General features: G+C 44.3%; 48 protein-coding genes (2 of these 48 only partly in view). 8 read left to right on the forward strand and 40 right to left on the reverse strand.

Annotated features, from left to right (window positions below):
- On the reverse strand, positions 1-1175 hold the 5' end (the start) of the coding sequence (gene polA, locus CI959_RS07785; protein ID WP_022193004.1) for a DNA polymerase I. It extends 1591 nt beyond the left edge of the window; 1175 of the gene's 2766 nt are visible here — the first part of the coding sequence; the start codon lies at positions 1173-1175; the stop codon falls past the left edge of the window.
- A gap of 101 nt (positions 1176-1276) precedes the next feature.
- On the opposite strand from polA, the gene CI959_RS07790 reads away from it, so the two are divergent.
- Positions 1277-2251, forward strand: a complete 975-nt coding sequence (locus CI959_RS07790) for a polyprenyl synthetase family protein (protein ID WP_008778914.1) — start codon at positions 1277-1279, stop codon at positions 2249-2251.
- A gap of 191 nt (positions 2252-2442) precedes the next feature.
- On the opposite strand, the gene deoC is transcribed toward CI959_RS07790, so the two are convergent.
- From deoC to mnmG, 6 genes are read right to left on the reverse strand one after another with little or no spacing between them, the layout of a single operon-like run.
- A complete protein-coding gene (gene deoC, locus CI959_RS07795) occupies positions 2443-3381 on the reverse strand; it encodes a deoxyribose-phosphate aldolase (RefSeq protein ID WP_022193002.1) in 939 nt (312 codons plus the stop codon).
- A gap of 4 nt (positions 3382-3385) precedes the next feature.
- Positions 3386-3718 carry a nucleotide pyrophosphohydrolase gene (locus tag CI959_RS07800; protein WP_008778912.1) on the reverse strand — a complete coding sequence of 111 codons (333 nt, stop codon included), beginning with the start codon at positions 3716-3718 and terminating at the stop codon, positions 3386-3388.
- Between the two features lie 2 nt (positions 3719-3720).
- Entirely contained in the window at positions 3721-4173 is a 453-nt protein-coding gene (gene dtd / locus CI959_RS07805; RefSeq protein ID WP_005860440.1) for a D-aminoacyl-tRNA deacylase, read from the reverse strand.
- Between the two features lie 16 nt (positions 4174-4189).
- Positions 4190-6025 carry an excinuclease ABC subunit UvrC gene (gene uvrC / locus CI959_RS07810; protein ID WP_005860442.1) on the reverse strand — a complete coding sequence of 612 codons (1836 nt, stop codon included), beginning with the start codon at positions 6023-6025 and terminating at the stop codon, positions 4190-4192.
- Positions 6022-7659 (reverse strand): adenine deaminase, encoded by a 1638-nt coding sequence (gene ade / locus CI959_RS07815; RefSeq protein WP_022193001.1) that lies wholly within the window; start codon positions 7657-7659, stop codon positions 6022-6024. The genes uvrC and ade overlap by 4 nt, the downstream gene beginning before the upstream one ends.
- Before the next feature lie 44 nt (positions 7660-7703).
- Complete coding sequence (gene mnmG, locus CI959_RS07820) at positions 7704-9581, reverse strand: tRNA uridine-5-carboxymethylaminomethyl(34) synthesis enzyme MnmG (RefSeq protein WP_005863809.1); 1878 nt, start codon at positions 9579-9581, stop codon at positions 7704-7706.
- A 118-nt stretch (positions 9582-9699) separates the two neighbouring features.
- Here mnmG and CI959_RS07825 point away from each other — a divergent pair, with 118 nt between their 5' ends.
- A complete protein-coding gene (locus CI959_RS07825) occupies positions 9700-10848 on the forward strand; it encodes a metallophosphoesterase (RefSeq protein WP_022193000.1) in 1149 nt (382 codons plus the stop codon).
- Between the two features lie 145 nt (positions 10849-10993).
- Entirely contained in the window at positions 10994-11632 is a 639-nt protein-coding gene (locus CI959_RS07830) for a porin family protein (protein ID WP_057317219.1), read from the forward strand.
- Here CI959_RS07830 and CI959_RS21505 read toward each other — a convergent pair.
- The 4 genes from CI959_RS21505 to CI959_RS07845 all read right to left on the reverse strand — a co-directional run bounded on the left by CI959_RS21505 (position 11605) and on the right by CI959_RS07845 (position 14407).
- Positions 11605-11778: a hypothetical protein gene (locus CI959_RS21505; protein ID WP_009275490.1), complete on the reverse strand. Its 174-nt coding sequence runs from the start codon at positions 11776-11778 to the stop codon at positions 11605-11607. The genes CI959_RS07830 and CI959_RS21505 overlap by 28 nt on opposite strands.
- A 20-nt stretch (positions 11779-11798) precedes the next feature.
- Positions 11799-12605 carry a KilA-N domain-containing protein gene (locus tag CI959_RS07835; protein WP_005860454.1) on the reverse strand — a complete coding sequence of 269 codons (807 nt, stop codon included), beginning with the start codon at positions 12603-12605 and terminating at the stop codon, positions 11799-11801.
- A gap of 53 nt (positions 12606-12658) precedes the next feature.
- Positions 12659-13087: an rRNA maturation RNase YbeY gene (gene ybeY / locus CI959_RS07840; RefSeq protein ID WP_005860456.1), complete on the reverse strand. Its 429-nt coding sequence runs from the start codon at positions 13085-13087 to the stop codon at positions 12659-12661.
- A 90-nt stretch (positions 13088-13177) separates the two neighbouring features.
- Positions 13178-14407, reverse strand: coding sequence for a nucleoside recognition domain-containing protein (locus tag CI959_RS07845; protein WP_005860458.1), 1230 nt, complete (start codon positions 14405-14407; stop codon positions 13178-13180).
- Between the two features lie 84 nt (positions 14408-14491).
- Between CI959_RS07845 and CI959_RS07850 the strand changes: the two genes are divergently transcribed.
- The 5 genes from CI959_RS07850 (at position 14492) to CI959_RS07870 (ending at position 18404) form a co-directional block, all read left to right on the forward strand.
- A complete protein-coding gene (locus CI959_RS07850) occupies positions 14492-15451 on the forward strand; it encodes a 2-hydroxyacid dehydrogenase family protein (RefSeq protein ID WP_022192997.1) in 960 nt (319 codons plus the stop codon).
- Positions 15448-16155 carry a DNA alkylation repair protein gene (locus CI959_RS07855; protein WP_005860462.1) on the forward strand — a complete coding sequence of 236 codons (708 nt, stop codon included), beginning with the start codon at positions 15448-15450 and terminating at the stop codon, positions 16153-16155. Before CI959_RS07850 ends, CI959_RS07855 begins: the two co-directional genes overlap by 4 nt.
- Before the next feature lies 1 nt (position 16156).
- Entirely contained in the window at positions 16157-16903 is a 747-nt protein-coding gene (locus tag CI959_RS07860; RefSeq protein ID WP_022192996.1) for a TIGR02757 family protein, read from the forward strand.
- 6 nt (positions 16904-16909) lie between these two features.
- The gene (locus CI959_RS07865) at positions 16910-17512 is read left to right on the forward strand and encodes a TIGR00730 family Rossman fold protein (protein ID WP_008773231.1); all 603 of its coding nucleotides are present in this window, start codon (positions 16910-16912) and stop codon (positions 17510-17512) included.
- A 61-nt stretch (positions 17513-17573) separates the two neighbouring features.
- The gene (locus CI959_RS07870) at positions 17574-18404 is read left to right on the forward strand and encodes an MBL fold metallo-hydrolase (protein ID WP_057317288.1); all 831 of its coding nucleotides are present in this window, start codon (positions 17574-17576) and stop codon (positions 18402-18404) included.
- A gap of 8 nt (positions 18405-18412) precedes the next feature.
- Here the strand turns inward: CI959_RS07870 and CI959_RS07875 are convergent, their stop codons facing one another.
- From CI959_RS07875 to CI959_RS08020, 29 genes are all read right to left on the reverse strand, one after another.
- On the reverse strand, positions 18413-18610 hold the full coding sequence (locus CI959_RS07875; protein ID WP_227154305.1) for a hypothetical protein: 198 nt from the start codon (positions 18608-18610) through the stop codon (positions 18413-18415).
- A gap of 388 nt (positions 18611-18998) precedes the next feature.
- A complete protein-coding gene (locus tag CI959_RS07880; protein ID WP_057317674.1) occupies positions 18999-20510 on the reverse strand; it encodes an IS1182 family transposase in 1512 nt (503 codons plus the stop codon).
- A gap of 365 nt (positions 20511-20875) precedes the next feature.
- Positions 20876-22066: a cyclically-permuted mutarotase family protein gene (locus CI959_RS07885; RefSeq protein ID WP_057317673.1), complete on the reverse strand. Its 1191-nt coding sequence runs from the start codon at positions 22064-22066 to the stop codon at positions 20876-20878.
- Positions 22067-22069: 3 nt separating this feature from the next.
- Positions 22070-24145 (reverse strand): GDSL-type esterase/lipase family protein, encoded by a 2076-nt coding sequence (locus CI959_RS07890; RefSeq protein ID WP_057317672.1) that lies wholly within the window; start codon positions 24143-24145, stop codon positions 22070-22072.
- A 21-nt stretch (positions 24146-24166) separates the two neighbouring features.
- Positions 24167-26185: a family 20 glycosylhydrolase gene (locus tag CI959_RS07895; RefSeq protein ID WP_057317671.1), complete on the reverse strand. Its 2019-nt coding sequence runs from the start codon at positions 26183-26185 to the stop codon at positions 24167-24169.
- Between the two features lie 9 nt (positions 26186-26194).
- Positions 26195-27820 (reverse strand): sialidase family protein, encoded by a 1626-nt coding sequence (locus CI959_RS07900; protein ID WP_057317670.1) that lies wholly within the window; start codon positions 27818-27820, stop codon positions 26195-26197.
- A 137-nt stretch (positions 27821-27957) separates the two neighbouring features.
- Positions 27958-29529, reverse strand: a complete 1572-nt coding sequence (gene nanU / locus CI959_RS07905; protein WP_005860490.1) for a SusD family outer membrane lipoprotein NanU — start codon at positions 29527-29529, stop codon at positions 27958-27960.
- A 28-nt stretch (positions 29530-29557) separates the two neighbouring features.
- Positions 29558-32833 carry a TonB-dependent receptor gene (locus CI959_RS07910; RefSeq protein ID WP_057317669.1) on the reverse strand — a complete coding sequence of 1092 codons (3276 nt, stop codon included), beginning with the start codon at positions 32831-32833 and terminating at the stop codon, positions 29558-29560.
- A gap of 47 nt (positions 32834-32880) precedes the next feature.
- Positions 32881-34131, reverse strand: a complete 1251-nt coding sequence (locus CI959_RS07915) for an MFS transporter (protein ID WP_005860494.1) — start codon at positions 34129-34131, stop codon at positions 32881-32883.
- Between the two features lie 102 nt (positions 34132-34233).
- A complete protein-coding gene (locus CI959_RS07920; RefSeq protein ID WP_057317668.1) occupies positions 34234-35436 on the reverse strand; it encodes an AGE family epimerase/isomerase in 1203 nt (400 codons plus the stop codon).
- 3 nt (positions 35437-35439) lie between these two features.
- Complete coding sequence (locus tag CI959_RS07925; RefSeq protein ID WP_008773239.1) at positions 35440-36357, reverse strand: dihydrodipicolinate synthase family protein; 918 nt, start codon at positions 36355-36357, stop codon at positions 35440-35442.
- A gap of 141 nt (positions 36358-36498) precedes the next feature.
- Complete coding sequence (locus tag CI959_RS07930; protein WP_005860500.1) at positions 36499-37707, reverse strand: ROK family transcriptional regulator; 1209 nt, start codon at positions 37705-37707, stop codon at positions 36499-36501.
- A 167-nt stretch (positions 37708-37874) separates the two neighbouring features.
- Positions 37875-39170, reverse strand: coding sequence for an HlyD family secretion protein (locus CI959_RS07935; protein WP_057317667.1), 1296 nt, complete (start codon positions 39168-39170; stop codon positions 37875-37877).
- A 21-nt stretch (positions 39171-39191) separates the two neighbouring features.
- Entirely contained in the window at positions 39192-41387 is a 2196-nt protein-coding gene (locus tag CI959_RS07940) for a peptidase domain-containing ABC transporter (RefSeq protein WP_095231432.1), read from the reverse strand.
- A 36-nt stretch (positions 41388-41423) separates the two neighbouring features.
- Positions 41424-42569 carry a 6-bladed beta-propeller gene (locus CI959_RS07945; protein ID WP_057317666.1) on the reverse strand — a complete coding sequence of 382 codons (1146 nt, stop codon included), beginning with the start codon at positions 42567-42569 and terminating at the stop codon, positions 41424-41426.
- 1 nt (position 42570) lies between these two features.
- A complete protein-coding gene (locus CI959_RS07950; protein ID WP_057317665.1) occupies positions 42571-43764 on the reverse strand; it encodes a 6-bladed beta-propeller in 1194 nt (397 codons plus the stop codon).
- Positions 43765-44309: 545 nt separating this feature from the next.
- The gene (locus CI959_RS07960) at positions 44310-45737 is read right to left on the reverse strand and encodes a Gfo/Idh/MocA family protein (protein ID WP_008773243.1); all 1428 of its coding nucleotides are present in this window, start codon (positions 45735-45737) and stop codon (positions 44310-44312) included.
- A 10-nt stretch (positions 45738-45747) separates the two neighbouring features.
- Positions 45748-47820 (reverse strand): TIGR04157 family glycosyltransferase, encoded by a 2073-nt coding sequence (locus tag CI959_RS21510; protein ID WP_081033169.1) that lies wholly within the window; start codon positions 47818-47820, stop codon positions 45748-45750.
- Entirely contained in the window at positions 47820-49046 is a 1227-nt protein-coding gene (locus CI959_RS07970; protein ID WP_057317664.1) for a TIGR04157 family glycosyltransferase, read from the reverse strand. Before CI959_RS07970 ends, CI959_RS21510 begins: the two co-directional genes overlap by 1 nt.
- A gap of 12 nt (positions 49047-49058) precedes the next feature.
- A complete protein-coding gene (locus CI959_RS07975; protein WP_050758721.1) occupies positions 49059-49931 on the reverse strand; it encodes a lanthionine synthetase LanC family protein in 873 nt (290 codons plus the stop codon).
- Positions 49932-49943: 12 nt separating this feature from the next.
- A complete protein-coding gene (locus CI959_RS07980; protein ID WP_057317663.1) occupies positions 49944-51107 on the reverse strand; it encodes a 6-bladed beta-propeller in 1164 nt (387 codons plus the stop codon).
- Between the two features lie 24 nt (positions 51108-51131).
- Positions 51132-52283 (reverse strand): TIGR04150 pseudo-rSAM protein, encoded by a 1152-nt coding sequence (locus tag CI959_RS07985; protein ID WP_057317662.1) that lies wholly within the window; start codon positions 52281-52283, stop codon positions 51132-51134.
- A gap of 5 nt (positions 52284-52288) precedes the next feature.
- Positions 52289-53656 (reverse strand): radical SAM peptide maturase, encoded by a 1368-nt coding sequence (locus tag CI959_RS07990; RefSeq protein ID WP_057317661.1) that lies wholly within the window; start codon positions 53654-53656, stop codon positions 52289-52291.
- A gap of 192 nt (positions 53657-53848) precedes the next feature.
- Complete coding sequence (locus tag CI959_RS07995; protein WP_081033167.1) at positions 53849-54025, reverse strand: TIGR04149 family rSAM-modified RiPP; 177 nt, start codon at positions 54023-54025, stop codon at positions 53849-53851.
- Positions 54026-54140: 115 nt separating this feature from the next.
- Positions 54141-54503 (reverse strand): LytTR family DNA-binding domain-containing protein, encoded by a 363-nt coding sequence (locus tag CI959_RS08000; RefSeq protein ID WP_057317660.1) that lies wholly within the window; start codon positions 54501-54503, stop codon positions 54141-54143.
- A gap of 24 nt (positions 54504-54527) precedes the next feature.
- Positions 54528-56351 carry a hypothetical protein gene (locus CI959_RS08005; RefSeq protein ID WP_057317659.1) on the reverse strand — a complete coding sequence of 608 codons (1824 nt, stop codon included), beginning with the start codon at positions 56349-56351 and terminating at the stop codon, positions 54528-54530.
- Positions 56352-56361: 10 nt separating this feature from the next.
- Positions 56362-56880: a hypothetical protein gene (locus CI959_RS08010; RefSeq protein ID WP_249931802.1), complete on the reverse strand. Its 519-nt coding sequence runs from the start codon at positions 56878-56880 to the stop codon at positions 56362-56364.
- 8 nt (positions 56881-56888) lie between these two features.
- A complete protein-coding gene (locus CI959_RS08015; RefSeq protein WP_095231433.1) occupies positions 56889-57596 on the reverse strand; it encodes a glycosyltransferase family 32 protein in 708 nt (235 codons plus the stop codon).
- Positions 57597-57601: 5 nt separating this feature from the next.
- Positions 57602-57671, reverse strand: partial view of a DUF3244 domain-containing protein gene (locus CI959_RS08020; RefSeq protein ID WP_008773254.1) — the final stretch only. The gene runs 134 nt beyond the window's last position; 70 of the gene's 204 nt are visible here — the last part of the coding sequence; the start codon falls outside the window, past its right edge; it ends in the stop codon at positions 57602-57604.

Genomic DNA, 57671 nt, shown 5'->3' on the forward strand with positions numbered 1-57671 from the left:
TTCGCCGCCTCTACTGAGTTGGCGGGAACAGGAACATACCAAGCCTCGTTTTCTTTCACGGCGAACGACATTCCGACCAGTCCGGCTTTCAAGGGATCGATGCCGTCGGTTTCCGTGTCAAAAGCGAAAAATTCTTGACCCAATAAAAAGTGGGCTAAATCGGCTTGTTTTTCCTCTGTATCAGTTAAATAATAGTTATGGGGGGTGGACTTTAAGTCCGTGAGAATCGATTTTTTTGGCTCTTCCGTACTCTCGGGCGTAAAAATCGCGAACAAATCGCCTTGAACGGGACCTTTCGGAGCGGCTTTGACCGGCTCAGAACTTAGTTTGTTAATAAATGTTCTAAATTCCAATTCTGTGTAAATCTCAGTCAGCCGCTCTTCGTTTGGCTTTTCACGAACGCAACGGGCGGCATCAAACTCGATAGGGACATCCGTTTTGATCGTCGCCAAGAATTTGGAGAAACGGATTTGCTCGGCGTTCTCCTCCACCTTCTTCTTTTGCGCGCCTTTCAACTTATCAGTGTTCGCTAACAGGTTCTCGATGCTTCCGAATTCGGTCAGTAGTTTTTGAGCGGTCTTCTCGCCGACACCCGGACAGCCGGGGATATTATCGGAAGCGTCGCCCATCAGTCCCAGCAAGTCGATCACTTGCTCCGTACTCGTGAGGCCGTACTTGTTTAAGACCTCAGGCACGCCCATGATCTCGTAATCGCCTCCGAATTTCGGACGATACATAAATATATGTTCGGACACCAATTGGCCGTAATCTTTATCCGGCGTCATCATGTACACCTCGAAGCCTTCCTTCTCCGCCTGTTTGGATACGGTGCCGATCACATCGTCCGCCTCGTAGCGGGGTACTTCCAGAATCGGAATATTGTAAGCCTCTATGATTTCTTTAATGATAGGGACGGATTGACGGATCACTTCCGGCGTCTCTTCCCGTTGTGCCTTGTATTGCTCGAAGGCCTCATGGCGGAAGGTCGGTCCCTTCGGGTCAAAGGCCACCGCTATATGAGTCGGGTTCTCACGTTTTAATACATCCTCCAGACTGTTGATAAAACCGAAAATGGCGGAGGTATTCACACCCTTGGAGTTGATACGCGGATTCTTGATGAAGGCGTAATAGGAGCGATAAATTAACGCATACGCATCTATAAGGAATAACTTCATTACTTTTAACACGTTTTAGTGGGACAAAATCTGGGTAAATGTACGAAAAAACTCGCTTACTCGATAGTTTTTGTTACTTTTGCGAATCTTTGCATGGAATTATGGATGAAAGAAGGAAAATAGAAGAACCGGTTTCCGCTGAATTTGAACGTTTCAATAAGGATTTCGAGGCATCTCTACGCAGCGAGACGACCCGGTTACAATCGGCTATCGACGTTATACTGAATTCTACCGGGAAGCATGTGCGTCCGTTATTGGTGCTCCTTACCGCCAAGGTCTGTGGACAGGTTACGGATAACACGATCAATTCCGCTGTCTTGCTGGAGCTTTTGCATACCGCCACGTTGATTCACGATGACGTGATCGATGAGACGAAGCAACGTCGTGGCGTTCCCTCATTGAACGCTATCTTCGATAACCGTATTTCCGTGTTGGTAGGTGATTATGTGCTTTCTACCGCTTTGATCCGTTCCATACAAACCGGCGATTTGCGGATTGTCGGGATTATCTCTAATTTAGGCAGAGACTTGTCCGAAGGTGAGATCAAGCAATTGGAGACCGCCGAGGAGAGTATCCTAGACGAGAATTGCTATCTGCAAGTGATCAAGAAGAAGACGGCTACCTTGCTTTCCGCTTGCACGGAGATTGGGGCCATTTCATCGGGCGCCTCTGCGGAGGTGATCGCTCTTTGCCGTGAGTTTGGCGAGTATCTGGGGTATTGCTTCCAGATCAAGGATGATATCTTTGATTATTTCAAGGAGGCGAATATCGGTAAGCCGACGGGAAATGACATTCGTGAGGGTAAGGTTACGCTTCCATTATTATATGCCTTGCGGCAGGGTAGGGAAGAGGAGGCCGCCCGTTATTTGGATATGATTTTACGGAAAGATTTCGCGGCGGAGAATGTCGATTCCTTGATCGAGTTCGCCAAGGCGAATGGTGGAATCGAATATGCCGAGGCCCGCATGAAGGAATATCATGATAAGGCGGTCGATGTTCTTTTGAGATTGCCAGAGTCTGAGGCACGGACATCCTTGATCCAGCTGGCCGATTATATCATGACTCGCTCCAAATAGAAATTCCTTTATCTATTAGTTGTAGAGAGATGGCTCTTGTTCGTAAAAAAGTAAGTATGCTTCAATAGCCAATGAAGTTAACTTACTTGACGAAGTCAGTTAACTTCGATGCCAAGGTAAGTTAACTGACTTTGAGAGTGCTTACCGGACACAGGATTCTAAGCCATCTGCGCCCGGTTTATTAGAATGGACTATTTCCCGAGTCGTTTTTCTATATCACCGACCAGACTGCTCGCTCCTATACGGAACAAATCTTTGTTAAGCCATTCATCGCCTAGTATCTCCTTTACGATCGTATAATATCGAACTGCGTCTTCCGCCGTGCGTACGCCTCCGGAGATCTTGATGCCAACCTTGTTTCCGGTGATGGAATGGTAGGTTTTGATGGCCTTGCACATGGTATAGGCGGCCTCGAAAGTGGCTCCCGGGTATCCTTTGCCGGTAGAGGTCTTGATGAAGTCCGCGCCGGAATACATGGCTAGGATGGATGCTTTTTGGATGTTCTCCGTTGTGACTAAAGCTCCGGTCTCTAAGATTACCTTTAAATGGGCGTGGCGACAGCTCTCCTTGATCTCTTGCAATTCCTCGGTCAATTCCTCGAAATTGTCTTCCATGAAATAGCCTAGGTTCATGACAACGTCGATTTCATCGGCTCCTTGCATGACTGCCATGGCCGTTTCGGCGATCTTGACTTCCGTAAATGTCTGTGAGGAAGGAAAACCTCCGGCAACCGACGCAATCTTAACCTCTTGCGCAGTAAGTGCCTGCTTAACCGTTTCCACGAATAGGGGATAGACGCAAATAGCGGCTACGTTCGGGACATCCGGACGAGTTCCCTCGAAATCATTTACCGTGTCTACCATCTTCCAGATACTTTCTTTGGTATCCAGGCTGGTTAATGAGGTCAAGTCGATGCAACCATGAATCGTTTTCAATACTTCCGGTGTAAAGTTCTCTTGGAAATGTTTCTCTAAAAGAGCGTTTACAGCCTCACTGGTCTGGGTATCCGGCAGGGCCGGCTCAAACTTATTGAAAGCTTCATGATAACGGTCTATCTGTACGGAATTTGATTCGTGTTCATGTTCATGATGATGATCATGTCCACATTCGCAATCGTGATGATGTGCCATATGCTTATAGTTTTTGATTGTTTATATGTCGTTCTTTATCTCGGTCTGTTTTCTTTTGGAGATTCTTCTCGAAAGCGGCGGTAAGATCTACTCCGGTCTGGTTGGCCAGACAGAGCAATACCCATAACACATCCGCCATTTCATCGCCTAAATCCCGGTGTTTGTCACTTTCCTTGAAAGACTGCTCACCGTAGGTACGTGCCATGATCCGGGCTAGCTCGCCCACTTCCTCGGTGAGGATGGTCATATTGGTAAGCTCATTGAAATAACGGACCCCATAGGTCTTGATCCAAGCGTCTACCATTTGCTGGGCTTGTTGTAAAGTTATATCTGCCATACTTATTCTTTATTTTGAGAGTCGATAATAATAGTAACCGGCCCGTCGTTTAAAAGTTCAATTTTCATATCAGCTCCGAATGTTCCGGTTTGTACAGGTTTTCCGAGTTGAAGCCCTACCTCTTCGCAAAAAGCTTTATACATCGGAATGGCGATATCCGGTTTAGACGCTTTTAAGTAGGAGGGGCGGTTCCCTTTTTTCGTAGAGGCGTGTAAGGTAAATTGGCTGACAACCATGATCTCGCCTCCCGCTTCGATAACCGAGCGGTTCATGACCCCGTTTTCATCGTCAAATATGCGTAGGTTGGTGATCTTTTTTGCCAACCATTCAATGTCTTCTTGCGTATCCTTGTCCTCGATACCGACTAATACCAATAGCCCCTTTCCAATTTTGGACTTAAGCTGTCCGTCTATCGTGACGGAAGCGTGCTGCACACGTTGTGTAACTGTTCTCATCTTGTTCGCTTTTGTTCTATTTTTGTTCGCTTTCTGTTCGCTTTCCATCCAGTCCCTCTTGTAGTGCCTTGGCTTTCGCCTCGCCAATCACGGATTTCAGTTCCTCGAAGCTTGCTTCCTTGATTCGTTTTACGCTTTTAAAGTGACGTAAAAGTAATACTTTTGTCTTTTCACCGATACCCTTAATGGTGTCTAATTCGGATTTTGTCTGGGTCTTACTTCGTTTATCCTTGTGGAAAGTGATGGCGAAACGGTGTACCTCGTCTTGTATCCGGGTAAGCAGATGGAATAGCGGACTGTCCAAACGCATGCCAACGGTTACGGGTGGGAACCCGAATAATAACTCCGAGGTCCGGTGCTTACCATCTTTCGCTAGTCCGGCGATTGGAATGGACAAGCCTAATTCATCTTCTACCACCGAGCGAACCACTTCCATTTGCCCCTTTCCACCGTCTGTTATAATTAAGTCGGGTAGGGGAGATCGCTCCTCGATTGCCCGCCCGTAACGCCTACGGACAACTTCTTTCATAGAGGCGTAATCATCCGGACCGACTACGGTCTTTATATTGTATTTACGATACTCCTGCTTGGACGGTTTTCCCATCTTGAATACCACGCAAGCCGCTACCGCATCGCTTCCCTGTATGTTTGAATTATCGAAACATTCGATATGAGCAGGCAATTTCTCCAAATGCAAGGCCTCTTGGATCTCTTTCAAGATACGGGTATTCCGTTGTTCCGGATTCAACTTTTCCGCTTGCTTCAAGCGGTCAACCTTAAACTGCTTGACGTTCATCTCGGATAAATCGAGCAGTTTCTTTTTATCCCCTCTTTGGGGAATGGTGAAGGTGACATTCTCTAGTTGCATATCCAGCTTGAAAGGCACGATAATCTCCCGGGCGGTGCTTTTAAAACGATTCCGCATCTCGATAATACCGAGGCTTAACAATTCCTCCTTACTCTCGTCCAATCGTTTTTTATACTCGAATGTATAGGCTTGTACGATCGCCCCGTTTCCGATATGCATAAAGTTCACATAAGCGGAATGGTCATTCTCTATGATCGTGAATACATCTATATTATGTAGCATCGGGGTTACGACCGTAGATTTAGAACGGTAGTTCTCGATGACTTCGTATTTTTCCTTGATCTTTTGCGCTTCCTCAAACTTGAGCTCGGCAGCGAGCGATTGCATCTCCTCATAGAGGTGTTTGCTGATTTGCGAGATGTTGCCTCGCAGAATCTCTTTGATCTCGGAAATATTTTGCTGGTATTCTTCCAATGATTGCAAGCCTTCACAAGGCCCTTTACAACGCTTGATATGGTATTCCAGACAAACCTTATAGCGTCCTTGTGCGATGGATTCGGGAGTGAGGGGATATTTACAAGTGCGTAAAGGGTAAAGTTCCTTTAGCATTTGTAGCATCACTTTCGCCGTGAACAAAGAGGGATAAGGACCGTAATATTGTGATCCGTCCCGAACGATGTTCCGGGTTTGGAAAACCCGGGGAAAGTACTCGTTCTTTACCACGATGGAAGGGTAGGTTTTGTCGTCCTTCAATAATACGTTATAGCGGGGACGATACTGTTTGATGAGGTTGTTTTCCAGTAGTAACGCGTCTTCTTCCGTATCGACGACTATATATTTGATATCCCGGATTTGCTTGACTAACACACGGGTCTTATTGCTGTCATGTACCTTGTTGAAATAAGAGGATACCCGTCGTTTTAGGTTCTTCGCCTTGCCGACGTATATAATCGTTCCGTTTTCATCGAAATACTGGTAGCATCCCGGCTTTTCCGGAATGACCGATAGGATCGTCTTGATATGTTCGTCTTTATCGGCTATCATACGAATAGGGAAGTAAATTGGAATGTCTCGCTATTGAACAAACCTTTGTTGCTAAGTTTTAAGGATGGGATCGCCAGCAATCCCATAAAAGAAAGCGTCATTTGTAATGAATCCATCGGGGATTTTAATCGCTTGATCTTTTCCTCGATCTCTTCGTAACGGCGGCTCGTCTCTTCCAATGATTCGTCGCTCATCAATCCCGCTACCGGCAAGGGCAGGAGAGTGACTTCGTCCATACTGCTTACTGCGATTCCACCTTTAGCCTTTATTACCGCATTGATCGCTTGCATAAGCTCGAAATCGGTTACGCCTATAGCGATGATGTTATGGCTATCGTGGGAAATACTTTGAGCGATGGCACCGAGCTTGAGCCCTGTTCCTTTTATAAAGGCAATAGCCGGAGGAGCCGTTTGATAGCGATTTAGAATGACGAGTTTTAAAATGTCTCGTTCTGTATCCGATTCTACAAATCCATCGAATGTATGTACAGGATATAGTTCTTCTTTCGTGATTAATTCGCTGTCTTCGCAAACAATGACACGCATCTGTTCCCCTTTCGCTTTTACCGCTAGCTTTTCTAATGTGATCGGTTTCGTGTGGAAATTATTACGATGTATAGGCTTTTGGAGTGGAAGCGTGCATTTTTCCCCATCGTATACACAGGTTCCTTGTATATAGGTTGCCTGTATGGTTAGATCCTTTAAATTGTCTACTTGGATAAAATCGGCGGAGTCTCCCTCTCGTAAGAAACCTGCGGGAATTTTATAGTGCATGGCCGGATTATAGGAAGCGGCCCGTAATACATCATATAGATCATATCCTAAATCCAGCGATTTTTTTACCATCCTATTTATGTGTCCTTTGTTTAAAAACGAAGGATGCGCGTCATCCGTACAGAACATGATTTGTTCGGGATACTCTTTCAATAGCGGATGAAGTGCGTCAAAGTTTTTCGCCGCGCTTCCTTCCCGAATAAGGACATGCATCCCAAGCTCACATTTTTCACGGCCTTTTTCTAGATAGATGGTTTCATGATCGGTGGAAATGCCAGACTCGATATATGCCTTTAGCTTGGGGCCTGTTGCTAGGGGATAATGTCCGTCGATGGGTTTCCCTGCGTTTTTCGCGGCTTCTATTTTGCGCATAACTTCCGGATCTTTATTTAAGACTCCGGGGTAATTCATCATCTCTGCCAAGAAGTGTAGATCCTCTCGTTCCAACAAACGAGCGGTTTCGTCTGCGTCTATGATCGCACCGGAGGTTTCCATAATCGTAGCCGGTACGCAAGATGGGACACCGAACCATGTGTAGAAAGGAATCCCTTTCGCGTTGTCGAGCATATATTCGACTCCTTCGGTACCCATTACATTCGCTATCTCATGAGGGTCCGCCACGGCACCGATACTGCCATGGCGTACGGCTGCGTGAATGAATGCCGCAGGGGTTACCATGCTACTCTCTATATGGACATGCGCGTCAATAAAGCCGGGGAGGAGGTAAGATCCCTCATCTTGTCCGGTAGGGATTACCTTTTTGATGCGCCCGTTTTGAATTGAAATCTCTGCCCCAAAGGTGCGCCTGTTGATTATATCTACCAGATTTCCTCGTATAACCAGTGTTTTAGCTTCATTCATTTGAATATCTCCTTTAATATGTTTCACGTGGAACATTTCGTGTTTTATCTTCCGAGCAGTACCAAAAGGATGTTGATGTCGCTAGGGGAAATACCCGGGATGCGGCTCGCTTGAGCGATCGTGTCGGGGTCTATCCGGGTCAATTTCTGGCGGGCTTCCGTAGATAAAGACTGGATAGAATTGTAATCGAATTTACCCTTGATCCGGATATTCTCTAAGCGGTTTATCTTGTCCGCTATGATTTGCTCTCGTTTGATGTAGCCGCTATACTTAATCAATATCTCGGCGGCCTCGATGATCTCTTCCTTACGAGAGGCCGGGACTTTGTCCAGCTCCGCACGAAGGGCCGGAACTAGATCCGCAAGGTTCTCCAAGGTAGTCTGCGGACGGAGTACGACATCGAATAATTTGCAACCATGGGATAGGGGGGCTGTGCCCAGTTTCTCCAAACCGCTATTTATATATTGAGGCTTTACGGAGTAGGTCTCCGCAAAACGGATGATAGCGTCACGGCTCTCTTTTTTCTCTCGCAGTAAATCGTAGCGGTCTTGTTTGGCCAATCCCATTTGGTAGGATTTCTCGGTGAGTCGCATATCTGCGTCGTCTTGGCGCAGTAAGATGCGGTACTCCGCACGAGAGGTAAACATACGGTAAGGCTCGTCTACGCCTTTTGTTACCAAATCATCGATAAGGACACCGATATAAGCCTCATCCCTTCCGAGGATAAAAGGTTGTCCGCCGTGGCAATTGATGTGGGCGTTGATACCCGCTACCAAACCTTGTCCGCCGGCTTCCTCGTATCCGGTAGTCCCGTTGATCTGTCCGGCGAAGAAAAGATTTCGGATTTGTTTGGTCTCCAAATTGTGTCTTAGCTGAGTCGGGTCGAAGAAATCGTATTCAATCGCATATCCGGGACGATAGATTTGCACGTCACGGAAAGCGGGGATCGCTTGGAGCGCACGAAGCTGGATATCCAAGGGTAGGGAAGAGGAGAAGCCATTTAGGTAGTATTCCTGCGTGGTCTCGCCTTCCGGCTCTAGGAATAGTTGATGTTGCGTCTTGTCGGCGAACGTCACGATTTTCGTTTCGATACTAGGACAATAACGGGGACCGATACTTTTGATCTGTCCATTATAAAGAGGAGAGTCGGGGAGACCTTCCCGTAATATATCGTGGCAAGTCTCGTTCGTAAAGGTAGTCCAGCAACTCAATTGTTTTAATTTACGATGACTGGTATCCATGTAGGAGAACTTATGGAAATCGTTCTCCCCCGGTTGTTCCTCCATTTCATCGAAGTGAACGCTCCGGCCATCGATACGGACCGGTGTTCCGGTTTTCATGCGATCTGTTTGGATACCTAAAGAGATAAGTTGCTCGGTAAGTCCGGTCGCCGCAGGCTCGGCGATACGTCCGCCCCGTATCTGGGTTCTTCCGATATGAAGCAGGCCGTTTAGGAAGGTCCCGTTCGTAAGCACCACCGCTCCGGCACGGAATACGACATTCATTCCCGTACGAACGCCGCAGACTTGTCCATGCTCGATAATCAGTTCTTGAACCATATCCTGCCAGATGGATAGATTCGGCATATTCTCCAGTATGCCCCGCCAGCAATCGATAAAACGGGCACGGTCGCTTTGGGCACGCGGGCTCCACATGGCCGGTCCTTTGCTACGGTTTAACATACGGAATTGGATAGCGGTCTGGTCGGTCACGATTCCCATATATCCGCCTAGCGCATCGATCTCTCGTACGATCTGTCCTTTGGCGATTCCCCCGACTGCCGGGTTACAACTCATCTGGGCGATCTTGTTCATGTCCATCGTGATCAAAAGCGTCTTTGATCCTAGATTCGCCGCGGCGGCGGCGGCTTCACAGCCGGCATGTCCTGCGCCTACTACTATTACGTCGTAATTGAAAGTCATTTTTATTCCCTTTTATTTTACGCGAAGATAGTGAGTGTTCGTGAAAGAATTCGTTTATATTTGTATAATAAATACATACATTGTTTTCAGGTTTAACGAACTAAAGATTTAAGCTGCTATGAATTCTATTCAATGCCGTATCCTTGTTTTTCTGGTTTTACTGACCTCTTGCTTCAGTCCGGTTTGTGGGAAAGATAAGAAACCTCGTCAAGCGATCGAGAAGTTATCGATCGATGGTCCCTATCTATTGAAAGCCGATGATGGTAGTATGCGTGCGATATCTGTAGACGGGAAAGGCCGGTTATTGGATAAGCATTATAAAAGTATACCTACCACCTTTTCATTCGAGGTGTTTTCCGATAACGGGGAGAGATTGTTTCCGGTAACCATACACTCCGTCTCTCGTCCGGAATGGAAAGATGTGCAACCTGAGAAGACGTTTGTTCTTTCAGATCCACATGCGAACTGGTCTTGTTTCGCCTCCCTGTTAAAGGCGGGAAAAGTGATCGATGCGGACTATAATTGGATTTTTGGGACTAACCAATTGGTGATAATCGGTGACGTCTTTGACCGGGGCGTGGATGTACTCCCTATCTATTGGTTGATCTACAAATTGGAGAAAGAAGCGGAAGATGCCGGTGGAAAAGTGACTTTCTTAATCGGAAATCATGAGACCATGGTTCTGGGAAATGATTTGCGATATACGAAGAAGAAATATACTCAATTGGCGGATACTTTAGGAATGACCTATCCGGAGCTTTGGCAGAAAAGCGAGTTGGGACATTGGTTGAAAACTCGTAACTCTATACAAGTGGTCGGAGATAACCTGTTTGTCCATGCTGGGTTGAGCAAGGAGTTTTTAGACCGGAATTACGATATCCCTACCGTGAATGAGATCGTGAGCGATGGTCTCTTCTTAACGAAAAAAGAACGTAATGCAGATAAAGGCTCCGATCTTTCTTTTATGTTCGCTACGTATGGACCGATCTGGTATCGGGGTATGGTACGTAGCGCAGATAAGTATCATCCGCTAGACCGGGATGATTTGCGGAAAATATTAGAGAAATATAATGTGAACCGCATCTTTGTAGGTCATACCATTTTCGATGATATCACGACTTTCTATCATTATAAAGTGATTGCCGTGAATGTTGATAATCAAGAAAACAAGGAGAAGGAACGAGGCCGTGGTGTCATGATCGAGAAAGACGGTTCTATGTTTGTCGTATATGATTCCGGAAAACAAGAGCCGTTATTAACCGAGTAATATTTGGTGCTTGAGCTGTCACGACTGCTACCATCATGGTAGAGGAAGAAGTGCCTCCCCTAATGTGAACTAATGAGATAGGGAGTGCAACTTTTATGTATCTTAAATCATCTATAAATATAGATATGTTTTAAATGTAGGAGTTATGAAAAAAGTTGTATTACTGTTTATCTTGTTTGTTTTCTCTTTGTCGCAAGCCGATGCTCAAGAGTTCCATTTTATTCCTAGGATTGGCTTGAATTTGGCAAATACTTATCCGGAAAGTTTTGCGGATATGCGTCCGGGGTTAAATATTGGTGTGGCGGAGGAAATACGTTTTAGTAAACTGTTTGCTTTAGAACCGGGTGTTTATTATTCTATGCAAGGTTATCAACAGGAAAACGCTAAAGGCGAGACAGCCCGGCTAAAGGCGGATTATTTAAATATTCCTGTTTACGCTAAATTTTATTTGTATCGGGGATTCCATCTTTTCGCGGGCCCACAAGTTGGCTTTAATGTAAGGGCGAAAGCTTCGAATTATATTTTCGTCTCGGCTCCTACTCCGGTGCACCAGAGCGAGTACGATTTTTCCGGTGATAAAAAAGAAGAGATCCGAAATTGTGATTTCTCTGTTTTGATGGGGCTTGGCTATACCTTTGACATGGGATTAGTTATCTCCGCCAATTATAATTTAGGATGTACTCATTTCTTTAAGGAGCCGGAATACTCATTCGGTGGAAGCAATCATTTTAGGGGAAAAGATCATAATGGGGTTATTCAATTCAATCTAGGATGGCGTTTCTGATCTCCAGTAAATCGTGAATTAAGAGAGATCGCTTGTTCCTCGTTCAGCCTTGCGGCATGGCTACACAGGCAATGGACTGCTTTCGGGCATTGCTCGTCCGTGGCGTAGCAATACGTGTAATCGTAAGGTATGTCTTCTGTTTTCATGTTGTCTGTATTATTTTTATTTATTTCAACAATAGTCTGCTCTCAACCGCCTCTAATATCTTCATTTGCTGGATCGCTATTTGATTAAGCTTTATTAGTCGTTCACGCTGGGTAAGTCCTTCATCAATAAATACAGCATTCAGGCTTTCCATATTCGATAAACAGATAAGTTCATTAATAGTCGCATAGTCACGAATGTTACCTTTTAATTCGGGATTGGCTTCCCGCCATTGTTTAGCGGTTGTGCCGAATAGAGCGACATTAAGAATATCGGCTTCGTTTGCGTATATAAAGCTTACCTGTTGCGGGGTTAACTCTATGGGGATGAGATTATGCTTGATAGCGTCGGTATGGATGTGATAGTTTATTTTGGAGAGTTCTCGTTTGGCAGTCCAGCCGATTTGTTTCTGTTCCTCTTCTTTTAGGCGTTGAAACTCTTTAACGATATATAATTCAAATTCAACAGAGATCCAACTTGCGAATTTGAAAGCTATATCCTTATGAGCAAAGGTGCCTCCATATCTTCCGGATTTGGAGATAATACCAATTGCCGCTGTTGTATTTATCCATTTTTGTGGAGAAAGGGTAAAAGCATTTAACCCTGCTTCCTTTTTAAACCCCTCGAATTCGAGGGGTTTAAAATTAGGATTATATAAACTTTCCCATATACCTAAATATTCAATGGTATTACGATTACGCATCCAATTGCCAATTACTGCTGTCGGATCATCGCTTTTGTACTTTGCGATGTCGGTAAGTGAGATATAGTCATTCTTATTTATAGATATGATCATGACACTTGTATTTTGGACTGTGATTTTCTCCATAATTTTCTTCAGATAAGATTTGTAGTATAAATTTGTTTCTGGTTAACATCTCTTTACCGACATTCCTCCGGCAAGATCGCTAACGCTCTGTTCTCGTTCTCCTCCATGATCTCCCGCTCGCCGGGGCCTTTGTCGTTGATACCGCAAAGGTGCAGGATGCCGTGGATGATGGTACGGTGGAGTTCCTCGTTATAATCCGTGTGGAATGTCTCGGCGTTTGTCCTGACCGTATCGAGGCTGATGAACAGGTCACCCGAGATCTTATTTCCTTCCGTATAATCAAAGGTGATGATATCCGTGTAATAATCGTGTTGGAGATATTGGCGGTTTACCTCCAAGATCTTCTCGTCCGAGCAGAAGATGTAACTGATATCGCCTGTCTTCTTCCCGTAGGTCTCGGCTACCGCCTTGATCCATCCGCTGACCGCTTTTTTCTTGATTGCCGGGAGCTGGATATCCTCGGCGTAATATGCTATTGCCATAAGGTCTATTTATCGTATTGAAATTTCGTTACAAATGTAATCAATAGATTTTAAATAGATTCATTTCAAATCTATTGATTGTATAGAATGTTAAAAGAACAGGTAAGCCATCGCTATCGCCGCTATCGCCCCGGCCAGATCCGCTAACAAGGCGCATTGCACCGTATAGCGGGTATTACGGATACCTACGCTACCGTAGTAAAGAGCAACTACATAGAATGTCGTATCGCAAGAGCCCTGAACGATGGATGACAGGCGACCGACGAAAGAGTCCGCTCCATACGTGTTCATGGCGTCCAGCATCATGCCCCTAGCCCCGCTCCCGCTTAACGGTTTCATCAACATGGTAGGTAGCGCTTCCACGAAATCCGTGTTGAGCCCTATCGAAGCAATGCCGAAACGAACGCCTTGTATGATGAAATCCATCGCTCCGGAAGCCCGGAAGACACCGATACCTACTAGGATAGCTACCAGATAAGGAATAATCGTTATAGCAGTCTGGAAACCTTCTTTCGCCCCTTCTATAAAAGCATCATATACATTGATCTTTTTACGCATGCCGCTGATGATAAATCCGCAGATAATGGTAAAAAGAAGCGTGTTGGCGAATAAAGTCGAATACAAGGAAACTTGCTCCTGTTCCATCGAGTTAAATAGCCATACCAGGCCTCCGATAAATAATCCCAGTCCCCCGAAAAACAGGACTAGGTTCCGTTGGAGGATATTGATCTTCTGCCGTACGCAAACCGCTAAAATAGCGACTAAGGTTGATGTGAATGTAGCGAGCATGATCGGCAGGAATACGTCTGATGGATTCGCCGCTCCTAACTGCGCCCGGTACATCATGATGGTGATCGGGATCAAGGTCAGTCCCGAGGCATTGATGCATAAGAACATCACCATGGAGTTGCTGGCGGATTCTTTATTCGGGTTTAATTCCTGTAACTGTTGCATGGCTTTCAATCCCATTGGCGTGGCGGCATTATCCAGTCCCAGTAAATTTGCCGATAGGTTCATGAAGATAGAACCGGTCACGGGATGGTCTCTTGGGATATCCGGAAAAAGCTTGCTGAATACGGGAGCCGCCAATCGTGCGAACGCTTGTATCACCCCCCCCTTCTCACCGATCTTCATGATGCCCAGCCAAAGCGACAAGATCCCCGTTAATCCTAACGAAATCTCGAAACCCGTCTTGGCCGAAGCGAAAGAAGCGTTGATAATCTCGGTAAAAACGGCGGTATCCCCACCAATGACCAGTTTACCTACGGCCACGACGAAAGCGATCAAGAAGAAAGCGATCCAAATATAGTTTAGTACCATAATAAATATATATTGGTCACAAATTTAGGAATTAATTGCCAATTGATTTGTATTTTTGCTTTTTGAATAACAAATAGATCCAAGATGAAGATATTAGTGACATACGACATGTTCCGCGAGGGATTTACCGAGTTGGAAAGTAAGTACGAGGTAACCTTTCCCGAAGGAAGAGATTTTACGTATGAGGAGGTTTTCGAGATGATACCGGAGTACGATGTGCTCTGCTCCATGTTCGATTTCCCGGTAAACAAAGAGTTGATCGACCATGCGTCGAAATTGCGGCTGATCGCTAACTACGCCGTTGGTTATAATAATATCGATGTGGCCTACGCCCTCGAGAAAGGCTTGACGGTAGCGAATACGCCTGATCCTGTCACGGCCCCTACCGCCAATATCGCTTTAGGCTTGATGCTGGATACCGCCCGGCGTATCACGGAATGTGATCGTAAGCTGCGTACGCTTGGTAAGGACATGAAGGTCGGTGTACTGGAGAACCTCGGTATGCCGGTTACCGGACAGACCTTGGGCATTATCGGTATGGGACGTATCGGCAAGGCCTTGGCGAAACGGGCGAATGCTTTGGGCATGGATGTGATCTACCACAATCGCCGTCAGCTTTGCATCGAGGACGAGACCAAATTGAATGTTACCTACGTCTCCAAGGAAGAGCTTCTGGCGAAAGCCGATTTCGTATCCTTGAACGCCCCTTATACCCCCGATACCTATCATATCCTCGGCGAGGAAGAGTTCAAGCAGATGAAGCCTTCCGCCATCCTGATCAACACGGCCCGTGGCCCGTTGGTGGACGAGCATGCCTTGGTAAAAGCCTTGCGAGAAGGTGCGATTCATGGTGCCGGTTTGGATGTATTCGAGTTTGGAGACTATCCTCTCCCCGAGTTATTGGAAATGGACAACGTGGTATTAACCCCTCATATCGGCACCCAGACGATGGAAACCCGTATCATTATGGCACGCACGGTATGCAACAACGTGATCGGGTTCTTGGAGGGCGATCGTCCCGTATCACGGGTACTCCGGCCATGACGGCGGCGTTTATCCTATCCGAGCTACAGTCGGTCGGTACACCCGAGAAGGCGGTTCATTTGAGCCGCTTTTTCAAGACTGGTCCCGGTCAATATGGCGAGGGCGATCAGTTTCTCGGAGTGGTTGTCCCGCAAACCCGCAGCATAGCGAAGGCTAATAAGGCGACTCCTTTCGATGAGCTGCAGCTGTTGCTGGATAGTCCGTGGCATGAGGCACGTCTATGTGCCTTGCTGATTTTGGTCTATCGTTTCCAGGATCGGAAAGCGATGCCGGAAGAGCGGGAAGCCATCTTCCGATTCTATCTGAAGAATATGCGGCGTTGCAATAACTGGGATTTGGTAGACTTAACCTGTCGGGATATCGTCGGCGAGTATTTGGTGGACAAAGATCGTTCCCTCCTCTACCGTTTGGCGGAAAGCGAGAATTTATGGGAACAACGGATCTCGATCGTCTCTACGTGGGCATTTATCCGTCGGAATGATTTTGGGGATACCTTGGAGTTATCCGAACGGTTGATCGGTCATAAACACGATTTGATGCATAAGGCGGTTGGGTGGATGCTGCGTGAGGTCGGCAAAAAGGAGCGGCAGACGCTTACCGATTTCTTGGAACGCAACGCTACTCGTCTTCCTCGTACGGCGCTTCGTTACGCTATCGAGCATTATCCGGAACCCGAGCGGCAATATTTTCTAAAGAAGAAATAACATGGATACAAAGACCATCTCTTTACTTCGTGAATGGGCGAAAACGTACAATACGGAATCGTTTATCAAGGATGATCCGGTGCGATTCCCCCATCGGTTTACGGAGAAACGGGATATTGAGATATCGGCTTTCCTGACGGCGTGGATCTCTTACGGTCGCAGGGCGCATATTCTCCAAAAAGCGGAAGAGCTACACCGGCTGATGGGCGAAAGTCCTTACGAGTTTATCCGTGCCGGAGAGACTTCTTTCGCTCCCCTACGGAATCGCCCGGTTTGCGGGCGAGATACCTTTTACCGTTTTTATACCTATCATGATCTGCATCTCCTTTGTTGTCGCCTAAAGGATATATACGATACCTACGACTGTATGGAAGACGCTATGGCCGCCGCCGGTCCTTGCGAAGATCCTATCTTGCGGTTGCGACAACTTTTTGCTGATCTCAATGGCATTCCGGTCTTGCACGGGACTTCCGCTTGTAAGCGTCTGGCGATGTTCTTGCGTTGGATGGTGCGTACGGATGGTATCGTCGATCTCGGTATCTGGAGAACGGCCGTGCATCCCCGCCAATTAATCATCCCGTTGGATACGCATGTGCACCAGATCTCCTTGCGCTTGGGCTTGACAGGCCAAAAAACCGCTACCCTTCGTACGGCCCGTGAGATAACGGACGCATTGGCGAAAGTCTTCCCCGATGATCCTTGTCTGGGGGATTTCGCCTTATTTGGCTACGATATAAATCAAGAATAAAAAGATATGGAAGAAAAGAAGATAAATAACATCTCGTCTGTTTGCGTGTATTGTGCGTCCAGCACGAAGATTCCCTCGGTTTATTTTGACGCCGCCAAGGAATTGGGGCGTCTTTTGGGGGAGCGAAAACTACGGGTAGTCAATGGTGCCGGGAATATCGGTTTGATGTGCGCTGTCTCCGACGCTGCGTTAGCGGCTGGTGGAACAGTAACGGGCGTTATCCCCCATTTTATGGTGGAGCAGGATTGGTATCATAAAGGCTTGACCGAGTTGATTGAGGTCGAGACGATGCACGAGCGTAAACAGCTCATGGCAAACCTCTCGGATGCGGTGATCGCCCTTCCCGGTGGATGCGGTACATTAGAGGAACTTCTGGAGATCATCACTTGGAAACAACTCGGTCTCTACCTCAATCCGATCGTAATCCTCAATATTAATCATTACTATGATCCCTTGTTGGAACTTTTGAGGAACGCCATGAACGAGAATTTCATGCGTCCCCAGCACGCCAAGATGTGGGCGGTAGCCGACACGCCGGAAGAAGCTATCCGTCTCATCCACGCCGAGCCGAAATGGGACGCAAGCCTTCGGAAGATCGCGGCGATTTAATACTATTAGGCGAAAGGAGACGCAGCACGCTACGTCTCTACAATTAAAAATGAATATGATAATGAAAAAACTAGGTTTATTAATGATGTTGTTGCTCCTGTCAAGGATCGCTTTGTTCTGCCAGGCACAGACGGCGGGTATCGAGGAGAAGGAAGTGCTTAGGAATGAAGATGTGATTTTCCATCAGATTGATGAGCATACATGGTTTGGAACAGGTCATTTAATGGCGAACGAGAGCCTGTATCTGGTCGAGGGAGAAACGAAAGCGATCTTGATTGATGCCGGAACAAAGATCAAGGATTTGGATAAGCTCGTGGCTTCCATCACGGATAAGCCGGTTACGCTGGTCGCCACGCATGTGCATCCGGACCATACAGGCTCGGCTATCGATTATTTCCCGGAGATTTATATCAATCCGGCTGATACAATAGGTATACCGGAATTTATGCCGAATTATAAAGGCAAAGTTTGTTTCCTTGAAGACGGTGAAATCCTAGATTTAGGTGGGCGTATCCTAGAGATAGTCTTTACTCCCGGGCATACTCCCGGCTCAACCACTTTTGTGGATAAGGATGCCGCTTATGGTTTTAGCGGCGATTCGTTCGGCTCCGGTAATCTATTGCTGGGAGTTGACTTCTCTACGCTCATATCTACTTGTAAGAAGATGAGTGCGGTGATCGAGAAATATGATATCAAATACCTCTACCCCGGACATTATTTCGGAATGAACAAGGAAACCCCTCAACGTGTAAAAGACATGATCACGATGAGCGAGGATATCCTGTTCGGAAAAGTGCAAGGCGAACCTAATCCGAGTGGGATGTTGGGGTTAGACCGGGTGTATACGAATTATGGTGTCCGTATAAATTATAAAGAAGAAAGTATGAAATGAGGGGACCTTTAGATTCTGAACCCGATTTCACTGATAATCTTCAATTCAAGCAATTTCTCCAATATTAATCTATCCATATGAGAGTAAGCGGTTTTTCCGTGTGCTAACTTATATACACGGAAGCCGCTGACATTGAATTCTTTCCCTAATTGATCATACAAGCTTTTCTTGTTTGTCTTAAACCAGTAATTAAATAAGTTCTTCATAATCCGACTTTTGTAATTATCTTTCATTGTACGTTGTTAAAGAGCGTATTCGTAATCGGTTTGGGTAAGCCCTTTATAGAGAGGAGTGCATATCTATGATTGCGATATTTTCTTTTCCCATCATGGCCAATAATGTGCTGCAATATGAGGCGTATCCGGATGTATAGGTTATCGCATACTTATTTTTAAGGTAGGCTTATTGTATATTTCCATATACGCTCTTGTTTCCTGTCGTGTGATTCAGTAAAAATATGAGGCTGTCTCAAAATAAACTTGAGATGGCCTCTGTTGTTTTATTCCAAGTTGAAGTCTTTTGGATTTTTCTCTAAAGATGAATTTATAAGCTTACTTTTGAAGATTTCACTGTTTTTTTGTTACCATAACCTTCCTAAGAGGCTACTTTTGCAAGATTATGTGCTATTGCCAGCAGGCCGAACTCAATTTCAACCTTCTTAAGTCCACGAAGATTGAACCTCTTGAAGTGCTTGTTGTTCTTGAGGTTTCCAAATACTGCTTCCACATCCTGTGGTCGCTGACTGCGATATTTCAGACCTTCATCAGAAAGCAGCTTTTCACGTTCTTTTTCCTTGATTTTTCTCAGACGGTGATTTACCTGTACAATCCTTTCCGAACTGCTTTTATGACACCGGCATCTTAACGGGCAACCCTTGCAGTTGCGTGCCCTGTATCTTGATATGGTCTGCACAAAACCGTTGTCTGTTACCCGCCTTACATCAGATAGTCTTTCCATTCTCTGCCCCATAGGACAGTACATGCCGTCATTTTCCTCATTATAATAAAAGTTGGCAGAGAGAAACGGGTCGTTTCTGAAATTCCTTTTCTGTTCCTTATGAAAATAATTGTACTTTATGAAGGTTTCAATGTCATGCCCGAAAGCATACAGATAGTTCTCTTCACTTCCGTATCCTGCATCACAGACAGACACGTTAGGGTATCTGCCGTAAAGGGAATGGAAATCATCCATATGCAGAGGATAGGTGGAGGTATCGCCTGCACACTGATGGATGGTATAGTTCAGGATGAACTGTTTATTGGTACTTATCTGAGGATTATATCCGGGTTTAAGCTGTCCGTTCTTCATATGGTCCTCCTTCATGCGCATGAAAGTGGCATCATTGTCTGTCTTTGAGTAACTGTTGCGTCCGTCAAGTATCTTTCCCTGTGATTCATATTTCCTGAGTTGTTCAGGCCATGACTTCCTTACACGCCTTACCTTCGCTTTCACTTTCTTGTCAGCATCAACTCCATTCAGGGCATCGTCTATCTGCTCCAGTGCCTTTTCCACTTTCTCCGGGGTGATATCCTGATATGTAACCGGAGCTGAATCACGCAGTTCCTGTTTGGTAACGGATTCGGCATACTGCCATATCTCCTCAAGCTGTTCAGCTATTCCGGATATACGGGTATGTATGGACCTGCCCCAGACAAATGTATAACGGTTGGCGTTAGCCTCCATTTTCGTTCCGTCGGTAAATGCCACATCAAGACTTACAAAACCTTCTGACACGAGGAACTTTACAATAGTAGCGAAAACTGTCTTCAGTACATCCTTCAGACGGCTGCTGCGGAAACGGTTGATGGTATTATGGTCAGGAGTCACGTTGCCGGTAAGCCACATGAAGCGGATATCGTTACGACAGAACTCTTCGATGCGACGGCTGGAATAGATGTTACGCAAATAAGCATAGACAAGAATCTGAAGCATCATGCGTGGATGGTACGCAGAACAGCCTTTAGAGGAATACTTAAGGTAAAGTTCTTTAAGGTTTATCTGTTCAATGATACGGTGAACAACCCGGACCGGATCGTTCTGGGGTATAAAATCGCCTAAACATGGAGGTAAAAGCAGATTATCGTTGGATGTGTAACTTTTAAACATTATCTTTGGGATATCTTGATTTGATTCCCTAAGATACAAAAAATTAGGGAGACGGGCAAGTTCTGGCTGAGCGAAGTTAGAGCTTGCCTGATTTTTTTTGCAGACACAAAAAAGGCCATCTCAAACTTCTATTTGAGACAGCCTCGACTTTTTCCAAAAACACGTACGTGTTTTGCGGAAAGTATAATCGTCTTTTTAAGATGTTTATGTTCAATGATTTATATAAGAACATTATTTACGTGCTTATTGTCTAGGATTTGCCTTGGGATACGTATGCTCTAAATAGACTCCGGGTACTGAAAATCGGGTGGGAAAAGTAAACAGGGATCGTTGGCAAACTTACCAGCGATCCCACTAAATCCCTATTATAATTTCGCTTGATTCACTTGCGGCGTGCGGATACCCGGTTTCAATTCTCCGTTGATGATAGTTAACCGGCCATCTTGGATAACCGCTCCCGCTCCGGCACGGGCCAACTGCTCATATTCGCCCAGATCGCTCCATGCTTTCGTGGATAGGTCGTATTGAAGTAAGGTGGTATTGAATCGGTACCATTCTATCGGATGGTGCATATAGGCCTTGGCTTCCGCTTGCAGGCGGGTAATGGCCGCTGAATCTTGCGCCGCCTCCGCTTTCGCTAAATGGATCGGTCGGGCGATGGCGGCTAAGAAACAATCGTAGTTCACACCTCCCATAAATAAGATTTTATCCGTTTGGAAAGTCACGGCACAGCCTCCTGTTAGGGTACGGTTCGCTCCGTCCTTAAACGGGGGAAGAACGGTCTCTTGTTGCCAGGTAAAAGTTGCCGGGTCGAATACCAATACATCCGTCGGGACGATCGGTTCCTCTTCGTTTAGGATGGGCTGGAAGCCTCCGGCTAGATAGATACGTGTGCCGTTGGGACTTTCTCCGGTCGCTAATACCGGCTGTACACGGGCTGCTCCCGGGAAGTCCGGTAGTTGTTCCCATCCCTTTTCGATATTCGCTAGGTTGAGGCGTAAGAAGGTATGGCAGGGCTGTCCGTTCTCATTTCCCCCTGCTACGTAAATCTCCTGTCCGGTAAATGCGGCCGAGAGATTATCCATTGGAGACGGTAAGGAGGGTAAGGCGCAAACCGTTACCTCTCCTTTCGTGGGGTTATAGGAGATGCGGGAGACCTCCACCAAGGAAGAATCACTGTTGTTTCCTCCGATGCAAACGATACCTTCTGGGGTAGAAACCGTAGCGCCGTAGGCGACGGGACGAGGCAGTCGGTCGATCTCTTTCCAGCCTTCGGGAAGAAGGACGAATATCTCGCTATAATATCGCTTGGCTCCTCCCTCGGTGACGGGTTTGTCCGGAAAGTTGCAACCTCCGGCAACGATCAATACGCCGTTATGAATGCCGGCGAACGGGGCGGAAACGCCAAGGGAGGCCGTATCGGCTGCTCCCGGTAGATCCGGTAATTTTGTCCAGTTTATCATGGTGTTCTGTTTTTTAGATACAGGCTGGCCGCATCCCGCTACGCAGAGTAGCAGGAGGAACAACCAGCCGGTGATTTGTTGTTTATTATGCATAGCTTATTCTTTTATTGCCCGGAACGTAGAGGCCGGCATGCCCGCCTCGTTTATAAGATTCGCTCTCGTGAAGGGTTGCCAGCCGTAGCGTACCAGCTTCGGGTGAGTCACTTGATCGTTCCACACCTTTACTTTCCCGTTCTCTACCACGGCTTGCGCCGGATAGTAAAGTCCTTCCTGCTCGGCGATCTCGAATGTACGGATGGGGTCCCCATCGGAGGTTGTCAAGCCCTTTGCGTAATCGAAAGTGATATAGGCGGCGTTATCGGTAAACGTTGCGCTGCGGAACAAAGGGCCGGATGGGATTACGTTATGTCCGTAGGTCTTGTTCAAGGCCCAATGTGCCAGTCGTTCGCCAATCTCTTTTTTTCGGGTAGGGTGAACGTTTAAAGAATCCCCGCGATCGCTACTAACGGCCATACCCGTATTCGATACGGTTTGCGCCAGGCGGCGTTGGCTGTCCCTGAACCAAGTCCAACTCGGGCGGTCTATGCTGGATAGTTGGACATAGTAGAAAGGCAGGTCTGCGTTCCAATTCTGGCGCCAGCTGTTCACCAATAACGGGAATAATCGTTCGTGTACTTCCATATTATGGGCGTTCGATTCTCCTTGGTACCAAATAATCCCTTTGATGGGATATCGATGAAGGGGTTGGATACCCGCCTCGAACAGATAACAAGGCTCATACGGATGGCGTTGGAGCGGGTTGGACGCTTGCTTGATGTTTAAGGCCGCCCGTTCACGTACCCAATTTTGGATAAAGTCGTTCTTCGTCCAATCCTGTAAGATATCCGGAAACTCGAATTCCAGTGTTTTCCGGTCGATCCATGCCTCCGTAGGCGAGCCGCCAACAGCGTTCAATATCAATCCTACGGGTACTTGTAAGCTATCGGCCAGCATACGCCCGAAGGCAAATCCTATGGCCGAGAAGCGTGCGGTATTCCGCGTGTCGCATACTTCCCATTGAGCGTCGTGGTAATATTGCAGGCGGTTCAATGAATCCAGTACGGAAGCGTCCCATTCCACGGCGTAGGTCTCCCAGCGGGGCTTTAGGTCGAATAAACGGATTTGCGAGTGTTGTTTCGCGTAATCCAATTGTTGCTGTTGTTCTTCCTTTACGCTCTCGTTTACCCGGAACGCCATGTTGGATTGTCCGGAGCATAGCCAGACTTCCCCGGCTACTACATCCCGATAGTTCAGCGTGCGGCTGGGGGTAGAAACCGTTAAGGTATAGGATTTCCCGCTTACCCGTAAGGGATCGAGCGTGACAGTCCATTTCCCGTTCGTACCGGCTACGGTCTCCTTCCTTTGTCCGGCGAGGGTAACGGTTACTTTCTCCCCTTGGTTGGCGATGCCAGATATAGGAAGCGGTTGATCCCGTTGCAAGACCATCCGGTCCGAATAGATGGCAGGAAGCTGTAATCCTCCGTAATCGCCGGTTAGCGCCCCATAAACGGTGCGGGCCAAGATACCGGCACCTTCAGCGTTGGGATGCAATGCGTCGGGCAATAGATCCGGACGATCATATAATCCTTCCTGCAAATCGACCAAGGTCGCGCCGGCTATCCGGGCGATTTCTTCGATAAGCGCTTGCTCCATCCAGTACCAGTCTCTTGTACCGGATTTAAAACGAGGATGGCGGTGAGATATCGGAGTCATGCGACAAACCCATACCTTGCATCTCGGATTGGCTTTCCGGAAGGATTCGATCAAGGAAAGATAGTCCCGGACGAAATCATCCCGGTAATTCGGCCATGCCCGAGGGTCCGTATCGTTCAATCCCAGATGGATGATCACGTAATCCCCGGCAAACCTCAGTGCCTTTTGATACGCCTCTTGTTGGGTATAAGGACGATATCCCTTGTTTAATAAAGTAGCCCCGCTATGCCCGAAGTTCTCCACTTCGTAGGCATCTCCAAGCATCTGTTGCAATTGGGCCGGGTAGCAGTTTGTTTCCCTGTTCTCGATTCCGTAGCCGTAGGTCACGCTATTACCTACGCAAGCCACCTTGATTCTTTGCGCTTGCCCCATGAGAGCGAAAGCGAGGAAGATGGATAAGATTCCTATTATTTTTCTCATTTCATTCAACCGAATTAGACGTTATTTAAGTTGTTTATCCGGAGAGTAAACCAGTCCTTCCACCGCTTTCTCTCCATCCGGGGTGACGCAAACGAACGTAAACATCCATTTCACCAGACGGACCTCGGGGGTATTGAACGTACCGACCGGAAGCTTCATGAACACCTTGTTCCAGCCTTTTTCCAGATGGACCGGGGTTGGTTTACGGCTTACGCAGTTCTCGTTCCCCAGTGGGATCTCATTGGACTTCTCCCGGTGGGTAGCGGTCCATACGGGGGGCGTTATCTCTTGATCATTTACCCAGATACGGCTCTCTTTATAATCCCATTTCCCTTGTGAGGGAGGAAGATCCATCTCCGAGCGCCCGTAATTCTGGAATTCGATCCACGCCCCTACGTCTTGCGTCTTGGGCGAATAGATCCAAGTCCATGCGTAAGCGGTATGATTCGGCTGCGGGTCCTTATAGACACCGGGAACCAGCGGTCCCCAGACATGGCGCAGGTAGATTCCGGCACCGATGGCGTCGTGCGTGCCGTAGCTTTTCCCTTCATAGGTATATTGCGTCTGAAGCGACTTTTCCGGAGGGAAAGAACGGGTCAGTTCCCCATCATTCGGGAAAGGGTCGGTGATACGCCATTTCACGTTGGTTTGCTTGACGTAGGCGAACGGGTATCCTTGGAAATGATGTTCTTTATGCCATAACATCCGTCGCTCAAAATCGACAAATGCCTTATGCTCCTCGTTATCGGGATCGATAGGCAGCATCGTTCCGTTCTTATCGAAATATTGATAGCCGCCGCCCAACCAAGAACGTTCGGCAATCGCTAATAGATTCGGATACAAATTATTCTCCCGGATCAATTTGTCCTCCGGCTGTACGACCCGGTCGTGCCATACGGCAAGGATCGTACCCGCCAAATCATGACTTCCTTGCGGTTCATTGTAAATACGGCTGGTGTATAAGCCGATCAAGTCGGCGAACGTATCAAAATGGTTGATATAATGGAAACGGGAGTCGATTGCGGGAATGCCCGGTCGCGCTTTTCCCCGGTAACTCCACATTTGCTCCATGTCGATCTCACCCGGCTTGTACTTCCATCCCGGGTTCCAAGAGATCACTTGTTTCCCTTTCGCACGGATATAAGCGACCATCTCGGGTACGAACTTTGGATTGGTAAACTTTACCTCGTCCGTACCGATATGTAAGTAAGGAACCTCCTCGAATACCTCGCAAACCTCGTCCATCAATAGTTTCAAGATCGCCATACCCTCCTTGCTCTGCATATCATGACGGAAGGCCCGTATGAAAGCGGCGCTATGTCCCGGCATATCTACCTCCGGGATGAGTAGTACGTTATGTTCTTTACAAAAGCGAACCAGCTCCTTTGCCTCCTCGATCGTGTAATATTTTCCGGGCATACGGCTCATATTGCAGCTGTCGTTCAGCATCGGAAAGATCTTGCTCTCCAGACGCCAAGCTTGGTTCTCCGTGAGATGCCAATGAAATACGTTCATCTTGTAGCGGGAAAGTACCTCGATCTCCCGTTTCAGTTCTTTCATGGAGATATAGCTCCGCCCTACGTCTTGCATGAATCCTCGTATGCGGAAAGCAGGCCAGTCGGTGATCTCGCAGCCTTGGATGGAATATCGCTTCCCTTGCCGCTCGGTCAGTTGGCGTAAGGTCTGTATCGCCCAATAAGCCCCTTGCTCGGACACTGCCCGGATGGTTATGCCCCGGGAAGAGACGCTTAGTTGATAAGCCTCCTCGGAGTTGAGGGGGATTCCGTCCAATTTGTCAACCAAGGAAACCGCTATCTTGTATCGGCTGTCCGGTTGGACGCTTACCGGCAGCTCCTCCAAGAATTCCATTAGGATGGAACGGAGTTTCCCTTCGGAAGAAACCGCGATTTCCTTCGGATGGAACGAAGCGTTTGTCCGGACGTATTTTTGGGGCAAGGGCAATAAAACAGGATTCCGGGCCATCAGAGGCCCGGAATACAAGAAACTTAAAACAATTGCAAAATGCAGTATATATCGCATATACTTAGATTATTGATGAATGAGATCCTGTAATTTGACAGCTTGGAAGGTCATATGCGCTACGCTTGACTCGTAGAAGATTCCTACCGTTTCCTTATCGATCATCGAAAGACAGGAATATCCCCATCCCTCGGCCTCGTCTAATAAGACTTGATGCTCCGTGGGCCAAGTAAGTCCACCGTCCAGACTCGCCTTGATCGTGATATGATTACGCCCTTTCGTCGTGTTCGGGTTGGAGAAGAGTAGAAGGTCCTTGCCGGTGATGTTATCCTTGGCGTTTACCTTGATCAAGCTGGCCATACAAACGGATTCCTGTAAGGCACTACGGCTGGAAGGATGCTCTGTCCATGTCTTGCCTAAATCCTTTGTGGTGGCCACGGCACGGCTACCACCCCGGTTATCACGCATATTTAACATCAATACGCCCGGCTCTACCTCGGCAACTTGCGCCTCTGTGGTATTCGTGCGGGCTAAGTTATGCAGGTGCCATGTTTTCCCGCGGTCTTTGCTATACATAATGCCGGCGTTGGGCACACGGGTAGCGTCGATAAACTGGATCGGGAAGACCAAGGTACCGTCTTGCATCGTGATGCCTCGTCCCGGGCCTTGCAATAGGAAATACCAAGACGGGTCTTTCACTTGGGAGGTGATATTGATCGGTTCGCTCCACGTCTTACCATCGTCCTCACTTTTCACGAGCATAAGTTGGGCGGTCTCGTCCGGTGTCATTCCCGGCATGGAGTTCCACCAAGCCCGTTCGTTACCCATACCATGCGTCCATGCGGCTACTACCCAGATCGTATTGGTCTTTTCGTCTACCAAGATCGATGGGTCTCCCACGCCGTTTTGTCCGTGGGGCAGGCCATCCGTTTGTTTGAAAGTCATGGCTACTCGCATCGGTTCCCAAGTTTGTCCCTTATCGGTACTGCGGCTTACTCCGATATCGATTTTCTCTTGTAGGTCCACGCTGCTATTATAGCGAATATCGTAGACTCCGAGTAATGTTCCGTTATTCGTCGTCACTAATCCCGGGATGCGGAAGGCCGCCGATCCGTCATCCCCGGCTTGGCGTACGCCGATACCTACATGGCGTTCGTCCACCTTTCCTTTCCAAGTGATGTCGATCGGTTTGTTGTTGATCTGTGCGTTAGGCATCGTGGTCGCTACTTTTGCCAATAAGGAAGTCTCAGGCTTCATCTGGATACTTACCCAGAAATAGTTGATGCCTTTAAGCATCGGTTGCTTAGAGGTTAGTTTTACCGTGCGCGACAAGGGGGCGGTAACCTCATCTTGCCGTACGGAATAAGATTCAAGAGCCTTACGGGTATTTCCCGGTATATGGCTGGATATGTACGTAACGGGACTGAAATGTTCCCCTTTGCGGGATGGAGCTTCCACTCCGCTATAAAATAGACGTATCGCTTGGATGTCCGACAGGTCGACATTGTCTCCGATCTGTATCGTGATCTCGTTTAATACATCCCCTTTTTGGGCCGGTATCCGCATCTCGTAAAGTACATTGTCGATCCGGTCTATCAAGATGGGGATTTGTTGCTCTCGCACATAAAGACTGTCTGCCGCAAAAGCCGTTTGTACGATGAAAAGAAGGCAGAAATACAGGAAAGTTTTTTTCATGATGTTTTTTGTTTGTAGGTTGAAATTAATAGATATGTGAATTCCAAAGGTAGCGATATTCATTCATATGAACAAAGCCCCTTTGGAATTCGTGCCAAAAACCTAGTTATATCCAATCGCCTTAAACCTATGTACGATTAGTATCCGGGAGTCTGTTTCAATGCGGGGTTGTTTGTCAATGCCCCTTCATTGATCGGCCATAATAAACGTGATTCTTGTGCTGTGGTATATTTTAATACATAATCCTTACCGAAGCGTCTCAAGTCGTACCAACGTTTACCCTCAAAGAAGAACTCGCGAAGTCTCTCTTTAAGGATAGCTTCCATCACATTCTCGTCGCCCGCCTCAAACGGGTTATCGTTATAGAAACTTCCTTTGTCATTCGGATAAGCCACCTCGTTCTTATGTGCGTTAAAATATTCGGAACCGTAAGCACGCTCGCGAACGGCGTTGATCTCTGTAGAAGGATCTTCTCCGAGCAAGGCCTTAGCCTCGGCTAATAATAGCAAGGCATCCGCATAGCGATAGATAGGATAATCATCGTACCAACTTCTCTCGTTACTACCTTCCAAGGTGGTTCCTTGGAACTTGTATTGGATTGGTGCGATATACTCCAAGGTGCCGTCTTCGTGCTTTTTATAAACGGCCTTCAAGGTACCTTTCAAGCGGGTATCACCTTCGCGGAATGATTTTAGGTAATGATCTTTCTTTACTTGGTAGCGCATTAAGCCTTGTAGGTTGTATCCCGGTATTTCAAGGAATGGAGTTCCTGTCTCGTCACAGTAGCCTGCCATGTACTCACGTTGAGGTACCATATTGTTACGCCAGTTATAGTCTCTCCACATCATGAAATCATCCTCCTTACCACTATGGAGTGCGAAGATCATCTCGCTGTTCTCCTTATTGTTGAAAGAGAAAACGTCCGTGAATTTCTCTTGCAGCTTTAAGTTGCCGTTTTGTTGAAGATCTTGCAAGGCTGTCTTGGCTACGGTATAATCGCCCGTGCCGCCACCCATCTGGCGTCCGCTCCATAGATAAACCTCACCTTTCAGCATCAAGGTAGCGGGTTTAGACCAATAACACTTTCCTTGTTTATAAGAATAATCTCCGCCAAAAGCTTTTTCCGAGGCATCGATATCCTTCTTGATCAGATCCATCACCTCACTCGCTGGAGAAGCGGCCTTATCAAGGTGAGAGATATCCAATTCGCTACCTAAGGTTGGCTCCGTAGTAATGATAACGTCTCCCCAAGAGCGTAACAAATGGAAATAGATATAGGCGCGTAAACCGTAAGCCTGCCCTAAGTAATAGTTCTTTTCGGCCTCGCCTAATAAATCGGTCTCGTTCGTTCTACGGATCATCAAGTTGATTTGGTTCAGTGTCGTATAAAAATTAGCGAAGTTGCTGATTCCTGTAAACTCTGCGTTGATCGTATTGTATGAGAAACGCTCTACGCCTTGGGTAGCCTCGCCTCCGAACGGCTGATCTCCGTAGATGTCCGAGCGAGGTTCGCCCAATACGAATATGTTATAACTGGATTGTGAACGGAGCAATCCGTGTAAACCTATGTTGAATGCCTTAAACTGGTCCGGGGATTTCCAATAGTTTGCGTCGGAAATACTACTTACGGGTTCCATGTCCAAGGAGTCGCATCCGCTGAAATTCAGTAATGAGACTGCTGCCATCATGGCTATAATTATCTTTTTCATAAATGTCTGTCTTTTTTAATGGGTTTGACTAAAATGTTACGGATAAACCAAGAAGAACCGTTTTAGGAGTTGGGTATCTACCGTTATCAAGACCTTGACCATAGGTAGTATCTACCGCCGGTTCCGGAGATACACCGGTATATCCTGTGATGTAGAACAAGTTTTGTCCGGTTACATAAACAGAGGCATTGCTCATCAAGGCTTTGTTAATCCATTTCTTTGGTAGGTTCCAAGTCAATGTGATTTCACGTAAAGCTAGATAATCACCTTTTTCGTAGAAGCGGGAGCTGTTGTTGTCAACTGCTGTCAAACCATTGTTGGAGCGAGTAATATTCTTCTTGCTCAACTGATCGGCATAGTAGAACTTAGGTATATCCGTATCCTGGTTTGTCTCCGACCAACTGTCTTTCACCATATCGATGATGTTAAACGAACCTTGATATTGTCCAAGTGAACGTGCGGCTAAGTCGTTATACAGCGTATGCCCTAACGCATAATCAAAACGAGCGTATAAAGAGAAATCTTTATAGCCTAATGTCGTGGAGAAACCACCGGTTACTGTCGGGAAAAGATTACCTACTTTCACGCGGTCTAGATTGTTGATTACGCCATCATTGTTCAAGTCGGCCCAACAAACGTCACCCGGCTCGATCGGTTGCTTACCTGCCTTATCCTTTAAAGCTTCCCATGCGGCGGGGCCATACAATTCTCCAATTGCGTCGTAGCGGTTATTGGCATTCGCTTTCACGTCATCCCAATCCTTGAAGATATGATCTTGCTTGAAGGCAAATAAATCACCCAGCTTACCACCTTCTTGTTTTCCGCCAACCCATACGACTTCACCCTTTTGCGGGTCGTATACTTGGTAACCTCCTTGGCGGTTATTTTCGTTCCCATTGGCCGGAAGCTTGACAATCTTGTTCGCTACCGTAGATAAGTTTGCTGATACATCCCAACTGAATCCGTTTACGTTGTTTAGGATATTCGCTTTTACTTCCATCTCGAAACCTTGGTTACGTAAAGTTCCCAAGTTGGTTTTGATGCTGTTGAAACCAGTGTAATTGGGTAAATCCAAATCTGTCAACAAATCGGAAGTCGTACGATTATAATAGTCTAGGATAAAGCTCAGGCGATTGTTGAAGAATCCTATATCCAAACCTACTTCGAAAGATTTACTTTGCTCCCAACGTAATCCACCGTTTACCAATTTGTCATTATAGAAACCTACAGAGCCATCATAGTTTGTTATGATCGATCCGTTTGCGTCTTTCTGCCCATAGCTGCCATATACGTCGTAGTATCCTAATCCGTTTACGTTACCGTTCACGCCGTAGCTGATACGAGGCTTCAGGTTAGAGATCACATCTACCAACTTCGATTCCTTAAAGAACTCCTCTTCCATGATATTCCAACCAGCGGAGATACCCGGGAAGAAGCCCCAACGGTTATCGCTCAACTTGGAGATTCCGTCATAACGAGCTACGACCGATAACAGGTATTTGTAATTGTAGTTATAGTTTACACGGGCAAAGCCAGAAAGGATACGATAGCCTTCCTTGTAGCTATAGGTATAGGTACGATTACTACCAGCGTTCAAAGTAGGGATGTCATCCGACGGAGAATTTTCGGTCCTTGCGTTCAGCGTATATTGATGCCAATTGAAATACTCGCCACCAAGCATTGCCTCCAGATTGTGTTTTTCTTTGAATGTGTCTGTGTACGTCAAAGTAACACTATGTTGCTGTTGGTTCTGCTTTATATATTTGGCCTCAGCCTTACGGGTAAGATTCGGGCTAGTGGCGTTTTGTTGTTGGTAAGATTTCTCGAACTTATCTGTTTGATCGTCTACGTGGTATAGGGCGCTATTCTCTTTCAAGATTAATTTCTTCGGGATGATCTCTAGATCAAAACCGATATTATAGGTAGAGCGGCGGGTTCCATTCGTATTCGTTAATTTATCTTTGTAGTAAAGAGGGTTTCCATCACCCGTGCCGAAGCCTGAAGCGGGAGATCCGTCTTCCATGTATGGGTTCCATGTAGGGCGTTGGCTCATTGTGCGATAGAAGAACTCATATGATCCGATCCAAAGACCCGGCTGGCGAGACCATGTATAAGTCGTTCCAGAGTTGACTGTCAAGATCGGAAATATCTTATAGGATCCATTGAATGTCCCGGAGAAACGCTCGTAGCTGGTTCCCTTAATGAGACCGTCTTCTTTGTAGTAACCTAAGCTGGCTGCGAATGTACCTTTGTCGTTACCTCCTGTGATATTGATATAATGATCTTGCGTGAAAGAAGGGTCTTGGAAGGCTGCGTCTTTCATTTGCCCTGAGTAATCCTTGAATAAGATTTGTTTATTCGGATCGGTTGGGTCTTGCATTTGTTGCCAACCTTCTGCCAAGAGGCCTTTGGTACTGTCATCCAAATAACGGATATCAAATAGGTCATTCCCGATACCGTATCCCATTTGGTTATCCATGCCTGAACGTCCTGTTCTTTGGTATCCTAAGCGATTGTAGTAAATATAATCGTGAGCGTTTAAGTAATCATAACCTGTGCGAGCAAAGTTGGCACCTCCCTTGAACTTGTAAGAGACGGAAGCGGATCCTTCTTTGCCACGTTTCGTGGTAACCAAGATTACGCCACCATTGGCACGGGCACCGTAGATAGCGGTTGAGGCTGCGTCTTTCAATACTTGGATAGACTCGATGTCGGAGGGGTTGATGTCGGCCAATGAGTTGCGCACGATACCATCTACAACGACCAATGCGCCATTATCCTTACCTGTTATGGTAGCTCCGCCACGAAGTACGATATTTGGGTTTGCTCCCGGCTGACCGGTCGTGTTTACGACGCGCAAACCAGATACGGTTCCTTGCAAGGATTGTCCGGCGTTAGACATCGCTGCGTTTTCCAGTACGGCGTTATCCAATTTAGAGATAGAGGTTGTCAAGGTCGCTCTCTTTTGTGAGCCACCGTAACCGGTTACCACTACTTCGTCTAGCTGTTCGGCGTTTTCTTGTAGGATCACGTCTACTTTGGCTTTCCCAGCTACTGGAATTTCTTGTGTCTTGTACCCAATGAAAGAAAATACTAATGTGGCGTTTTTGTTGGATACGGTGAGAGTGTAATTACCGTCGAAATCGGTAATCGTTCCATTTGTCGTGCCTTTTTCAACGATAGACGCACCGGGGACACCCATGTTATAGGTATCCAGCACTGTTCCGGAGACTGTCTGCTCTTGTCCGTACATAAATGCCGGAAGTAGGAGCGCAAGCATTAAGAGCAGTAGATTCTTCTTCATAATGAATTACTTTTTTGTTGTTTATTTAGTTTATTGGATGAGATTAATTAGCATTCGTCGGTCATATTAGCGACTTTCGGACGTAAGAAGATCACTTGGATTAAAAGTGCGATGAGTACCAATCCGGCTAGCATGGCGAAGTCATGGCCAAGATTACCAGCGTCGGTAGATTTTCCTAGTATATCCGTGATGGCGGCTCCGGCAAATACACCGGTCATATTCATAATTCCATAGGCTGTAGCCCGATAACGGGGGGAGATGAATTGGCAAAGGATAGGCATATTATTGGCGTCGAATATACCATAACCGATACCGAAGCAAAGACCACCGCCGATAATCATCGGGAAGTTGTGCCCAAATCCTAGTAATAGGAGAGAGGGTATCGTTAATGCCAAACCAATGGCGCCTGTGTATACACGTCCCCGGACATTCCGCTGGATCCATTTATCGGATAAAATACCTCCGGCGATTACCCCTATAAAGGAAGAGATAGCGATCGTGAATGTAGATAACGGACCGGCCTCGGACATATCCAACGAGAGATTTTCAGCGAATAGGGTAGGGAGCCAGTTCTTTGTCGCCCAACCCGGTAAGCTCGGCGTGGCGAAATAAAGAAGAATGATCCAAAAAGCGATGTTCGTGAATAACATCCCTAATCCTTTAAACGCACCGGAAATCGGATTCTCTTTCGGATAATTTTCCAGTTTTACGGCTTGTTCCACATGATCTTTCTTATCGTGTAAGAAGATGATCAAGACCACGCTATAAGCGATGCCGATGATACCAAACCAATGGAAAGTCGTTTCCCACGTATAAGCGCTGGCCACCGTAGCTCCGAATCCTCCCAAGGCTTGGCCTACGTATAGACCTGTCATATGGATACCTACGGCTAATGACCGTGTTTTCTCTTGGTGATAATCTGTGATAAGCGATAATCCGGCAGGAATATACAAGGCCTCACTGACCCCCATCAAGGCACGTAGGTAATAGATCTGATTGAAATCCGTGCAATACCCCATCATCAAAGTCACGAAGGACCAGACAAATAAGCTACCCACGATTAGCCACTTCCTGTTTACCCTGTCTGCCACCATACCGGCTACAGGGCTCATGAATCCGTAGATCCAGAGGAAGACCGCCATCAAACGTCCGAAGTTCGCCGCAGACTCTAGTTCCACGATATCCACCATCATAGCTGATTTCATGGTTGATAGCATCTGGCGATCCATATAGTTCAGTAAGGCGACAACCCATAGTAAACCGACTACGATCCAAGGATATAATTTCTTATTTTTCATTTGATTGAGGAAAATAAAAAGGAAAACAAAGCCTTAGAACATCAGGAGCCACGGTTGTGACCCCTGATGTCAATTGACCAATTTTCAGTATTTTAGATAAAGTTATTTAGAAAGAATTTCGTCGCAGAGTAAACTACATTTGAGAAGCATTCTAGGAATGTGGAACGGACCTTTGAATAGATTGCCTTTGGCAGATTGAGAGAGACTACCATCGAAGTGTAGGTAGCCATACCATTCCCCATATTCTTTGTCGGGGAGATGATTAAATGTGTAATCGTTTATTAGTTTGTGCATTTCGAGATATTTGGCGTCGCCAGTCGCTTGGTAGGCGTAAAGCGTAGCGATAACCGCCTCGCATTGTGGCCACCAGAACTTCATGTCGTGCCAATACTCTTGGGGAGGGAAGTTTTTGCAATCCTTGAAATAGTTGATTCCGCCGTACGTCTTATCCCAGCCCCAGTCCCAAGACCAGTTGAGGATTTGTAAGCCCATCTCTTTTAGTTGAGGGTCCCATCCTCGGTATTTGGCCTCTTCCAAGATAAACCATGCGGTCTCGATGGAGTGGCCGGGATTGATGGTACGCCCGGCGATAGAGTCGATAAACTCACCGTTGGGTCCTACTGTCTCCAAGATAGCCTTGAATTCGGGATGCATGAAATCACGGCGTAGCTCGGCTATGGAATCATCGATTTGTTGTGTAAGTATGGGATCGTTTATGGCCTCACGGATGCGTGCCGCCGTATCGATCAGTATCATGCAGAAAGAATGGCCTTTCGCCACGAGACCTTCACGAAATTTAGGCTCCAATAATCCCGGGGTATTCTTATAGTGTAATACTTGCTTGAATAAGTTCACGGCCTTCTCGGCATAGCTTTTATCGCCTGATGCCAATGCATAGTGGGCCATGGCGATCGCTGCGAAAGTCTCGGAGAATACGTAACGGCGTTTACGTACAGGGATGCCTGCCGCTGTTACCTCGAAGAACATACGTCCGTCCGTATCAAAACAATGTTTCTCGATGAAATCGATACCGTTTTTACAGGCTCTCAGCCATTCTTCGTTCTTCTCAATGTGATTATAGGCATATGCCAAGATAAAGGCGAATCGTCCTTGGAACCAAACGGATTTAGTGGAGTCCATCAGAGTACCATCCCGGTCTACGCAAGTAAAGTAACCGCCGTTCTCTTTGTCCAGTCCGTATTTCATCCAAAAAGGAAGAATATTGGAAAGAAGCTCATTCCGATAGGTCTTGCCCCAATAAGCTAGATATTCCGATGGATTAGATAAATTGTCAAACGCTGCCATACCTTAGAATTTATTACATCTTTCAAAGAAATTGATAGCCTCTAATTCCGCTTTCATCGCGGCCTCTTCTTCGTCCGTCATATTCCGGAACGGGGTACGGTTCTTGCCGAGATCTAATCCGATCAATTTCATGATGCGTTTTCCTCCGACGATATTACCACGGTAATTGCAGATAACGTTAATAACCTCCTGAGAGAAGTTTTGTCTCTCGCGAGCTGTCTCTAAGTCACCGGCTGCCCAAGCCTCTAGGATACCGGTTAATTCTTTTCCGTTATAGTTTGTGGTACCACCGATACCTCCTTGCGCTCCACCCATCGCAAGGCAAGGAAGAATCGTTTCATCCTGTCCGTGCAACATGTCGAATTTACCATCCTTGTATAAACGACATTGATTGTATTCGTATAAGCTCTCGTATGTATATTTGATACCGGCGAAATTAGGGATACGCCCGTCTACTGCTTTTAAGAAATCCAGCATAGGGAGGAAAGCGTTGTTAAACGCAGGGATATGATAGTAGTAAAACGGTAAGGCAGGAGCGCCGCAAGCGATCTCCTCGCAGTACTTTACCAATTCCTCAATTCGACCGATACGAGGGAAAGGGGTAGCCATAGCGCCAATACCCCAAGCGCCGATCTTTTGAGCATGTTCCGCTAAATTACGACTAGACTTAACGCATGTGCTACCTACGTGCACAATTACCTTAAAGCCTTCCGGAGCTGCTTCCATCCATTTCTCGGCCAGTTTCATGCGTTCTTCCTCTGTCAGCATATAACCTTCTCCGGAAGAACCATTGATGAACACGCCTTTCAGTCCGTTTTTCACAAGAAGTTTCGCGTAAGCTTCAATTGGCTCGTAATTAACTTCCCCGTTCTCATGGAACGGAGTGAAGGGAGCATCGATCAGTCCTTTAATTTTATCCATACCTGCGTTATTTTTATGAGTTTTAACCTCTGATTTTAATTACGATGCAAATATAAATAAAATATTTTAATAACAAATCAATATTTTATCAAGAAAATGAAATAATTATTTGATTTTTATTTAATTCCTTTGAAATGATTGTTAAATCATACCTAGAATTTTAGATCGAGATAGCAGGCAGGCCCCTAATATGCCCGCTCTTTCACCTAATTTGGATACTTTGATCTGTGTATCACGGGTTACCAAGTTTAAAGAGTACTTCCTAACGGCACTTTTAATAGGTAGACTTAAATATTCTCCCGTTTGCGACAAGGGCCCACCCAGTACGACCAGCTCTGGATTGAAAATGTTCATCAATCCGGCTATTCCTTTACCTAGATTAAAACCGATCTCCTCCAGTATCTCAATAGATAGCATATCCTCTTTGTGAATAGCGTCGATCAAGTCAGAGAGCCCGATGTATTCCCCGGCATCGATTTTACTGGCCAATATGGTGTTGCTACCCTCTTTATACCGCTCAAGGAGGGTACGGTACAGGGCAGAACCGGAAGCTCCAGTCTCGAGGCATCCTTTTTTACCGCAATGGCAAAGAATCTCATTCTCGAAGAAGCTGAAGTGCCCAAATTCTCCGGAGAAACCTGATTTCCCGAAATAAACCTTGCCGTCTATGATGATACCGATACCTAATCCCCAAGATATATTGATGAATAGGATATTTTTCTCTCCTTTTACGACTCCTTGAAGATATTCGCCGTAAGCCATGGAACGGGTGTCATTCTCTATATAGATCTTTATATGTAGTTTTTCCTCAAGGATTTGAGACAAGGGCTTCTCCTCAAAGTAAAAAATGCTATAGCTATATCCGGCGAAAGGATTTACCCGTCCGGATATATTAATGCCAATGCTTAATATCTTTTCCCTTGGGATCGGCAACGAGTTTATAAATTCATTGATACATTCGCAAAGATGGTCTAAAGCGGCTGGTGTGTTTTCGAGTGTATAAGGGATATTCTGCTCAATGCGGATCTTATCTCCTTTAAAATCTAATATGGCTAGATTCAGTTGATCTTTCAGTATATCTACGCCCACAAAATAGCCGGATACGGGATTGAGCCCGTAAATACTAGGTTTACGCCCTCCGCTAGTCTCTTGTTTTCCAAAGTCGAGTATATAACCGTCCTCTTGTAATTCGCTAATTAGCTTAGTGACGGTGGGGATACTGAGATTCATTTCTTTACATACCTCCGCTATAGTAGCGTCTCCATTGGCCATATAATAATGTATGATCTTCTTTTTCAGAAGGCCACTACGAGTATTGTCATCGGACGAGAGCAAGAACTTAGTTGTCATGGTTATACCTTTATTGAGTGATTAGGGCAAAGGTACAATAAGTTTTTTCAAAAACTAAGCGTAATAAAATAAAATTTTTTCATAAGGAGCTATCTTAATTGTAAGAATTTGTAATAGAAGTTGAATGACATAGTCTGCGGCGAACTCTGTCACTCGTGACATCTATACTAAAATCCTTCTTTCACGATCCGTTTGATCGGGAGGAAGAATCGTTCGATCAGGCGTAATTCTTCCGTTACGATCTCTGCGGAGGCTTGCGTCTCGGGCGAGACGGGCAGGTCGATACCGTAATTGGTTCTCAGTCCCTCTGGAAAATCGATATCCGCCGTATAGTACTCGTCGGTGGGGACCAATGAGATATTCGATACCACGCCGTTTACCACGCCAAACTCCTGATCCGGGAAATTGGAGAAACGGACGATCGCCCGCTGGCCTCTCCGGACTTTTCCCGAGCGTGCTATCGGTATGCGCACCTTCCCCACCAGCCGGCTCTCGCCTTGCGGCACGACGGTGAAAGCCACCTCTCCGGATGGGATATACTGGTTCTCATTCCAGTACTTGGTGAAGGTCACGACACCCCCTACCGGGGCGATGAGGCAATAACGCAACCTCCACTCGTTCATGCTATTCAGCAATTGTTCCCGGGCGGTCTGTAATTCCTGCCGTAGCGTAAATTCTTTCTCGCTCCGCTCCAGCGTCAGATCCAGCAAGGATTGCTCTTGCTCCCCGATCTGTATCCGGAGATTCTCGGCCGAGGCTGCCGCCCCTTCCAGCGAATAACGGCTTTGCAGCAAAGAAGCCCGTGCGGTCTCATGCTCGTAGGAGGAAATCACGGACCGGCTATACAATAATGAATCCCGGGCGTATTGCCGCCTTGTCAAGGCGAATTGCTCCGAGAGGGTCTTCCGCTGCCGTTCGGTCTCGTTGTAGTAAGCCTTATACAACGCTATCTGTTTGCGGATGGAGGCCATTTTTTGTGGATAATAATCGATCTCCCTGTAATTGATGCAGGCATGGAGCGCCGAGAGTAGTCCCGAGTAAGCCGCTTGCATATCACCCAGCGATAGCTCCTTGTACTTTGATAATGCCTTGTCCAAGCTATCCACGTCGCTTCCGGATCGTTCCAGCGCCTTATCCAGATAGATGGCATCGTCCGTGTCGGCGTGATTCTCTATGACCGCCAGCCAATCCCCCTCCCTTACCGGACGATTATCCCTGACGAGCAGCTCCTGTATCTTTCCCGCTGCCCGTGTCACTACCGCCGTCGCGGGATGTTGCCCCGTCAATGTCATGTCTGCCGTGATCACGTCAGGATATTTGAAGAAACAGCTTCCCACCAGCAATGTCACGACCACGAGGAATAACAGCGTTATCCCCCACCGTACGATCCAGGCCGGCACTTGCCCCATCACCTCCTGTACCTCCTCGCTCCTCAGTTCTATGTCCTTATTTCTCTTCTCCAACTAATTTTCAATTTTCAATTCTCAATTCCCAAGCTCCAACTGATTCTTCACCAACTTATAATAAGTCCCCCGCAAGGCCGTGAGTTCTTGATGCGTCCCTTCCTCCACGATGCGTCCCTTGTCCAGCACCACGATCTTGTCCGCGTCACGTACCGTGCTTAGTCGATGCGCCACGACCACCACCGTCCGTCCTTTGTAGAAGGCGTGCAACTGCTCCATGATCTCCCGCTCGTTGTTTGCGTCCAAGGCGTTCGTGGCCTCGTCTAGGAAGATGAAGTCGGGATTCTTGTACACCGCCCGGGCGATCAGGATCCGTTGCCTCTGCCCTTGGCTTACTCCATTGCCCTCCATGCCGATCTTCGTATTATAGCCCAGCGGGAGCGAATCGATGAAATCCCGGATATTCGCCACCGTCACGGCATGCAGCAGGCGTTCCTTATCCACCACCTCTTCGCCGGGGGCGATGTTGTTGGCGATCGTATCCGAGAAGATAAAACCATCCTGCATGACCGAACCGGTCTTGCTACGCCATACGTGGGGATTCAAGTTCCTGAGGGAGGTATCGCCGATCCTCACATCCCCCTTGTTGGGGTTGTAAAAACCGAGCAGAAGTTTCACGATCGTCGTCTTCCCGCTTCCGCTGGCCCCCACGATGGCGGTCACCCTGTTATGGGGTATCGACAGGTTGATATCCTCCAGCACGTAATCCCGGTCCGCCCCGTCATAGCTGAAGCTGAGGTTTTCCAGCCGTAGCGTCCTGTCATCGGGAAGAACATTCAGCCTTATCCCGCCTGCCTGTTCCTCGTCCTCCTTCCCGTGTATCTCGCCGAGCCGCTCCAAACTGATCTTCGCATCCTGCAAGGACCGTGAGAAATCGATCAATTGCTCGATTGGTGAGGAGAGCTGCCCCACGATGTAGGTCACCGACATCATCATACCCAGTGTCATATCCCCTTGCACGACGGCCCGTGCCGCGATGAAGGAGATGAGTATGTTCGTGGTCTGGTTGAAAAAGACCGCCCCGAGTTGCTGGTATTGTTGTAACGCCAACCCCTTAATCCCTATCTTGAAAAGTTTTACCTGTATCCGTTCCCATTTCCATCGCATCTTGGTCTCGCAATTATTGAGCTTGATCTCCTGCATGCCGGTGATGAGCTGGAATAGGTTGCTTTGCTCCCCGGCCGCCTGCGAGAAACGCTTTACGTCCAGCTCCCTCCTCCATCTCATGAAGGCGAGTACCCACGCCACGTATAACCCGTTACCTACCAAGAAGAGTCCCAGTATCGTCCAGTCGTAATAGGCCAGCACGAACCCGAACACGATGAAGTTGACGAAAGAGAAGAGCGTATTGATGGATGTCCCCGTCATGAAAGCCTCGACGCGGTCATGGTCTCCGATGCGCTGCATGATATCGCCCACCATCTTGGTATCGAAGAAATGCAAGGGCAGGCGCATCAGCTTGGCGAGGAAATCGGAGATCAAGGCGATATTGATCCTCGTGTTTACGTGCAGCAATATCCAGCTCCGTATGAAGTCCACGGATAGCTTGGCGATAAAGATCACCAATTGAGATATAAGGATCAAGGTTATGAAACTTAGGTTGTTGTCCCGTATTCCGGTATCCACCAGGCTCTGCGTGAGGAAAGGCAGGATGAGTTGCAGTACGCTGGCTGTCACCATGCCCAGCACGAGCTGTGCCATCTCCCTTCTGTAGGGCGATATATATCGGAAAAAGAATCCGAGGTTACGTTTCCTGTCTCTCCTCTCGTCCTCCATCCCGTAGAACTCCGGCCCCGGTTCCAGCAAGAGCGCCGTCCCGGTATCCTGTCCGTCCACCTTGGTGCTGACCCAGCACCGCTTGAACTCCTCCCTCGTATAGGTGATAAGTCCCGCCGCCGGGTCCGCTATGTAGAACTTCCCTTTCTTTATCTTGTAGCAAACCACGAAATGCCATTGGTTCCAGTGCAGTATGCAGGGTAGGGGACATTCCTTTTCCAATTCCTCCACCGTGATCCGCACGCCCTGTGTTCGGAACCCGATCGCTTCCGCCGCCTCGCTGATACCCAGCATGGAGACTCCTTCCCGGGTGATGAAGGCTTTCTCCCGTAAGTTCTGGATCGAGTACACACGGCCATAGAACTTGGCGATCATACGGAGGCAGCTAGGACCACAGTCCATAGAATCCAATTGCTGATAATGTGGAAACGATCTTAGCATAAATTAAAACATTAGGATATAGACATGATTTAGTTCTTATTTCTTATACTTGATCAGCATTATGACGGGATTGGAATCCTCATTTAATTTCGCCGCGATTTCGTTTAGCCTGCCTTTGAGCTTCCCTTCTTTATAAGCCTCAATCAATTCAGGCGCATCAAAGGGATACCAGTTCGCAATATCTTGATTAATAGATGAAATCCAATAGATCGGTCTTTGATATAAAAAATCAGTATTATATATTTGATATTTGAATATAGAATCTTCCTGTTTGTCGTATACCAACCTACTCACCGGTATTTTTCTCGTTTTAATATCGAGTTTTTTTTCTACGGTTCTCATAAAATAATAACGGCTTGTCACCCCCTCTACAAAAAGAAATATTTCTGTATCCATGGAATATATAGAGGGTGTCCTCACGATAAAAGGCTTAATATGACCGTTTGGCGAATAGGAATATAGGGTATCGGATGAGAGATTCATAAGTATCCAATTATCGGAAGTGGCGGTTGTAGCAAAAAAAGTAGGAATTACTTTTTGATCATTATCTCCGAATATAACCAGTGTTTTCTGTTCTTTAGAAGGAATTGTAATTTTCTGGATAATACTTCCGTCATACTTTGAGATAATCAAATGATAAGGCTGTTGGTCTGCCACCATTCCATAGCCTTTGTTATCATAAGTGATCAGATTATCCTTGTCATAATTAAAAACCTTAAGGTAGTCACTCTCGGGGTCTAGGAAATTAAAGCTTCTTTTAAAGTCCCCGTTTAAATCATATACTGATATTTTCCCTGTATGTGTAACAAATAGCTCATTGTTTTCCTCATCTAGTGTAATTCCTGCAATCCCCGGATATTCCTCGACACCTTGTCCTAAACGGTTTATTTTCCGTATAGCTTTCCCCGTTTTCCGGTCAAAAATGAATATGTTCCCGTCGTTTGTGTTGTTTTTTACTATTATAAATTTTTCGCCGATATCCATGACATTACCATGTGTGATAAATTCGTCAGTTGTTTCCAGCGCAATATATTCTACATCCATAATATCCTGAAGGATTAGCTCCTTTTCTGGGTAATCTTTGCTAACATTGATCGTGACAAGCTCGTCTGTCGATTGCTTATCTTTTCCACATCCCGCTAAGGCAAAGAGGAGGACTGCTGAAATTAAATTTACTTTCATGCTAGTATTTATTTTTCTTGTGTTTTATCAGCATAATCACCGGATTGGACTCTTCATCCAATGTAGTTGCGATCTCTTTCAGTTTGCCTTTCAATCGTCCTCTCCCGTAAGCCTCGGCAAGTTCGTGGGCTTGCAATGACTGTCCGATTACGAATTCCGGATCTAAAGGTCTCGACGTCATATCCACTTCTCTTTTGCTGGTATAATCACCATTGTATATTTTAGGTATGAATAAAGAATTTTCCAGTCTATCGTACATCAAACCGGAAATTGGAAACCCTCTCCCTGTTTCAAAATTAAATTCCGCTTTCAACAGGCTCATGAAATAATAACGGTCGGTAAAAACGGTTGGTATAAGAAATACTTCAGGAGGATCCATGGAGTGTATGGAGGGGGTTCTTACGATAAGGGGGATTGTCGTATTAGCATCCGGCAAATAGTGGTATATGGTATCGGATGATGTCTCCATAAGTACCCAATTGGTATGATCTGGAACTATTTGATACATGGCGGTTGGAACTGGAGCGGCCCAGTTCTCCCAGTTTTCCCCGTCTCTTGCGACCGGGCTTTTAACTTCATCAAAAGGAATTGATATTTTCCGGATGATACTTCCATCCTGTTTGGAAAAGATTAAATAATATGGAGGTATGGCGTTTGACGGGTTTTCCAGACTATTATCCGGTACATAAGAGATCAAATTTTCCCGGTCGTAATTAAATGTATTTACATGAGATTCCGTACCTGCGGCTTTGAAACTCCTTTTAAAATTTCCGTCTAGATCATATACTGAGATTTTACTTCCGGTATAGGCTATGACAAATATTTCCTTGTTTGCTTCATCCAGAACAATCTCCGTAATACCTATATATTCCTCGCCACCTTGCCCTTTCCTGTTTATCTTCTTCAAGGCTTTGCCGGTTTTTCTGTCAAAAACAAACAAATTCCCGTCGTTGGCCCAGTTGGTTATTAATATAACTTCTGCACCAATGGCCATTACTTTGCCTTGGGTAACAAACTCATCATTTGTTTCCAACGGGATGTATTCCACATCCATGAAATCCTGTAGTGTCAATTCCTTTTCAGGATAATTCTTTGTAACATCAACTGTGATGAGTTCATTTGTTGATTGTTTATCTTTTCCACATCCCGCTAACGCAAAGAGGAGGATCGCTGAAATTGTGATTATCCATTTCATTATTCTTACGATTTAAGGTTAAACACTTAGGGCGATACGTTCGCTCAATTATGCCTAGTCACAAAAATAGGTTATTTTTTCTCGTGATCCCTTCTTTTTGTTCAAAACTTATAGCGATGAATGGAATTCTATCCGTTATTTACATAATTTCGGCACAGGCTTAGCAATGGATGTTGTTTCTCCTCGCTATCTTGTGGGTCACTTATCAAAAGGTCAAATAGTTCGTTTATTTCCGGGTCGTTGATTCCCAGATCATCCTTTTCGGACTCCAGATACCAGCTGCCCCATGTTGTTATAATACAAATCTACAAGTGTACTTCTGTTGATGCTTACCCTGCATAACCTTCTCGAAATAATCTTTACTTTCCATAATCTTACTTTTTTAAGTGTGGAGGCAAAGGTACTGAATCGGATTAACAATATCTTACGCTCTATCGGTGGCTTACTTTTTCAAACTGTTAAGTTTTAGCGGACAGTAATAATATTGAAACATAATTACAGAAACCTGTGCTTGGATAGATTTTAAATAAACCATTTTATGCAAATTATGACATTTCCGACAGATTCCAACCTGCACGATAAGTATGTTTGATCAATTCGGCAGCAAATTCTTTCGCATGAACCGGATCTGACATTTTTGCATTGAATGAAGGATGCCCCGCTTTGATTGTAAAACCATTTACGATCATCTGTCGGATTTTTTCATCGTCGCTGATATTTGTAAATTGCATGTTCGTCCCGTCCCATTCCAATATTTTATTCAATGATTGCAGACGGACAGCCAATATTCCCATCAAGATCATTTCGTTAAATACTGCTGCTTCTGAAAAATCCGACTTTGTTTTCACCCTGTTCTCCGGACTTTCCTTGCAGGCGCGTACCCAATCCTGTTCATGACCACCATCCATCGCCCGGTCTACACGGCGAATTGTCTTGGGGACATCTGGCACACGCCCAGATAACAACCATGGCTGAAGACCATAAGAACCACAAATCAACGTATCTTTCGTGCCATGGAAAATCGTCAATCCACCGGCTATCCCCATGAGCGGACGTTCCTGTGGAAACCCTTCCGGGCGTTGGGGCATAAATCCACCATCATACCAATGTACCTCGACTTCCGGAAAATCCACTTTCGCCATCCTCTTTCGTGCTGGATACACGAATTTCACATATTCTGACTGCGGGGCACAATCGATGAACAAAGGGGAGGATGCCGCCTCCACAGATACAGGATACCCCAATTTAAGCGCTTTAAAAGCGGGATGCAAAACATGGCAACCCATGTCTCCCAAAGCACCGGTTCCGAAATCCCACCAACCACGCCAGTTCCAAGGATGGTATATCTTGTTAAACGGCCTCATTCGAGCTGGCCCGATAAACAAATCCCAATCCAATGTCGCCGGAATCTTGTGCGCTTTGGTTGGCGTTTCCAATCCTTGCGGCCACATTGGGCGATTGGTCGCCACTTCCACTTTCTTCACTTCACCGATCTCACCGTTCCATATCCATTCACATACCCAATCGACATCCTCGCCGGAAGCTCCCTGGTTTCCCATCTGCGTGGCAATCCTGTATTCGGAAGCCAATCGGGAAAGCAATCTTGACTCATAAATCGAATGTGCCAACGGTTTCTGGACATACACATGTTTGCCCAATGTCATAGCGGTAGCAGCGATAATGGCATGCGTATGATCGGGAGTCGCCACTATAACCGCTTCGATATCCCTATCCATCTCATCAAACATCCGGCGAAAATCTTTATATTTCCCAGCTCTCGGAAAACAGTCCAAGACCGGCTTTGCATATTTCCAGTCCACATCACAAAGAGCAACGATGTTTTCTGTCTCAAAAACATGCTGGATATTGGTGATTCCCATACCGCCAATACCAACGACAGCTATATTCAGTTTGTCCGATGGAGCTGTATGCCCGTGGCTTTTACCTAAAATAGAGTTCGGTGCGATCTGCATGTTATATATTTTACTTATAGTTCTTACGTAAAGATATGGTTGTCTCGGTTGGAAAATTATCCGGAACTGGTTGTGTCACTTGTCCGGTAGCAGCCCACTCGGCACCGCGAAGCAATGTAACCTGAAAGCCGGCACATTGCATGGCTATATTATCGTCAAGCGAATTTCCGGCGTGCCCCAAAGTCGTATGGAAGATACGTGTTTTTCCGTAATCGACCGTAAACATTACTAATTCATCTCGTCCGGATCCTTTCGTTGTAGGATCGGAATATCCCCAAAACAAGACATCTTTGATAATACCCGTCCCACGCATCCGGTCATACAATTCATCTTGTGCATGCAACCATGCAGCAGGAAGGCCTTTTGTCACTGGATGCTCCGGATTGCCACAATGAAGTACAAACTCATGCCGGCAACCATGTGAACCGGCACATCCGGAAGATTTATCATCATACTTCAAGTAACCGTCTTGCCGATAGATATAGGGACCAGCCGTCTCTTCACGTCCACCCCAGCCCCCAAAGCCGATGATCCGATTATATTCTTCCCAATCTTTGAAAGCATTGTTTGCGGCATGGTAAACCACCACGCCACCTCCATTCTTCACAAACTCTAAAAAAGATTTTTCCATTTTTTCTGGCCATCTGTCACCGTTATAATCAAGTATCACCAACTGATAGGAAGAAAAATCAGGGTCGAAATTCGACATGATCTTTCCTGTTTTAGGCGATATGGCGACATTGACCGTAAAAAGTCCGGAGTTCTCAAGAATCTGCTTGATCGCAAGGTGGCTGACTTCCCAATTATGATTGCTCTGGCCGGTTACGATCAAAACTTTAATCTTACCTTCATCACGATTCCAACATGACTCATACATTTTCAACATATTCTTGCGAAATATATCTATAAAATAGTTGTTGAGATACTTTCTACGCCCGTTTTGCCCCATTTGCTTGGTTTCAATCGGATGTTGGAGTAGGTATAACATCTTTTCAGCCAATAGTGAACTATCAATTTCTGTTTTATCTGCATATTCCATCACAGGAATGTGTAAGCCGGTAATATTATTCTCTATCATTTCATATAAACCGGTAGAAGTACTACCTATGATTGGTAATCCATGCATCATCATTTCTATGGCAACGTAACTACATTGTTCGTGAAACGATGGCATAATCCCCATATCAGCTATTGTATATAGTTCGTAAAGTTTCTCTTTGTTTATCAACCCTGTCCAGATGACATTCATATAAATATCATCACATTCGATCAAGTGGACATCGAACTCTCCATTTCCGGCAATGATGAAACGACATTCCGGATGCGTCTTTAATACTATTTTGAATGCCCTTAAAGCATATTTTAATCCTTTTATATAGTCTAATCTTCCGGCAAATAGAAAAATTGGAGCATCGGATATACCATATTTTTTCCTTAACGCTGATTTTTCAACACTGATTTTACTATCGGTAAGCCCATTATATACGACTGTGATTTTATCCGGCTTTATTTTGTAATCATCTTGCAATACAGACATTGTCTTTTTCGAAAGACAAATAATATGATCCACTACGTCAAAAGTTTCCTTTTCTTTTTGGAACTCCTCTTTCAAATATTCTATATCCTCACGGTTCTGAACCGTTTCCTGCGTTTTACATAATTGCCTAAAATGAGTCAAATTGCCTAACAGTTTGAAACACCAATCGAAATAATGTATAGTCAATACAATCTTGCAATCAAACGCCTTTTTTAATTCTTTTGCAAATTTACTGCTATGGTTGGCATTCAAATGAAATATCAGATTGCTTTTATCCTCAATGTATAATTGTAGCAGGTATACAATATTTTTATAATACAAATCATTTAGGAGATCAGTCGCCATTTGTTCTATAGGCTCCGGAAAATACCATCGCTTTATGCCATCGCTTGTCTCCTCCATTTGCATTTGAGGTACGTGCGCCCTTAAATTTACCACGCATACCTTAATCTTGCTATGACGAAGTGCGGTGGTTAGTTCGCGAATATAGGTGCCAATCCCATATACCGCTGCTTCGCTCGATGTGTGAAAAATATATAGGTTCATTATTGAAATAAAGAATTATATGTTTTTACCATATTGATACGGAATATTTCCGAAGCATAATTGTCAAGATACCTTTTCCGTCCGTTTTGTCCCATTAGTTTGGCTTCGATTGGGTGTTGCAACAAGTATATAATCTTTTCCGACAATAACATAACGTCTATTTCCACACTTTCAGATAGTATGGTAAGAGGTATTTTTAACCCACAAGCATTATTAACCACCTCATTTAATCCCGATGTAGTTGTGGCTACCACAGGCAATTCGTGCATCATCATTTCAATAGCCACATAGCCGAATGGTTCGAATAAGGATGGTACAATCCCAATGTCTGCTATTTGATAGATTTCATTCAGGTCTTTTTTATTCAATAATCCGGTAAATGTTATTTTCGTGCAAATATCTTTAGCCTCTTGGAAGCATATATCATAATTACCGCTACCAGCCATTATGAGACGGCAATTCGAATAAATTTTTAACACGTTTCGAAAGGCTTTGATCAAAAAAAGTATTCCCTTGATTTCATCAAAGCGACCGGCAAAAAGTATTATTTTTTCTTCTGCCGATAAATTCCATTTCTTACGAAGAGCTATGCTGTCTAACCTATCGGACATATCCTGTAAGCCATTTGGAATTACAGATATTTTAGCGATATCAATGCCATAATTCTTACACAAAATATCTTTCATATAGCGTGTCATGCAAATGATGTGGTCTACTGTCGAATAATAGGTTCTTTCCACCTCAAACATCGTTTGCAGCCTTTTCTCCAACGCATCCGGATGCTTTTGTTTCAAAATACGGGATAACCGTTCGGGATTGTCATAAATGGTAAAGCCCCAATCGAAAAAGTGAGAGACTGCTACAAGTTGGCAATCAAACGCATTTTTCAGTTCTTCTGCCAATTTCCCGCTTTCAAAAAAATTCAGATGAAATATCAAGTTATCTTTGTCTTTGATATGTAGTCGAAGCAAATAAACGACATTCCGATAATACAAATCCCATTGTTCTTGGTCGTTTGTCGTTCGTTGATCCGATATGGCTAAAGGGAAGTGCCAATATTGAATTCCATCTATCCATTCTGTTTGTATTTGAGGCTTTTCGGATATTAGATTTACGACACAAATATTTATATCACGGCCTTTCAAGGCGGTAACCAATTCATGGATATAAGTGCCTACGCCAAATACCGCTCCACGCCGGGTTTGATTGAAAATATATAAATTCATATTCAATGCGAGTTACAATAGATTCACCCATGATATATTTGCTCGATCCAATGCGGCCAACCGTATCATGCCCTCACCTGCATATCCATTAAGAAGTCCTGTAGCAACGGGAGCTTTTCCCATTTCCAAATCCGGAATTTGTTTCAAAGTAATATCAACGTTGTCGTGTATCGGTTCGTGCAAATAACGATGATGTAGATAAACGCGCGCAATATTACCAACGACCGACTCCTTTAATCGTGGAATAGCTTGGATTAAATCCGGTGATTGTACTCCCCATATCCTCCGACATTGTTCCAAAAGCCCAGTGTAACGATCAGAACCGGATATTTCTTGCAAATCATATAAAAAGCAATACACATCAATTTGCTCTTCTGCGGATATATCCGGTAAATGTTCTTCGATCAATTTAACAATAGATGTTAGACATTCACGTGCCTGCATTGCGGGCGTAGGGAAATTCAGACGTGTCATCCAATACCGCCCATAGCCAGTTAATCCGTTGTATTGGCTGAAATCCTGCCAGGGATCATATTTCACAGCCCGATACATTCTTCCATCAAAATCCTCACAAATATCATCTTCAATGTCCAGAAAATTATTTCGGATCATATAATCGAATCCGACACCGATACCAGCTATCCCTTTTTTATAATTTGCTGGACTGTTGACATGTAATTGATTCAATATTTGATCAATCAAGTCCATAGCATAATCAGCAAACAACATATTATTTGTATATTGTGCATAATGAAAAAAGAAAATAGCGATTCCCATCTTACCATGTACCAACCCTGGACATTCGGTTAATGTACCGTTAAGCAAGAGCATATCGGTAATTTGTTGCAGATCCTTTTTTATTTGAATGGTATTGTTTTCCGACATTGCGATATTTTTTTACTTTTTAGATTTCACCAACATTACCACCCGATTGTCATCCTCTTCCAATGTCGCGGCCACTTCTTTTAGTTTGCCTTTCAACTTTCCCTTTTGATAGTCCCGGCAAAGATCGAAAGCGTTTAAGGTAGCCCATGATTCACCTTGGGCATTGATAGGGGTCAGCATAACCATATAGAATTCATTTTTATAAGTATAATCGCCATTGTATATGATATATCTGGAAAACTCCTTTTCTTGGGTATCATACACAAAGTAGGTTTTAGGGAATCCTTCTTCTTTCCTGAAATCATATACATTTTTTATACTTTCCATGAAATAATAGCGATTGGATATCAACTTCGGAATCAAGAACACTTCCGGATCCATGGTATGGATGGGTGGTGTTCGCGCGATAAACGGTCGTAAACTGCAATCGGGCATCAATGTGTAGATCGTATCTGACGAGGGTTCTAATAGAATCCAATTACCATTAAACGGAGTGATTCTGCTGTAAGGTCCCGGTTTGGCACCTCTTGTACTATTTTCCATCCGTAAGACTTGAAAAAAGTACTTCTTCTCTTTAAAGGAAGGTCTTATTTCCTTGGTTATACTCCCGTCTTGCTTCGATACGAACAGGAAGGGTATCTCAGCATTGATTTCATCGTAACAAATCAGATTTTCTTTGTCATAGTTGAATATTTCCCAATAGAACTGAGAGTCACCTTCTGTTTTCTGCTTCAAACTGCGTTTAAAATTTCCCTCTAAATCATAAACCTTTATTTTTTTTGCATAGTGATCATTTATAAATATTTCATTGTTTTCTTCGTCCAACGTAACACATCTAAAATTTATATATTCTTCCCCTCCTTGTCCTTTACGGTTTATCTTACGGATGGCCTTTCCGCTCCGGTCATATACGAATATATTTCCATCATTATTATAATTTGCCACTATTATGTATTTTTTACCAACCGCTTGTACATATCCCTGATTAATAAACTCATCGTTTGTTTCCAGCGGAATATACTCTACATCCATGAAGTCTTGCAGGACCAGTTCTTTTTTGGTTGAATAACTTTCATTTACATCCACGGTTATAAACTCATCGGTCGAAGAATGACTGCCTCCACACCCTGTCATTGCAAACAGGGTGGTTATTCCTATAAAAATGAATGTTTTCATTTGCATATTATTTTGTTTACTCTGTTATTCTTTTACATGACAAAGATTGGAACGTCCAATAGCTATCTCATAATTGGATGGAGACGGGCAAATCCATTGATAAACACAATCCGTGCAGGGGGGGTGATTACGAACACGGAACCACGATTTGCCCTCTTCAACTTCTTTGTGTAAGATTTCATGAATATTATTGACATAGATATTTCCCAACGAAGGGTGGTTAAGATTGGCATACACATCCCCATTAGGCAGAATGGTGATTTTTCCAAAGTCATACAAATTCATGGCCTGGCGAGCGAAAAAATCTTTCATGGTCATAGGGGTGGACAAAATATCCTCTTTCGAAAGAAAAACTTCGTTTTCAAAAAAGCGAATATTATTTCCGGTATAATTGGGCTTTAATCTGTATTTATCTATCTGATGTTGTTCAATGAGTTGCTCTGACAGCTGAACATCCTCTTCGGAAGATACCTCAAACACAAATTCTACCGGCAAAGCCTGACTAAGCAAGACCTTCATTGCATGATTCCATCGTTCCACATTTATCGGGAAACTAACAGAAATCTGGTATGAAAAATTATGTGCAAAAATCGGTTGAAGAGGAATTATATTTTTATAGGAACACAAAAGATTTTTCGGTGAAGAACAGTGGTCTAGATAAGAAAATAATTCACTATAATTGGGGACTTCCTCCATATTTCCAACAATATTAAATGTCAGATTTTTCGGAAGCGTTATCAAGAAATGAATTAACTTTGTTATATTAGTTGTCGCATCTATATATAAAGATATTTCAAATAGTTTTTCCAGTATATTTTTATACGAAGAAAAATTATTTTTTTTGTATAGTTCCTGTTCCTTTGAATAATTGTAAAAGGGCAATATCTGAACCGGTTTGCCATCCGATAAAGAAACATTTATTACATCTCCCATGAATTTTTCACGAAGTTCATCAACAAAACAACAAATCTCTTCCTGCCGATATCGTTCGTGAGTCAATAAAGCGACACCACAATTTTCTTCTTGAAGAGTTTCTTGCAATAGCTCTACAATTTTCTCATTCGTTGACTCGATTGTAACTCCATCTAGTGTATTATATAATAAAACATGTTTACTTTTTATATCAACAAACACATAAGGTTCAATAGTAAACCAATAATCGGACACGTTCTTCATAATCTTTATTCTATTACTACATTTTTTATTATTTCAGCATAATCTTGCGGATACTTTTCAAGGAAAGTGAAAATATTTCTCAAACTATTCTCAAAATCCTTCTGATTTTGATGGTATTGACAAACAAACCCCTCTTCATTTGCTTTATCTATATTTTCAATATGAAACAGACAAGAACCACAATACTTATAAACATAACAGGTTTGGCAAAACTTTTGGATATGTTTATAATAAAAATTGTATTGCCGCGTAATTTCCGGTATATTGAATTCTATATCTTCATCCACTTTTCCCATCGAATACCGATAGTCTATTCTTTCACAAGGCAACAGCTTGTTTCGATTGGTCAATAAAACCTTTTTTGAGAATGGCGTACAAGTACTTGTAGGCAACTGCTTTTCAATACTATACAATAATTCTCTTATATTGGATATGTAATAGTTTATCGAGATATATTTCAGATAATTTGTTAACTCCATGTATGACAGCGAATTTTTGTGTGTTAAACGAGCCAACTCGGACTCCTCCTTACGGAATTCGGAATCGCTGTCTGCCACACTGTGATACATACTGTTAAATCTATCTTTATTACACGGCCTAATATGCCTTGTGTTTAATTCTGATACTCTTGGTATTTTATTATACCGTGTATAAATAAATTCATAAATTTCCTTTATTGTATTTCTGTCATGTAGAACAGCATTAAACGATATATTTTTTAGAAAATAGTCTGGATAGTCTTTTTGAAGTCGATCCAAATTTTCAATTACTTTTTGAAACGAATTTTCGTTGTCTTTTTTAAACGTTCGATAGCTATGGCATTTCTCATTACCATCCAAACTGATTAACAAACGGAAATTATTGGCAACTAAAAAATCCATATACTTATGAAGCAACGTAGTGTTAGTTGTCATAGTATATTCAAGATCAAATTGCTTGGCAAGATTCAATTCTTTAGAAAGTTCTACAATTTGTTCGATAAACGTCATATTCAAGAGTGGCTCGCCACCATAAAAACTAATGGCCAATTTATCATTTTTCTTTTTAGGCTTATGGTCAAAAATAAATTTCAACAAATGAATGGCCTTATGAATATCTATTTTCTTACTGATTCTTTCATCATATCCATCATACAATTCCCCAAACGCACAATACGTGCAACTTAGGTTACAAGAATCGGTTACTTCAAATACGACTTGCTTGATATTCTTTATATTGTCTTCAACTATTGATTCTTCCAATACCGCAAACTCGGTTGGTTTTGACTTTGTGAAGAATCCATGCGCTTTCAAATAGGCATATTTTTTTACATAATACGAATCAACATCCGTCGATTTTTCAGATGTTTTCTTTAATTCCGGATGTGCCAACATAGACAATCTGCTCTGATCATCGTTTATGTATAGATTTTTATTTTCTGATGTATAAAAAAAGGATCGTATCATATTAAATCTGATTAGTTGTTATAAAATGCAACCAATATAATATCTATTGGTTGCATTTTTTTTATAACCAAAATTCATATTCATAACAGAAAATAATTTTGGTTTTAGAATAAAAAAAGATTAATAGTGGTAAGCTTTATTTCCGTCATTACTGTAGTAACTCCAGTCAGAACTTCCTCCACAACTACCACAACTACCACTAGTACATCCACACCCGCCTTTTAAGGCATTTAGCTTACGTCGATCCAATTCTTCTTGACCGAATTGATTCAACTTGATTTTACCGACTTTTTTCATAATATTTACTATTTAAAATTCACATACCAATGTTAACCACTTCCTTTTATACTGCCAAACAAACCTAATCCATTATTACTAAATGCGTGTTTTTCGCTACCGAACGTATGCTTTATTAAACCTTATTCGGATTAGCATACAAAAGGAAAGCCTCTCGGACAGCTTTTTTTCTACGTTCGCTAATTTTATACTCCAAACCTCTTTTCAAATGAATCCAATACGAACCATCTTTGAAGATAAATTCAGATACATGGTTCATATTGACAATGACTTGCCGATTTATTCTTGTAAAATTATTTTGCAACACGGATTCTATTTGGAGCATACTTACATGAACTAAAACCTCTTCATTTTTAAATATCAGCCAAATGTTGGGTTTATTGTACACAAGTGCAACCAAATCACTACACAAAGAAGTTTTTAGACCATTTCTATAAGAATAAATGATCATATTGTCTTTCACTTTCAGTATATCCATATTATTTGTTTTTTTGTTTTCATCTTACCAAAACTCAATTTTTATATTTGAATCCTTTGCAAAACCTAGCAATAATTCTTTTTGATAAGTTTTGCTTGATGCCAAACAAACAACCTTACTTGGGCTTAAGATTCGTAAAATCGTCTCAAACGTATTTGCGTATAAGAAGAGTCTAGGGAAATTTTGTTCGATACTATCATTCTCAAATACCTTTTGTTCGGAAAATTCAACTTGTGCAGCTGTAACTGTCTCTGATAGTTCTGTGTCATCCGGAATCTCATATTCAGATAATAATAGAATAGGAATCTCTTTTCCTTGTAAGAAAGTCGATACATGAGCCAATTCTTTCTCATCTGTTAGGTAAACCAAACAACATCTTTTATATGGAGATAAAAGCCTTGTCCAAGGATGGCTGTCTATATTAAAGTTATTTGTGGTATTCCTTTTCTTTTCTATCCATTCAAAATGATTCAAGAAATTAGAGATATTGCGAATAGACTCCTCGATGGATTTTCCGGCGATACGAGAACGTACATAATCCATTTGTTCTTTCGAAATGAAAGACAGTATATATACGAACAATGCGTTTTTTATGGAATGGTTGCCAAGCATGAGTCTTAGGGTATCCCGGACCTCATATTCTTGAATAGCTGTTCTTATATATTCTTGTATGATTGTATCAAACTCGATTTTGTATTTTCCCAAATCCAGCGAACTCATCTTTTCTTGAGACTCCTCTTGTCTCCAATTTACCAATGTGCGCCAAGGAATTGAATGACGTTGCGCAGAATAGAAATAAGAAAACATGGGTTCAAAGCGTGAACATATGAATAAATTTTTTCTTCTTTTCAGCTTTGAATAATTACATTTCTTGAATTTCTCTAGAGAAATGAACCGATCCTCCGCTTTTTCATACCAATATTGATAAGTTTCAGTGTGCTTTTGAAGACATGGACGTAAATGAAACCATATCAGACCACCATCAAATAGCTTTTTATTGTGAAACATTACTTCCAGAACTTGATTGTAGCCGGGAGCTTTTGGCAAATAACAAGCTTGGTAGGTCATTTCTTCAGAGACCTCGAAAAAGAAAAGATCTCGCACTCCGTTGAATGGGCATAGAATGTCCCGGTAGGTTGTGTCTATCTTTTCGTCTCCTAAAAAAGTAAGCCATTCTCCGTTTTTTTGTAACACATTGATACCAGAGAGGGATACCAATATTTTATCTTGTTTGATTCTTTTTTTCAAATAGGAGAAATAGAAAGGAGCCATCTTTATCGCTAACCAGTCTTGCCATTTTCTTTTTGGACTTTTGTCCTTTTTAGGATTATGCAGGTAAGATATATATAGCTTATAAGCTAGTTGTTCCAAAGGGTTGATCCGGACTTTTTGCTCGGTGCGGTAGGCATCACAATATTTTTTGAATGATTCGGAAAAGAATAGCTGATCTGAATCTATCTTGATCGCATAGCGATATGTTACTTTTGAAATCGCGTAATTCGTGTATCCGGAAAGGAGATGAATCGAATCCTTCGGCAGATTCATGATCTCTTGAAATTGTTCATCCGCTAAATCTATAGGATAGATATAGGGGTGGTATTCAAAGATTTTGATCTTGTTGGGGTATTTGCTCTGTTTTCTTTTAAGTATATTAGCTGTCTCATCTGTACAATTGTGATATACCGCAATCAGCTCATCTAATCCTTCAATACAGGACTCTATGCAAGCGTCTAGGAAATCCGCGCTGTTTTGGCAGCGCAATATACCCGTTACCCCTAAAGGGCGTTCTTTTGTCAATTGTGATAAATCGACAGTGTATTCGGTATAGTCCTGTTGCTTAGAGCTCATGGTAATTAAATTATTGATTCATTTCTAATTGATTTTGAGAAAAACAAGTTTCCCAAATTTTTTTCTGTATATAGCTCTCTCTATAAGGACTATATGGCAAATCTCTTCGTGCATCTTCTCCTATGTACTCTTTTCTAAACATTAAATATGTATGATAATCCTTTAGTGTATCGTCATTCAAAATTTCTGTTTCTTGTATCTTTATATCTATATCCGATAATACATCTTTGATCTCACCGGTAATAAAACGTTCTCTTAATAGATAGGTGATTCCCCATCCAATGCCACATAATCCATCTGACAAATCAAGAGATAAATTATCCGGAAGCTCCATTATAGATTCTAATATCTCGTCCGCGAATTGTTCATATAAAGCATCTCCACTATAACGACTGTATTCATAAAATAGAATAGTTATGCCTAGCTTACCGTTATACAATCCGGGATGCTCTAGAGCCTCTGTTTTCAGTACCCCGTAACGGAGTAGGTCTTTTAGTATGCCTTTGTATTGAATGAATAACTCTTTCATATCGTTCATTAATTGTAAAATGAAAAATTCGTATCCCAGCTACCAAAAAAATAATGAGAACAATATGCTTCCTTTATTTTTTCATGGAATGAGGCGGTCTCTCCCTGATAGATATATGAACCCATGTCATCTTTCGTCACAGGCGTTACTTTTGAATAAGGGAAAAGAGTAACCTTGTATCTTTTCTTCAAGGTATTAAATATCCGTGATATCATCAATGGGCCTGTTGTATGCATCACCTTTTGTGCTGGATAGTCCCGTAACATTGCATCAGTAATTTCTTTTAAAATGTCTATCCATCCTCCGCATCTTGGCTCAGAAACCATAAATGCGTTTCCTATTAGGGTGGGCATACTTGAGTTGAAATTATGCTGTGGAGGCTCCTCTCCGAACCCTATCGCCACATCTTCTAATAATGGCTCGATAGGCTTAAAACATTCCGTATCCAAATCCGTATAGACTCCCCCATATACATATAATATCATATAGCGAATCGTGTCCCAACGTTGTACATTGTATGGAAAACTTCTATACAAGGAAAGATACTCCGGAAAATGTTTTTCTACCAACTCATCCATTTCCTCTCCGTTCCAAAGGTGATATTCCCAATCTGGATTCTGCTCTCGCCAAGTTCTTGCCAAGATTTGTAAGCGGGTGGGCATACATGGTTCTGTGCGCCCCTCCCAGACTTGATGTATGATTTTAGGGATTGCCATATGCTTTATTTAATCTCGAATTTTCCTACTAGCCATCCTAACTTATGGGTCAAGACTACTAGGTCTGTGTTTGTT

It is taken from the genome of Parabacteroides sp. AT13 (assembly GCF_002272965.1).
Classification (GTDB): Bacteria; Bacteroidota; Bacteroidia; order Bacteroidales; family Tannerellaceae; genus Parabacteroides; species Parabacteroides distasonis.

Coding starts and splice junctions, on each gene's coding strand:
- CI959_RS07790 (WP_008778914.1), top strand. CDS start 1,277: ATGGATGAAAGAAGGAAAATAGAAGAACCGGTTTCCGCTGAATTTGAA.
- deoC (WP_022193002.1), bottom strand. CDS start 3,381: ATGGCACATCATCACGATTGCGAATGTGGACATGATCATCATCATGAA.
- CI959_RS07880 (WP_057317674.1), bottom strand. CDS start 20,510: ATGTTTAAAAGTTACACATCCAACGATAATCTGCTTTTACCTCCATGT.
- uvrC (WP_005860442.1), bottom strand. CDS start 6,025: ATGATAGCCGATAAAGACGAACATATCAAGACGATCCTATCGGTCATT.
- CI959_RS07925 (WP_008773239.1), bottom strand. CDS start 36,357: ATGGATAAAATTAAAGGACTGATCGATGCTCCCTTCACTCCGTTCCAT.
- CI959_RS07885 (WP_057317673.1), bottom strand. CDS start 22,066: ATGCATAATAAACAACAAATCACCGGCTGGTTGTTCCTCCTGCTACTC.
- dtd (WP_005860440.1), bottom strand. CDS start 4,173: ATGAGAACAGTTACACAACGTGTGCAGCACGCTTCCGTCACGATAGAC.
- mnmG (WP_005863809.1), bottom strand. CDS start 9,581: ATGACTTTCAATTACGACGTAATAGTAGTAGGCGCAGGACATGCCGGC.
- CI959_RS07825 (WP_022193000.1), top strand. CDS start 9,700: ATGAATTCTATTCAATGCCGTATCCTTGTTTTTCTGGTTTTACTGACC.
- CI959_RS07950 (WP_057317665.1), bottom strand. CDS start 43,764: ATGAAATGGATAATCACAATTTCAGCGATCCTCCTCTTTGCGTTAGCG.
- CI959_RS07930 (WP_005860500.1), bottom strand. CDS start 37,707: ATGACAACTAAGTTCTTGCTCTCGTCCGATGACAATACTCGTAGTGGC.
- CI959_RS07890 (WP_057317672.1), bottom strand. CDS start 24,145: ATGAGAAAAATAATAGGAATCTTATCCATCTTCCTCGCTTTCGCTCTC.
- CI959_RS21505 (WP_009275490.1), bottom strand. CDS start 11,778: ATGAAAACAGAAGACATACCTTACGATTACACGTATTGCTACGCCACG.
- CI959_RS07945 (WP_057317666.1), bottom strand. CDS start 42,569: ATGAAAGTAAATTTAATTTCAGCAGTCCTCCTCTTTGCCTTAGCGGGA.
- CI959_RS07915 (WP_005860494.1), bottom strand. CDS start 34,131: ATGAAAAATAAGAAATTATATCCTTGGATCGTAGTCGGTTTACTATGG.
- CI959_RS07870 (WP_057317288.1), top strand. CDS start 17,574: ATGAAAAAACTAGGTTTATTAATGATGTTGTTGCTCCTGTCAAGGATC.
- CI959_RS07850 (WP_022192997.1), top strand. CDS start 14,492: ATGAAGATATTAGTGACATACGACATGTTCCGCGAGGGATTTACCGAG.
- CI959_RS07845 (WP_005860458.1), bottom strand. CDS start 14,407: ATGGTACTAAACTATATTTGGATCGCTTTCTTCTTGATCGCTTTCGTC.
- ade (WP_022193001.1), bottom strand. CDS start 7,659: ATGAATGAAGCTAAAACACTGGTTATACGAGGAAATCTGGTAGATATA.
- CI959_RS07940 (WP_095231432.1), bottom strand. CDS start 41,387: ATGCTAAGATCGTTTCCACATTATCAGCAATTGGATTCTATGGACTGT.
- CI959_RS08005 (WP_057317659.1), bottom strand. CDS start 56,351: ATGAGCTCTAAGCAACAGGACTATACCGAATACACTGTCGATTTATCA.
- ybeY (WP_005860456.1), bottom strand. CDS start 13,087: ATGGCAATAGCATATTACGCCGAGGATATCCAGCTCCCGGCAATCAAG.
- CI959_RS07975 (WP_050758721.1), bottom strand. CDS start 49,931: ATGTCGGAAAACAATACCATTCAAATAAAAAAGGATCTGCAACAAATT.
- CI959_RS08010 (WP_249931802.1), bottom strand. CDS start 56,880: ATGAAAGAGTTATTCATTCAATACAAAGGCATACTAAAAGACCTACTC.
- CI959_RS07995 (WP_081033167.1), bottom strand. CDS start 54,025: ATGAAAAAAGTCGGTAAAATCAAGTTGAATCAATTCGGTCAAGAAGAA.
- CI959_RS07960 (WP_008773243.1), bottom strand. CDS start 45,737: ATGCAGATCGCACCGAACTCTATTTTAGGTAAAAGCCACGGGCATACA.
- CI959_RS08000 (WP_057317660.1), bottom strand. CDS start 54,503: ATGGATATACTGAAAGTGAAAGACAATATGATCATTTATTCTTATAGA.
- CI959_RS07980 (WP_057317663.1), bottom strand. CDS start 51,107: ATGAAAACATTCATTTTTATAGGAATAACCACCCTGTTTGCAATGACA.
- CI959_RS07860 (WP_022192996.1), top strand. CDS start 16,157: ATGGATACAAAGACCATCTCTTTACTTCGTGAATGGGCGAAAACGTAC.
- CI959_RS08015 (WP_095231433.1), bottom strand. CDS start 57,596: ATGGCAATCCCTAAAATCATACATCAAGTCTGGGAGGGGCGCACAGAA.
- CI959_RS07900 (WP_057317670.1), bottom strand. CDS start 27,820: ATGAAAAAAACTTTCCTGTATTTCTGCCTTCTTTTCATCGTACAAACG.
- CI959_RS07970 (WP_057317664.1), bottom strand. CDS start 49,046: ATGAATTTATATATTTTCAATCAAACCCGGCGTGGAGCGGTATTTGGC.
- CI959_RS07800 (WP_008778912.1), bottom strand. CDS start 3,718: ATGGCAGATATAACTTTACAACAAGCCCAGCAAATGGTAGACGCTTGG.
- CI959_RS07990 (WP_057317661.1), bottom strand. CDS start 53,656: ATGTTGGCACATCCGGAATTAAAGAAAACATCTGAAAAATCGACGGAT.
- CI959_RS07875 (WP_227154305.1), bottom strand. CDS start 18,610: ATGAAGAACTTATTTAATTACTGGTTTAAGACAAACAAGAAAAGCTTG.
- CI959_RS07865 (WP_008773231.1), top strand. CDS start 16,910: ATGGAAGAAAAGAAGATAAATAACATCTCGTCTGTTTGCGTGTATTGT.
- CI959_RS21510 (WP_081033169.1), bottom strand. CDS start 47,820: ATGAACCTATATATTTTTCACACATCGAGCGAAGCAGCGGTATATGGG.
- CI959_RS07920 (WP_057317668.1), bottom strand. CDS start 35,436: ATGGCAGCGTTTGACAATTTATCTAATCCATCGGAATATCTAGCTTAT.
- CI959_RS07835 (WP_005860454.1), bottom strand. CDS start 12,605: ATGGAGAAAATCACAGTCCAAAATACAAGTGTCATGATCATATCTATA.
- CI959_RS07830 (WP_057317219.1), top strand. CDS start 10,994: ATGAAAAAAGTTGTATTACTGTTTATCTTGTTTGTTTTCTCTTTGTCG.
- nanU (WP_005860490.1), bottom strand. CDS start 29,529: ATGAAAAAGATAATTATAGCCATGATGGCAGCAGTCTCATTACTGAAT.
- CI959_RS07910 (WP_057317669.1), bottom strand. CDS start 32,833: ATGAAGAAGAATCTACTGCTCTTAATGCTTGCGCTCCTACTTCCGGCA.
- CI959_RS07985 (WP_057317662.1), bottom strand. CDS start 52,283: ATGAAGAACGTGTCCGATTATTGGTTTACTATTGAACCTTATGTGTTT.
- CI959_RS07895 (WP_057317671.1), bottom strand. CDS start 26,185: ATGCGATATATACTGCATTTTGCAATTGTTTTAAGTTTCTTGTATTCC.
- CI959_RS07855 (WP_005860462.1), top strand. CDS start 15,448: ATGACGGCGGCGTTTATCCTATCCGAGCTACAGTCGGTCGGTACACCC.